The 56764-nt window shown below is 52.2% G+C and carries 58 protein-coding genes and 1 pseudogene; 21 read left to right on the plus strand and 38 right to left on the minus strand.

What is annotated here, in order from left to right:
* Positions 1 to 79: 79 nt before the first annotated feature.
* From hypF to hycA, 13 genes are all read right to left on the minus strand, one after another.
* Complete coding sequence (gene hypF / locus A1WG_RS17730; protein WP_001516941.1) at positions 80 to 2332, minus strand: carbamoyltransferase HypF; 2253 nt, start codon at positions 2330 to 2332, stop codon at positions 80 to 82.
* A gap of 151 nt (positions 2333 to 2483) precedes the next feature.
* Positions 2484 to 3011 carry an electron transport protein HydN gene (gene hydN / locus A1WG_RS17725; protein WP_001078778.1) on the minus strand — a complete coding sequence of 176 codons (528 nt, stop codon included), beginning with the start codon at positions 3009 to 3011 and terminating at the stop codon, positions 2484 to 2486.
* Entirely contained in the window at positions 2989 to 3297 is a 309-nt protein-coding gene (locus A1WG_RS22880) for a hypothetical protein (protein ID WP_133115474.1), read from the minus strand. Before A1WG_RS22880 ends, hydN begins: the two co-directional genes overlap by 23 nt.
* 45 nt (positions 3298 to 3342) lie before the next feature.
* Positions 3343 to 4098, minus strand: a complete 756-nt coding sequence (locus A1WG_RS17720; RefSeq protein ID WP_001516942.1) for a hypothetical protein — start codon at positions 4096 to 4098, stop codon at positions 3343 to 3345.
* Positions 4099 to 4140: 42 nt separating this feature from the next.
* The gene (gene hycI, locus A1WG_RS17715; RefSeq protein WP_001516943.1) at positions 4141 to 4611 is read right to left on the minus strand and encodes a hydrogenase maturation peptidase HycI; all 471 of its coding nucleotides are present in this window, start codon (positions 4609 to 4611) and stop codon (positions 4141 to 4143) included.
* Positions 4604 to 5014 (minus strand): formate hydrogenlyase assembly protein HycH, encoded by a 411-nt coding sequence (gene hycH, locus A1WG_RS17710; RefSeq protein WP_001291934.1) that lies wholly within the window; start codon positions 5012 to 5014, stop codon positions 4604 to 4606. The genes hycI and hycH overlap by 8 nt, the downstream gene beginning before the upstream one ends.
* A complete protein-coding gene (gene hycG, locus A1WG_RS17705) occupies positions 5011 to 5778 on the minus strand; it encodes a formate hydrogenlyase subunit HycG (RefSeq protein WP_000067394.1) in 768 nt (255 codons plus the stop codon). The genes hycH and hycG overlap by 4 nt, the downstream gene beginning before the upstream one ends.
* The gene (hycF, locus tag A1WG_RS17700) at positions 5778 to 6320 is read right to left on the minus strand and encodes a formate hydrogenlyase subunit HycF (protein WP_000493799.1); all 543 of its coding nucleotides are present in this window, start codon (positions 6318 to 6320) and stop codon (positions 5778 to 5780) included. The genes hycG and hycF overlap by 1 nt, the downstream gene beginning before the upstream one ends.
* 9 nt (positions 6321 to 6329) lie before the next feature.
* Positions 6330 to 8039 (minus strand): formate hydrogenlyase subunit HycE, encoded by a 1710-nt coding sequence (gene hycE / locus A1WG_RS17695; RefSeq protein ID WP_001288146.1) that lies wholly within the window; start codon positions 8037 to 8039, stop codon positions 6330 to 6332.
* Positions 8040 to 8056: 17 nt separating this feature from the next.
* Positions 8057 to 8980, minus strand: a complete 924-nt coding sequence (gene hycD / locus A1WG_RS17690) for a formate hydrogenlyase subunit HycD (RefSeq protein WP_001516944.1) — start codon at positions 8978 to 8980, stop codon at positions 8057 to 8059.
* Between the two features lie 2 nt (positions 8981 to 8982).
* Positions 8983 to 10809 carry a formate hydrogenlyase subunit 3 gene (gene hycC, locus A1WG_RS17685; protein ID WP_016242535.1) on the minus strand — a complete coding sequence of 609 codons (1827 nt, stop codon included), beginning with the start codon at positions 10807 to 10809 and terminating at the stop codon, positions 8983 to 8985.
* Complete coding sequence (hycB, locus tag A1WG_RS17680) at positions 10806 to 11417, minus strand: formate hydrogenlyase subunit HycB (protein ID WP_001079169.1); 612 nt, start codon at positions 11415 to 11417, stop codon at positions 10806 to 10808. The genes hycC and hycB overlap by 4 nt, the downstream gene beginning before the upstream one ends.
* Before the next feature lie 124 nt (positions 11418 to 11541).
* Positions 11542 to 12003, minus strand: a complete 462-nt coding sequence (gene hycA / locus A1WG_RS17675) for a formate hydrogenlyase regulator HycA (RefSeq protein ID WP_000158067.1) — start codon at positions 12001 to 12003, stop codon at positions 11542 to 11544.
* Positions 12004 to 12215: 212 nt separating this feature from the next.
* Between hycA and hypA the strand changes: the two genes are divergently transcribed.
* The 7 genes from hypA (at position 12216) to A1WG_RS17640 (ending at position 18458) form a co-directional block, all read left to right on the plus strand.
* On the plus strand, positions 12216 to 12566 hold the full coding sequence (gene hypA, locus A1WG_RS17670; RefSeq protein WP_001516945.1) for a hydrogenase maturation nickel metallochaperone HypA: 351 nt from the start codon (positions 12216 to 12218) through the stop codon (positions 12564 to 12566).
* 3 nt (positions 12567 to 12569) lie between these two features.
* The gene (hypB, locus tag A1WG_RS17665) at positions 12570 to 13442 is read left to right on the plus strand and encodes a hydrogenase nickel incorporation protein HypB (protein WP_000337678.1); all 873 of its coding nucleotides are present in this window, start codon (positions 12570 to 12572) and stop codon (positions 13440 to 13442) included.
* Positions 13433 to 13705, plus strand: coding sequence for a hydrogenase 3 maturation protein HypC (gene hypC, locus A1WG_RS17660; RefSeq protein ID WP_000334875.1), 273 nt, complete (start codon positions 13433 to 13435; stop codon positions 13703 to 13705). The genes hypB and hypC overlap by 10 nt, the downstream gene beginning before the upstream one ends.
* Positions 13705 to 14826: a hydrogenase formation protein HypD gene (gene hypD / locus A1WG_RS17655; RefSeq protein WP_001212982.1), complete on the plus strand. Its 1122-nt coding sequence runs from the start codon at positions 13705 to 13707 to the stop codon at positions 14824 to 14826. The genes hypC and hypD overlap by 1 nt, the downstream gene beginning before the upstream one ends.
* Complete coding sequence (gene hypE / locus A1WG_RS17650; protein WP_001059917.1) at positions 14823 to 15833, plus strand: hydrogenase maturation carbamoyl dehydratase HypE; 1011 nt, start codon at positions 14823 to 14825, stop codon at positions 15831 to 15833. Before hypD ends, hypE begins: the two co-directional genes overlap by 4 nt.
* 73 nt (positions 15834 to 15906) lie before the next feature.
* Positions 15907 to 17985, plus strand: a complete 2079-nt coding sequence (gene flhA / locus A1WG_RS17645; protein WP_001516947.1) for a formate hydrogenlyase transcriptional activator FlhA — start codon at positions 15907 to 15909, stop codon at positions 17983 to 17985.
* A 44-nt stretch (positions 17986 to 18029) separates the two neighbouring features.
* Positions 18030 to 18458 (plus strand): TOBE domain-containing protein, encoded by a 429-nt coding sequence (locus A1WG_RS17640; RefSeq protein WP_001516948.1) that lies wholly within the window; start codon positions 18030 to 18032, stop codon positions 18456 to 18458.
* A 40-nt stretch (positions 18459 to 18498) separates the two neighbouring features.
* Here A1WG_RS17640 and A1WG_RS17635 read toward each other — a convergent pair whose 3' ends face one another.
* Entirely contained in the window at positions 18499 to 18843 is a 345-nt protein-coding gene (locus tag A1WG_RS17635; protein WP_001516949.1) for a nitrous oxide-stimulated promoter family protein, read from the minus strand.
* A gap of 31 nt (positions 18844 to 18874) precedes the next feature.
* Positions 18875 to 19044, minus strand: a pseudogene (locus A1WG_RS25065) (hypothetical protein).
* 75 nt (positions 19045 to 19119) lie between these two features.
* Between A1WG_RS25065 and mutS the strand changes: the two are divergent.
* A complete protein-coding gene (mutS, locus tag A1WG_RS17630; RefSeq protein WP_000110913.1) occupies positions 19120 to 21681 on the plus strand; it encodes a DNA mismatch repair protein MutS in 2562 nt (853 codons plus the stop codon).
* 41 nt (positions 21682 to 21722) lie between these two features.
* Here mutS and A1WG_RS17625 read toward each other — a convergent pair whose 3' ends face one another.
* Positions 21723 to 22256 (minus strand): hypothetical protein, encoded by a 534-nt coding sequence (locus tag A1WG_RS17625; RefSeq protein WP_000946997.1) that lies wholly within the window; start codon positions 22254 to 22256, stop codon positions 21723 to 21725.
* A gap of 92 nt (positions 22257 to 22348) precedes the next feature.
* Between A1WG_RS17625 and pphB the strand changes: the two genes are divergently transcribed.
* Positions 22349 to 23005, plus strand: a complete 657-nt coding sequence (gene pphB, locus A1WG_RS17620) for a protein-serine/threonine phosphatase (protein WP_001516951.1) — start codon at positions 22349 to 22351, stop codon at positions 23003 to 23005.
* 50 nt (positions 23006 to 23055) lie between these two features.
* On the opposite strand, the gene ygbI is transcribed toward pphB, so the two are convergent.
* A complete protein-coding gene (ygbI, locus tag A1WG_RS17615) occupies positions 23056 to 23823 on the minus strand; it encodes a DNA-binding transcriptional repressor YgbI (protein ID WP_001516952.1) in 768 nt (255 codons plus the stop codon).
* A 195-nt stretch (positions 23824 to 24018) separates the two neighbouring features.
* Between ygbI and ltnD the strand changes: the two genes are divergently transcribed.
* The 5 genes from ltnD (at position 24019) to A1WG_RS17590 (ending at position 29055) form a co-directional block, all read left to right on the plus strand.
* Positions 24019 to 24927: an L-threonate dehydrogenase gene (gene ltnD, locus A1WG_RS17610; RefSeq protein ID WP_000847962.1), complete on the plus strand. Its 909-nt coding sequence runs from the start codon at positions 24019 to 24021 to the stop codon at positions 24925 to 24927.
* Positions 24924 to 26186, plus strand: a complete 1263-nt coding sequence (otnK, locus tag A1WG_RS17605) for a 3-oxo-tetronate kinase (protein WP_001516953.1) — start codon at positions 24924 to 24926, stop codon at positions 26184 to 26186. The genes ltnD and otnK overlap by 4 nt, the downstream gene beginning before the upstream one ends.
* Positions 26183 to 26821, plus strand: a complete 639-nt coding sequence (locus tag A1WG_RS17600; protein WP_001278988.1) for a 3-oxo-tetronate 4-phosphate decarboxylase — start codon at positions 26183 to 26185, stop codon at positions 26819 to 26821. The genes otnK and A1WG_RS17600 overlap by 4 nt, the downstream gene beginning before the upstream one ends.
* Positions 26822 to 26825: 4 nt before the next feature.
* Complete coding sequence (locus A1WG_RS17595) at positions 26826 to 27602, plus strand: HPr family phosphocarrier protein (protein ID WP_001136907.1); 777 nt, start codon at positions 26826 to 26828, stop codon at positions 27600 to 27602.
* Positions 27603 to 27690: 88 nt separating this feature from the next.
* On the plus strand, positions 27691 to 29055 hold the full coding sequence (locus A1WG_RS17590) for a GntP family transporter (protein ID WP_016242536.1): 1365 nt from the start codon (positions 27691 to 27693) through the stop codon (positions 29053 to 29055).
* Positions 29056 to 29309: 254 nt separating this feature from the next.
* Here A1WG_RS17590 and rpoS read toward each other — a convergent pair whose 3' ends face one another.
* The 12 genes from rpoS to cysD form a co-directional block, all read right to left on the minus strand.
* A complete protein-coding gene (gene rpoS, locus A1WG_RS17585) occupies positions 29310 to 30302 on the minus strand; it encodes an RNA polymerase sigma factor RpoS (RefSeq protein ID WP_000081550.1) in 993 nt (330 codons plus the stop codon).
* A gap of 62 nt (positions 30303 to 30364) precedes the next feature.
* Complete coding sequence (gene nlpD / locus A1WG_RS17580) at positions 30365 to 31459, minus strand: murein hydrolase activator NlpD (RefSeq protein ID WP_306667652.1); 1095 nt, start codon at positions 31457 to 31459, stop codon at positions 30365 to 30367.
* Between the two features lie 184 nt (positions 31460 to 31643).
* Positions 31644 to 32270, minus strand: coding sequence for a protein-L-isoaspartate O-methyltransferase (gene pcm, locus A1WG_RS17575; protein WP_000254703.1), 627 nt, complete (start codon positions 32268 to 32270; stop codon positions 31644 to 31646).
* Entirely contained in the window at positions 32264 to 33025 is a 762-nt protein-coding gene (gene surE / locus A1WG_RS17570; RefSeq protein ID WP_001516955.1) for a 5'/3'-nucleotidase SurE, read from the minus strand. Before surE ends, pcm begins: the two co-directional genes overlap by 7 nt.
* Complete coding sequence (gene truD, locus A1WG_RS17565; RefSeq protein WP_000568971.1) at positions 33006 to 34055, minus strand: tRNA pseudouridine(13) synthase TruD; 1050 nt, start codon at positions 34053 to 34055, stop codon at positions 33006 to 33008. Before truD ends, surE begins: the two co-directional genes overlap by 20 nt.
* Entirely contained in the window at positions 34052 to 34531 is a 480-nt protein-coding gene (gene ispF / locus A1WG_RS17560; RefSeq protein WP_001219242.1) for a 2-C-methyl-D-erythritol 2,4-cyclodiphosphate synthase, read from the minus strand. The genes truD and ispF overlap by 4 nt, the downstream gene beginning before the upstream one ends.
* The gene (gene ispD / locus A1WG_RS17555; RefSeq protein ID WP_000246161.1) at positions 34531 to 35241 is read right to left on the minus strand and encodes a 2-C-methyl-D-erythritol 4-phosphate cytidylyltransferase; all 711 of its coding nucleotides are present in this window, start codon (positions 35239 to 35241) and stop codon (positions 34531 to 34533) included. The genes ispF and ispD overlap by 1 nt, the downstream gene beginning before the upstream one ends.
* Before the next feature lie 18 nt (positions 35242 to 35259).
* Positions 35260 to 35571: a cell division protein FtsB gene (gene ftsB, locus A1WG_RS17550; RefSeq protein ID WP_000517476.1), complete on the minus strand. Its 312-nt coding sequence runs from the start codon at positions 35569 to 35571 to the stop codon at positions 35260 to 35262.
* Positions 35572 to 35764: 193 nt separating this feature from the next.
* Positions 35765 to 36088: a DUF3561 family protein gene (locus A1WG_RS17545; protein WP_001246116.1), complete on the minus strand. Its 324-nt coding sequence runs from the start codon at positions 36086 to 36088 to the stop codon at positions 35765 to 35767.
* 49 nt (positions 36089 to 36137) lie between these two features.
* Entirely contained in the window at positions 36138 to 36743 is a 606-nt protein-coding gene (gene cysC / locus A1WG_RS17540) for an adenylyl-sulfate kinase (RefSeq protein WP_001173652.1), read from the minus strand.
* Entirely contained in the window at positions 36743 to 38170 is a 1428-nt protein-coding gene (cysN, locus tag A1WG_RS17535) for a sulfate adenylyltransferase subunit CysN (RefSeq protein WP_001090336.1), read from the minus strand. Before cysN ends, cysC begins: the two co-directional genes overlap by 1 nt.
* A 1-nt stretch (position 38171) precedes the next feature.
* The gene (gene cysD / locus A1WG_RS17530; protein WP_001072281.1) at positions 38172 to 39080 is read right to left on the minus strand and encodes a sulfate adenylyltransferase subunit CysD; all 909 of its coding nucleotides are present in this window, start codon (positions 39078 to 39080) and stop codon (positions 38172 to 38174) included.
* Between the two features lie 251 nt (positions 39081 to 39331).
* On the opposite strand from cysD, the gene iap reads away from it, so the two are divergent.
* Entirely contained in the window at positions 39332 to 40369 is a 1038-nt protein-coding gene (gene iap / locus A1WG_RS17525; RefSeq protein ID WP_000490394.1) for an alkaline phosphatase isozyme conversion aminopeptidase, read from the plus strand.
* Between the two features lie 116 nt (positions 40370 to 40485).
* On the opposite strand, the gene A1WG_RS17520 is transcribed toward iap, so the two are convergent.
* The 4 genes from A1WG_RS17520 to cysJ form a co-directional block, all read right to left on the minus strand.
* Entirely contained in the window at positions 40486 to 40638 is a 153-nt protein-coding gene (locus tag A1WG_RS17520; RefSeq protein WP_000956462.1) for a Hok/Gef family protein, read from the minus strand.
* 263 nt (positions 40639 to 40901) lie between these two features.
* Entirely contained in the window at positions 40902 to 41636 is a 735-nt protein-coding gene (gene cysH, locus A1WG_RS17515) for a phosphoadenosine phosphosulfate reductase (protein WP_001516956.1), read from the minus strand.
* A gap of 84 nt (positions 41637 to 41720) precedes the next feature.
* On the minus strand, positions 41721 to 43433 hold the full coding sequence (gene cysI / locus A1WG_RS17510; RefSeq protein WP_001516957.1) for an assimilatory sulfite reductase (NADPH) hemoprotein subunit: 1713 nt from the start codon (positions 43431 to 43433) through the stop codon (positions 41721 to 41723).
* A complete protein-coding gene (gene cysJ, locus A1WG_RS17505; protein WP_016242537.1) occupies positions 43433 to 45226 on the minus strand; it encodes an NADPH-dependent assimilatory sulfite reductase flavoprotein subunit in 1794 nt (597 codons plus the stop codon). The genes cysI and cysJ overlap by 1 nt, the downstream gene beginning before the upstream one ends.
* A 315-nt stretch (positions 45227 to 45541) precedes the next feature.
* Here cysJ and queD point away from each other — a divergent pair, with 315 nt between their 5' ends.
* The 4 genes from queD to A1WG_RS17485 all read left to right on the plus strand — a co-directional run bounded on the left by queD (position 45542) and on the right by A1WG_RS17485 (position 48099).
* Positions 45542 to 45907: a 6-carboxytetrahydropterin synthase QueD gene (gene queD / locus A1WG_RS17500; protein WP_001329795.1), complete on the plus strand. Its 366-nt coding sequence runs from the start codon at positions 45542 to 45544 to the stop codon at positions 45905 to 45907.
* A 77-nt stretch (positions 45908 to 45984) separates the two neighbouring features.
* A complete protein-coding gene (locus A1WG_RS17495) occupies positions 45985 to 47256 on the plus strand; it encodes an FAD-dependent oxidoreductase (RefSeq protein ID WP_001516959.1) in 1272 nt (423 codons plus the stop codon).
* Positions 47247 to 47507: a ferredoxin family protein gene (locus tag A1WG_RS17490; RefSeq protein WP_000109517.1), complete on the plus strand. Its 261-nt coding sequence runs from the start codon at positions 47247 to 47249 to the stop codon at positions 47505 to 47507. The genes A1WG_RS17495 and A1WG_RS17490 overlap by 10 nt, the downstream gene beginning before the upstream one ends.
* Positions 47508 to 47523: 16 nt before the next feature.
* A complete protein-coding gene (locus tag A1WG_RS17485) occupies positions 47524 to 48099 on the plus strand; it encodes a glycerol-3-phosphate responsive antiterminator (protein ID WP_001130283.1) in 576 nt (191 codons plus the stop codon).
* Between the two features lie 128 nt (positions 48100 to 48227).
* Here A1WG_RS17485 and A1WG_RS17480 read toward each other — a convergent pair whose 3' ends face one another.
* The 5 genes from A1WG_RS17480 to A1WG_RS17460 all read right to left on the minus strand — a co-directional run bounded on the left by A1WG_RS17480 (position 48228) and on the right by A1WG_RS17460 (position 53582).
* Positions 48228 to 49088 (minus strand): electron transfer flavoprotein subunit alpha/FixB family protein, encoded by an 861-nt coding sequence (locus tag A1WG_RS17480; RefSeq protein WP_001516960.1) that lies wholly within the window; start codon positions 49086 to 49088, stop codon positions 48228 to 48230.
* The gene (locus A1WG_RS17475; RefSeq protein WP_001516961.1) at positions 49085 to 49864 is read right to left on the minus strand and encodes an adenine nucleotide alpha hydrolase family protein; all 780 of its coding nucleotides are present in this window, start codon (positions 49862 to 49864) and stop codon (positions 49085 to 49087) included. Before A1WG_RS17475 ends, A1WG_RS17480 begins: the two co-directional genes overlap by 4 nt.
* Positions 49842 to 51179 carry an MFS transporter gene (locus A1WG_RS17470; RefSeq protein WP_024191904.1) on the minus strand — a complete coding sequence of 446 codons (1338 nt, stop codon included), beginning with the start codon at positions 51177 to 51179 and terminating at the stop codon, positions 49842 to 49844. Before A1WG_RS17470 ends, A1WG_RS17475 begins: the two co-directional genes overlap by 23 nt.
* A 93-nt stretch (positions 51180 to 51272) precedes the next feature.
* Positions 51273 to 52727 carry an FAD-binding oxidoreductase gene (locus A1WG_RS17465; protein WP_001516963.1) on the minus strand — a complete coding sequence of 485 codons (1455 nt, stop codon included), beginning with the start codon at positions 52725 to 52727 and terminating at the stop codon, positions 51273 to 51275.
* Between the two features lie 69 nt (positions 52728 to 52796).
* Positions 52797 to 53582 (minus strand): SDR family oxidoreductase, encoded by a 786-nt coding sequence (locus tag A1WG_RS17460; protein ID WP_000021321.1) that lies wholly within the window; start codon positions 53580 to 53582, stop codon positions 52797 to 52799.
* 318 nt (positions 53583 to 53900) lie between these two features.
* Here A1WG_RS17460 and A1WG_RS17455 point away from each other — a divergent pair, with 318 nt between their 5' ends.
* Positions 53901 to 55178, plus strand: a complete 1278-nt coding sequence (locus tag A1WG_RS17455; protein WP_016242538.1) for an MFS transporter — start codon at positions 53901 to 53903, stop codon at positions 55176 to 55178.
* Between the two features lie 26 nt (positions 55179 to 55204).
* Positions 55205 to 56683 carry an FGGY-family carbohydrate kinase gene (locus tag A1WG_RS17450; RefSeq protein ID WP_001516965.1) on the plus strand — a complete coding sequence of 493 codons (1479 nt, stop codon included), beginning with the start codon at positions 55205 to 55207 and terminating at the stop codon, positions 56681 to 56683.
* Positions 56684 to 56764 lie beyond the last annotated feature (81 nt).

The raw sequence follows: 56764 nt of genomic DNA on the forward strand, positions 1-56764 counted from the left end.
CGACCTACGGGGAGCACATGTGTAGGCCGGATAAGGCGTTTACGCCGCATCCGGCAATGGTGTCCAAATGCAACACGTTTTATCCGTTCTGGACTTCTTCCACCAGCCAGCGAGCCGCAGCAATAACCCCCTGCCCCAGAGATAATCCACCATCACCCGCAGGTAAACTCTGCGGGAAAAGCAATGTGAAATCAGCGAGATAATGCGCCAGACGTGCACGCAGCAGGCGGTTATGAATAACCCCGCCGCTGAATACCAGCGTAGTGATACCGCGCATCGTAGCCTGCTCGCGCATCAACTCGGCAACCCCCTGCGCCAGCGCATCATGAAACGCCCACGCCCGTTGATTAACCGGAGCTTGCCAGTTCAGCCACTGCCGCCAGAAAATGGCGAGATCCAGGTGATTATTGACCAACGGCATTGTCACCGGATGCTTCACGCCGTGGCATGAAGACGCCAGCGCCTCCAGCGTACAAGCCGCTTCCCCTTCATAACTTAACGTGGCTGGCGCACAGCCCAGCGCCGCCGCCACGGCATCGAACAAACGCCCGCACGATGACGCCAGCGGCGCGTTAATGCCTCGTTCAATGGCCCGCGCCAGCACGCTCCAGTTTTGCTGTTGCACACTTACCGTTTCAGGATAATTCTGCCACTCCGGCACAAAGCGCAGGCACTGCGCCAGCAGGTTACGCCACGGCTGCTTTGCGGCAAGATCACCACCAGGAAGCGCCACTGCAGGCAAGCCGCCCAGGCGCTCGCATTCACGATAGTTCACCCGCAGGCACTCGCCGCCCCACAAAGCGCCGTTCTCGCCCATACCGATACCGTCAAGCGTCAAAGCAATGACATCACCGCCATCCAGCGGCCAGTTATGCTCCGCCAGACACGCCGCCGCATGAGCATGATGATGCAACACCGTTTGCGTCGGCAGATTCATTTCACTCGCCCACTGGCTGGAGACATAGCCCGGATGCGCGTCATGCACAACACATTGCGGGGTGAAATCGTAGATGTTCTGCATCAGGCGTAACGCTTCGCGCCACTGCATCTGGATACCATCGTCGCTTAAATCGCCCAGATGCTGACTCAACACGGCTTGTTCACCGCGCACCAGGCTGAAGGTGTTTTTCAGATCTGCGCCAAGACACAGCATCGGCGGCACATTTTTAAAACCCGGCGGCAAAGCCAGCGCATCCGGTACATAGCCACGCGAACGGCGCAACATTTCGCCACTTTCGCGCACTACCGAGTCATCCATCCGCTGCACAATATCGCGGTTATGCAACAAGAATCCGTCGGCAATGTCCTGCAAATCCTCCAGCGCCTGTTCATTGCTGATAGCCGGAGGTTTGCCACTCAGGTTGCCGGAGGTCATCACCAGCGGGCATTGCAGTTCCTGCAACAACAAATGTTGCAGTGGATTCGCAGGCAACATCACCCCAACTTCGTTAAGGCATGGGGCAATATCGTCACAAAGTTCGGGAACGTATTTTTTATCCACCAGCACAATCGGCGCGGCAGGCGTGGTGAGCAACTGACGGACAGCCTCTGGTAGGTTTTCTACCGTTGGCAACATAACCGCCAGCGGTTTCGCCGGGCGATGTTTGCGCGCTCGTAGTGTTGCTATCGCGTCACTGTTACGTGCATCACAGGCGAGATGAAATCCGCCAATCCCTTTGATGGCGACGATTTTTCCCGCTTTTAACTGTGCTATAGCAGCCTGTAAAGCAGCCTCTTGTTTGGCATGTACATCATTACTTACCCATTCAAGATGCGGACCACATTCCGGGCAAGCCACCGGCTGGGCATGGAAGCGACGATCGAGCGGGTCGCGGTATTCTTTGTCACAGGCCGGACATAACGGAAACGCTGCCATCACGGTAAATGGGCGGTCATAAGGCATCGCGCAAATAATGGTGAAACGCGGGCCGCAGTGGGTACAGTTGATAAACGGATAACGATAACGCCGTTCGCCCAGGGTATTCATTTCAGCAAGACAGGCAGGGCACGTGGCGGCATCCGGAACAATTTGCGTATTCATGGTGCCGCCTGTGCTCTGGCGGATAGTGAACTCAGTGGGCAGTTGTGACCAGATAAACGGCTCACGCTCAACGCTATCAATACGCGCCAGCGGCGGGCAGTGTTGATGCAATTGAACAAGAAACGTTTGCGGATCTTCCAGCAGCCGGACTTCCACGCCATCGCCGTCATTACAGACATCGCCGTGAAGATTTAATTGCTGTGCCAGTTGCCAGACAAACGGACGAAAACCAACGCCCTGCACTTTGCCACGAATACGCAGTTGAACACCGCAAGATGTGTTTTTTGCCATTGAGTTATTCCCGCCATCATGAATCCATAACCCACCCTACCGGATGCGACAGCATCGCATCCGGTAGTCACAGGTCAGCAATATCGCCCGCTCCGTATTCTACGAATATTTCGGGGAATTCCTTTGATGCCAGAATAGTTATGTAAGATTTTTAGAACATCATCGCCGTGCGGCGGCGTTTTTCTGCGCTCAGTTGCTCAAGTTTATTACGATCGACACAAATCAGCGCATGCGTCGGGCACGCAGCCATACACGCAGGGCCGTCTTCACGGTGGTTACACAGATCGCATTTATTGGCTTCGGCTTTATCGGCACGTACATTCAGCCCCGCGCCGCTGTTGCGAATCACCGGACGCACCACCACTTCCATCGCGCCGTACGGGCAAGCCACAACGCAGGTTTTGCAACCAATGCAGCGTTCCTGCATGACATGAACAAACCCTTTATCACGGCTGATAGCACCATTCGGGCAGACATTAGCGCACGGAGCATCTTCACACTGACGACAAACAGTAGCAGTGGAAATGTTCACACCTTTAATGACATGGATACGCGGTAAAAAAGTTTCCGGAGTCAGCGAAGCGCAATCCTGATTTTCCTGATGAGAAACCACGCACGCTACTTCACAGGTACGGCAACCAATACATTTACTCGCGTCAGCAATGATGAAACGGTTCATCAAATTCTCCAGCAATGACAGTTAATGCGCCGATACATTCATAAATCATGCCAGTTTTTAATTTGCTGTTATATAAGGAAAATAATTTTCTGGGGCCGACAAAAACACTGTCATCGACACTAGTGACGATGACATGTGATGACGGTAAGGCAATGAGAGAATCGCAGTGAATCAATTTTCTGATGAATGTTTTATCGTCGCCAGTATAAAAAAGTGATTGCCAGTAATGGTGAAGATTTAGATTAGGCAACCCTGCCGGATGCAGCTTACACGTCGCACGAACCATCCAGGCCCGATAAACGTAGCGCATCAGGCAATTTAGCGTTTGCTGTCAGAGCTGATTCACCCCATCAAGCACATCCCCCTTTATCAAACAACGCTGCGTCAGCGCCAGATCTTCCGTTTGCGGGTCGCGCCCGGCGATGGGTTTGATGATGAGTTTACGGTTGGGGGTATAAGCAAAACGCGTGAGAGCGGGATAGCTTAACTTGCCAAACCAGCCGTGAACGCGCTGCCATTTGGCGTCTTTTACCTGATACAGACTGGTTATCCAGTAACCAGAATCAAACTGCATATCCAGCAATTGCGTGTGACCATTGCCTTGCAAATCCAGCAAATCATCTACGCCAGTTTTGCTTGCGGTGTAAAAACCATCGACCTGGAAAACACACGGGCGACCTTGCTGATTAAAGGTCATCAGGATCAAAAACGAGGAAGGCGCCAGCCCGTTTCCCGAAACGCCTCGCCAGATAACCAAATCCTGAATGCCATTACGATCGAGGTCAGCACGGTAAAATTGCGCATTACCCGCCATATTTTGCAGCACACCCACAGGCACAAACCAGGATTTACCAGCACGGTCTTTAGCGGTTAATTGCCAGTAATCCTCTTCATTTGGCATCTTCTCAAGCGTCACGCCAGCAACGCCCACTTTTCTAAAATGCCAGTTTTGATCGGTAAAATAAGGCATGGTCAGGAGAGATTTCAGCGCACGCTTTTGCGCGTATTCGCTGTCACTCATCGGCAGATATTCGGTAAAGCTGGTGGCCTGCGCAGGCAGCACAAAGCCCAATAAAAAAGCGCACATCCCTGTCCTGATTTTCAATTCCCTGAACTCCTTAACGAAGAACTACTCTTCTTCCGCCGTTAACTGCGCAAATCCGCCGTTTCCTTCCCAGCCTTCCAGCCGTTGATAAACGGTTTCCACCGCATCTTTAATCGGCTGGGTCATCGGGTAGTAAAAGCCGACGATATCCGGCTGGATGCCGAGGAAAATCACTTCGCCAATATCTTCTTTCAATTGGTCGATAAGGTAATTCAACGGCATGTTATGGGTCGTCATCATAAACATCTCAGCGATGTCATCCGGGTCGATGATGCGGATCTCGCCGGGGTTTAGCCCCATATCAGTGGCGTCGACAATCAGCAGTCGTGTCGGGCGCAGCTCGCGGATGGCGACAATGTCGTTTTCCGGTGCGCTACCGCCGTCAATCACCACCCAGTTACCTTTCGGCGCGGCGGCGCACTTTTCTGCCAGCAACGGGCCCGCGCCATCATCGCCCATCATGCTATTGCCAACACAAAGTAAAACGTCAGTCACGCAATCTCCTCACCATCAAATAGATGGCGTTTTCCTGATGAATATCATGCAGCATACTTAACAGCATTGTACTCCATTCCTTCTGCTGCGAAGTTTGCGCTGCCCGGGCTTTATCGAATGCATTGGCCAGCATCGGCACATGGTTAATGTCGATGACGATCTCACCGTATTTCGGCACGCCTTCCATTTTTCGGCGGGCTTCGCTGCCCGCCTCCAGTGTCGCAATCCATGCCAGGTATTCATCCCACGGGCAGGTAAGCGCCGCTTCCAGGCAATCGATAACCCCAAGGTGGTGACCAATCGCCAGGCTGTAATAGACCACCTGCTGCGCCTCAGAAGGCGTGGCATCGTTCTCATCAATAAATTTACGGCTCAGTTGACTGAACACCACCTTTTCACTCATCGGATACGCGCCTCTTCAACGACATGATTCAGATGGCTGACAATCTCGTTCAGACGCGGATCGTTTTCCGCCTCCAGCCAGCGTGCAACCTGCTCTTCGCCCTGCCCTAACTGCGTCAGGAAATCATCAGCAATCTGGCGACCGTAACGGTAACCCGCCAGGCGGCGCGCTTCGCGATCCACTTTTACGCGCAGCGGCTGCACCATTTCCGGGTGCAGGATTTCTGCTGGTTGTTCATCCAGTTCGCCGGGGCCACGGGCGTGGATTTTCTGTTCCAGCAAACCGAGCGCCATCGCAAAGCCGTACAGCGTGGCGGCAGGCGTTGGCGGGCAACCCGGAATGTAGACATCCACCGGGACGATTTTATCTGTACCGCCCCACACGCAGTAGAGATCGTGAAAAATGCCGCCGCTGTTACCGCAGGCACCGTAGGAGATACAGATTTTCGGGTCCGGCGCGGACTGCCACGCACGCAGCGCAGGGGATCGCATTGCACGGGTGACCGCGCCGGTAAATAGCAAAATATCCGCATGACGCGGGGACGGAACGACTTTAATGCCGAAGCGTTCTGCATCGAACAGCGGCGAAAGCGTGGCGAAAATTTCGATTTCACAGCCGTTACAGCCGCCACAGTCCACGCGGTAAACGTAGGCAGAACGTTTGATTTTTTTCAGTAACGACGCCTTCATGCTGGCGATGGATTCATCCACCGTCATCGGGACCGGAATGCCGTTGGCGTCACGGGGGCCTAATAAATTGCTCATCAGATGGCCTCTTTCATATGGCGAGTCAGTTCAATACGGTCGGACGGCACCAGGCATTTCTGGCGCTTACATTCCGGGCAAGTCTCAAAGCTTTCGCGGTGGTTTTCCGCGCGGCTGTCGCCGTTGTGCTTAAGCAGCGCAATGGCGTAGTCGATCTCTTTCTGTACGGCGAAAGGACGATTGCAGACGCGGCAGTTGCACAGCGCGAAACGGGACTGTTGCAGGAAGTCTTCTTTCTTCCACACTGCCAGTTCGTACTCTTGCGACAGTTTAATCGCCGCTGTCGGGCAGACTTCTTCGCAGCGGCCACAGAAGATGCAACGACCAAGATTGAACTGCCACGCCAGCTCACCAGTGGCGAGGTCGGTTTCAACCGTTAAGGCGTTTGACGGGCAGGCATTGACACAGGCCGCACAGCCGATGCACTGCTGCGGGTTCTGCTCTGGCTTACCACGGAAGTTTTTATCAACCGCAATCGGCTCCAGCGGATAAGACGAGGTCGCCGTGCCGGTTTTGATGACTTTTTTGATAAAGGTAAACATGGCGATTCCTTATTTCAGCGGCGAGTTTTTACGCTCAATGCTGTAGCGCTCAAGTTCTTTGTACGGCACCACTTTGCTCTTCTTCTTACGCACATCGACCACGGTCATGCGGTCGGTACAGGAGTAGCAAGGGTCGAGGCTACCGATAATCAGCGGTGCATCAGAAACGGTGTTGCCACGCAGCATATAGCGTAGAGTCGGCCAGTTAGCGTAGGTTGCCGCGCGGCAGCGCCAGCGGTACAGCTTCTGGTTGTCGCCGGTCATGCTCCAGTGAATATCATCACCACGCGGCGCTTCGGCAAAGCCCAACGCAAAACGGTGTGGAATATAGGTGAATCCTTCCACCGCCAGCGGGCCACCTGGCAAGTTATCCAGGCCGTAGTCGATCATATTGAGCGAAGTAAAGACTTCGTTGATACGCACTTTCAGGCGCGAAATAACGTCACAACCCTGTTCGCTGTGTACTTCCATCGGCAGCAAGCCATAACCAACAAACGGGTGATCGGCACGGGTATCACGAGCGTGGCCGCTGGCGCGAACCATCGGCCCAACGTTACTGAAGTCGCGGGCGATTTCTGGATCAAGACGACCAATTCCGACGGTGCGCTGTTCCATGTTTGGCGTACTCAGCAGCACATCCACCAGTTCCCGCACTTCACGACGCATTTGCTGCGCCAGTTGGCGGGTCTGGATCATGTCATCTTTCAGTAGATCGCGGCGAATCCCGCCGATCAAGTTCAGACCGTAAGTTTTACGCGCCCCGGTGAGGATCTCCGCCATTTTCATGGAGGATTCGCGCACGCGGAAGAACTGCATAAAGCCGGAGTCAAAGCCAGTAAAGTGGCAGGCAAGGCCGAGGTTGAGCAGATGCGAGTGCAGACGTTCCACTTCCAGCAGAATGGCGCGGATCATCTGCGCACGCTCTGGTACCTGAATGCCCATCGCGTTTTCCACCGACGTGGTGTAGGCGGTGCTGTGGGCGAAGCCGCAGATCCCGCAAACACGGTCAGAGAGGAACGTCACTTCGTTATAACCCATGCGGGTTTCCGCCAGTTTTTCCATGCCACGATGGACGTAGAACAGGCGGTAGTCGGCGTCGATAATGTTTTCACCATCGACGAACAGACGGAAGTGCCCCGGTTCGTCAGAAGTGACATGTAGCGGACCAATCGGTACAACGTTATTTTTCTTATCACCCAGTTCGTTGATGAACTCGTAGGTTTCAGCATCGGTGGTCGGTGCCGGACGCTGACGATAATCCATGCTGTCTTTACGCAGCGGGTAGAGTTCATCCGGCCAGTCATCCGGCAGCACCAGACGACGTTCATCCGGCAGGCCAACCGGAATCAAACCGTACATATCGCGCACTTCACGCTCGCCCCACACCGCCGCCGGAACGCGCGGCGTCACGGACGGATATTCTGGTTTGTTGGCGTCAACTTCGACACGCACGGTTATCCAGCACCTGGTGCCCTTCTCCATCGACAGCACGTAGTAAACGGCATAATGGCCATTCAGTTTGCGCTCGTCGTTACCAAACAGCACCGACAGCCAGCCACCCTGTTTGTAGTAGAGAAACTCCACCACTTCCGGCAGGTAGTTCACCTTTACGGTAACGGTAAGCTGATCTTTGGTCTGCCAGGCGTGGTCCAGCACGACGCCCGGAAATGCCTCATTCAGCGCGGCGAGATAATGTTGACCTAATTTTTCTTCAGACATGCTCAAACTCTCTTTAATCACGCCGCCAGCAAGGAGACGAACGCTAAAAATGCAAAGCCAAAACCAGCCCAGGTCATGCGCGGAGTAATATCAAGACGCAGACGGGCCATGCTGTTTTCGAATAGCGCGATAACCAGTACACCGACCACCAGTTTGACGATGGCAATCACCAATGCCAGCAGCAGCCCACCGGCGGTGAAGGTTTCCATTTGTCCCCACGGGATAAACACCCCGACGAACATCTGCAACACCACCAGTTGTTTCAGGCTGATACCCCATTTCATTACGCCAAAGCCGCTACCGCTGTATTCAGAGAGCGGCCCTTCCTGCAACTCCTGCTCGGCTTCCGCCAGGTCGAACGGCAGTTTGCCCATTTCGATAAATGTGGCGAATGCACAGGCGCAGAGCGCCAGCACCAGTGGAATACTTTGGCTCAGCGGCCAGTGATAAACGGTGTCGGTGATGTTGCTGATGTTGGTGGAACCGGCAACCTGTGCGGCGACCCACAGCCCAAGCAGCAGCATCGGCTCAACCAGCACACCCAGCATCGCTTCACGGCTCGCGCCGATAGCGGTAAACGGGCTACCGGTATCCAGACCGGAAATGGCAAAGAAGAAACGCGCGATAGCGAAGAGATACAGTAAGGTGATCAAATCACCCAGTTGCGGCAGCGGAGAACCGACGGTCACTACCGGTAACGCAGTGGCGATAGTCAGCATGACGCCCACCATCACATACGGCGTCAGGCGAAACACCCAGCCAGAGGCATCCGGGCCAACGCTCTGGCGACCCAGCAGTTTGATAATGTCGCGATACTCCTGCAGCACGCCTGGTCCGCGACGGTTATGCAGACGGGCGCGCGCCACGCGGGTAATACCGGAGAGCAGCGGCGCAACGGCAAATAACACCAGCGCCTGAATTAACGGATACAAAACACTCATTCTCAGGCTCCTCGTGAAACAATAATCACCACCAGTACCGCCAGTTCAACCAGCGCCATCCGGCGGAACAGCAACGCACTTCCCTCGCTCTGCCAGCCCGGCACCAGCGACACCGGATTCAGCACTTTGCGCAGTTTCAGCACCGGCGCAAACGCCTGTTTCACCGGCATGGCAAAACCGTGAGCAGTAATCACCATTGATTTTTCGTGGTCATAGCCACACACCCATGCCGCGCCACGGGAACGTGACGGCAGACGGTCGCCTTTGCAAATCGCCATAATGATGAATGGCAGCAGCGGGCAGGCAATCAGCAGCAACGTGATCATCGGTTGAGAAACGGCGGTGTTAGCAGGCTCCAGCGGCAGAGGTACAGCAGCAGACAGCATCGGCAGCAGCCACGGCGCAGCAACACCGCCAATCACGCAGCAAATCGCCAGTGCCACCACACTTACGCTCATCAGGATCGGCGCACAGGTGGCGTTTTCAGCTTCTTTGGTACGCGGTGCGCCGAGGAAGGTTACGCCATAGACTTTCGCCATACACATCACCGCCAGCGCACCGGTAATTGCCAGACCCACAGCGAGCAGCGGCCCCAGCAGACGGGCAACAAACGCGCCGCTATTGCTCAGTTTGAAGAAGGATTGATAGATAACCCATTCACCGGCAAACCCGTTCAGCGGCGGCAGCGCCGCCATTGCCATCAGCCCGACTAACATGGCGATGGAGATAACCGGCATTTTCTTGCCAATTCCGCCCAGTTTTTCGATATCGCGATGACCAGTACGGAACCAGACGCTACCCGCACCGAGGAACAGTACGCTTTTGAACAGGCTATGGTTAAGCAGATGGTACAGACCACCGACCAGGCCAAGGGCAATCAGCGCCGGTTGTTCAAGCGCGATACCCGTTACACCAGCGCCCAGCCCCAGCAGGATAATGCCGATATTTTCCAGCGTGTGGTAAGCCAGCAGACGCTGGATATTGTGCTCCATCAGTGCATACAGACCGCCGACGAACGCGGTGATCATGCCGAGCACCAGCAGCGCAATCCCCCACCACAGCGGTGCGTTCCCCCCCAGCAGCGACAGAGTTAAAATACCCAGCAGGCCAATTTTCATCACTACTGTGGAAAACAGCGCTGCCGCTGGCGCAGAGGCGTTGGCATGAGCCTGCGGCACCCAACCATGCAGTGGGATAATCCCGGCCAGCAGGCCAAAGCCAATCACGCCAAGCAGCCAGATATCGGAACCGAGCGGCAGTTGTTGCACGCGCATATCCAACAGGCGCAAATCCAGCGTGCCATAACGCTGCCACACCAGCCAGCAAGCGATCGCCAGCAGCAAAGTGCCAAGACGCCCCAGCGCAAACCACAGTTTGCCCTCTTTGCTATTACTGGTGAGGAACACCGCGCACAGGGCCATAATTTCAGCCATTACCACGAACATGCCCAGGTTACTGGCGATGACAGCGCACACGGCGGCAGCCATCAACATATTGATCTGCAAGCCGTTGCATTTCACCTGCGCATGGCGATGCCAGTCAATGTTGTAGAGGCTGACAAACAGGCCGCACAGACCAAGGGTAATCAGCCAAATCGCGTTAAGCGGGGAAATTTGGATATCAAAACTCACCAGCGACAGCGCACCGCTCACGCCGACCGCCCCCGTCAGCACGGTGAACCCTGCGGCAGCCGTGTACAGGCTACCGACCGCGCCGCCAATCCCGGCAATCCAGCCACTTAGCGCCTTATGAAAAGAAAAGAGAAATGCCAGAACAGCGGCGGCGGCAAACCACGCCACGCCGCTATTGATCAGTGAAATTGCGCTCATTTAGCCTCTCCACTTTGAGCCTGCTGAAACAAGGTGAGATCGCCAAAGTCCGTGTTAAAAGTCAGCTCACGCTTACGCTTGCTGACGCGGGCGATATCGGTGTTATCCACCAGATGCAGGGCTTTGGTCGGGCACATCCGCACGCAGGCCGGACCTTGTTCATCAAAACTACAGAGGTCACATTTGACGGCGATTGCGCGAATACCCGGCACCCAGTCAAGCAACGTGCTGACACGCGCCGGAGCAGGCGGTGCCGGTGGCGCTTTCGCGGTATTGGCGTTTGCCGGAATATCCAGCGGACGGCTGCCGGAAAATTCGATTGCGCCAAACGGACAGGCAATGCCGCACAGTTTGCAGCTTACGCACAGACTTTCATTAAGCTGGACTGCGCCATCAACGCGGGTGATAGCGTTAACCGGGCAGACCACCGCACAGGGCGCATCTTCGCAGTGATGGCAAAGCTGCGGTGCAGATTCTTTATCATTCAGCATCACTCGCAGGCGCGGCATAGATTGCAGGCCGTGCTGGCGATGCGTCTCTGAACAGGCTGCTTCACAGGTGTGGCAGCCGATACAGAGCGTGGAGTCAGCAATTACAAAACGATTCACCAGGCATTCCTCAGGTGATTGTCATTTTTGACGAAAACATGCCGATGAAATGTCATTTTCGACACTCATCGACACGCCCATCCCCAAACAGGCATGACGCCTGCAACACAGGCAAAGCCTCAGCTCATGCTGCCGAGCTTTGTCCCTTTACCAGTTGGCTTAAATTCACCGGGGTATTGTTTTCAATGGCGGTGTATAAGCTGTCGTAAACGCCAGCGATTTTTTCGAGATAGTGTTCCAGCACTTGTTCGCGATTGCGGATGTTGACCTTGCCATCAATCATGCCGTCAATGCCCAACTGAGCCTGTGCAATCTGCTGTTTATCTTCGCCGTCTTTCGTTTCAACGTAGTACTCGATGGTGTGGCTGTTAAAACCATCCCCGAGGGTGACGTAAATTCGAAAATGCTCAAAAAGAACGAAACAGAGTTCTTTATCTGGCGCGCAGCTCATAGCGTGATGCAAACGCGCTTTTGATAACGTGATCCCCTGAACCAGCGAATTGCAGTAAATATGCCACTGGTCCTGTAGGCGACGATGCCGCTGTGCGATGTAATCGGCTTTCTCGCTTATTTCCCAAATAGTCATTGTCAGGTTACCCGTTTAACAGAGATGCCTGCCCTCAAGCATTTTTTGTGCCAATTTTTAATCTATTGTTATTTAAGTATTTTTTATGATTCCACTGAATTTCGACGTCGTGTCGACGTGTCATTTCGACATCATCGACATTATTCACCGCAGCGATAATCAACGCTGGCACAATTATTGCTTATAGCTGGCAATAGTTAATGGGAGGCGATATGCACGAAATAACCCTCTGCCAACGGGCACTGGAATTGATCGAACAGCAGGCCGCAAAGCATGGCGCAAAACGCGTAACTGGGGTCTGGCTCAAAATTGGCGCATTTTCTTGTGTCGAAACCAGCTCTCTTGCCTTTTGTTTTGATCTGGTTTGCCGCGGCAGCGTGGCGGAAGGTTGTAAACTGCACCTCGAAGAACAAGAGGCCGAATGCTGGTGTGAAACATGCCAACAGTATGTGACGCTACTGACCCAGCGCGTCCGCCGCTGTCCACAGTGTCATGGCGACATGCTGCGTATTGTGGCAGACGACGGTTTACAGATTCGGCGGATAGAAATAGACCAGGAGTGAGCGATGTGTACAACATGCGGTTGCGGTGAAGGCAACCTGTATATCGAGGGTGATGAACATAACCCTCATTCCGCGTTTCGTAGCGCGCCTTTTGCCCCGGCAGCACGCCCGAAAATGAAAATCACCGGCATTAAAGCGCCTGAATTTACCCCCAGCCAGACTGAAGAAGGCGACCTGCATTACGGTCACGGAGAAGCAGGCACTCACGCGCCGGGCATGAGCCAGCGTCGGATGCTGGAAGTGGAAATTGACGTGCTGGACAAAAATAACCGTCTGGCTGAACGCAATCGCGCACGCTTTGCTGCCCGCAACCAACTGGTGCTCAACCTGGTTTCCAGCCCTGGTTCCGGTAAAACCACGCTGCTGACCGAAACCTTAATGCGCCTGAAAGATAGCGTTCCGTGTGCGGTTATCGAAGGTGACCAGCAGACAGTTAACGACGCCGCGCGCATTCGCGCTACCGGCACACCGGCAATTCAGGTAAACACCGGTAAAGGCTGCCATCTCGACGCACAGATGATTGCCGACGCCGCACCGCGTCTGCCATTAGACGATAACGGTATTCTGTTTATCGAAAACGTTGGCAATCTTGTATGCCCGGCCAGCTTCGATCTCGGTGAAAAACACAAAGTGGCGGTGCTCTCGGTCACTGAGGGTGAAGATAAGCCTCTGAAATATCCGCATATGTTTGCCGCTGCCTCGCTGATGTTGCTCAACAAAGTTGATCTGCTGCCGTATCTCAATTTCGACGTTGAGAAATGCATCGCCTGCGCCCGCGAAGTCAATCCAGAAATTGAAATCATCCTGATTTCCGCCACCAGCGGCGAAGGGATGGACCAGTGGTTGAACTGGCTGGAGACACAGCGATGTGCATAGGCGTTCCCGGCCAGATTCGCACCATTGACGGCAACCAGGCGAAGGTCGACATCTGCGGCATTCAACGCGATGTCGATTTAACGTTAGTCGGCAGTTGCGATGAAAACGGTCAGCCACGCGTGGGTCAGTGGGTACTGGTTCACGTTGGCTTTGCCATGAGCGTAATTAATGAAGCCGAAGCGCGCGACACCCTCGACGCCTTACAAAATATGTTTGACGTTGAGCCGGATGTCGGCGCGCTGTTGTATGGCGAGGAAAAATAATGCGTTTTGTTGATGAATATCGCGCGCCGGAACAGGTGATGCAGTTAATTGAACATCTGCGCGAACGTGCTTCACATCTCTCTTACACCGCCGAGCGCCCACTGCGCATTATGGAAGTATGCGGCGGCCATACCCACGCCATCTTTAAATTCGGTCTCGACCAGTTGCTGCCGGAAAACGTTGAGTTTATCCACGGTCCGGGTTGCCCGGTGTGCGTACTGCCGATGGGCAGAATCGACACTTGCGTAGAAATTGCCAGCCATCCGGAAGTCATCTTCTGTACCTTTGGTGACGCCATGCGCGTACCCGGTAAACAGGGGTCGCTGCTACAGGCAAAAGCGCGCGGTGCCGATGTGCGTATTGTCTACTCACCAATGGATGCGTTGAAACTGGCGCAGGAGAACCCAACCCGCAAAGTGGTGTTCTTCGGCTTAGGGTTTGAAACCACCATGCCGACCACCGCCATCACTCTGCAACAGGCGAAAGCCCGCGATGTGCAGAACTTTTACTTCTTCTGCCAGCACATTACGCTGATCCCGACTCTGCGCAGTTTGCTGGAACAACCCGACAATGGCATTGATGCGTTCCTCGCGCCGGGCCACGTCAGTATGGTTATCGGCACCGACGCCTATAATTTTATCGCCAGCGATTTTCATCGTCCGCTGGTGGTCGCTGGATTCGAACCACTTGATCTACTACAAGGCGTAGTGATGCTGGTAGAGCAGAAAATAGCGGCTCACAGCAAGGTAGAGAATCAGTATCGCCGGGTAGTACCTGATGCCGGTAATCTGCTGGCGCAACAGGCGATTGCTGATGTGTTCTGCGTTAACGGTGACAGCGAATGGCGCGGACTGGGCGTGATTGAATCTTCTGGCGTGCACCTGACGCCGGACTATCAGCGGTTTGACGCTGAAGCGCATTTCCGCCCGGCTCCGCAGCAGGTTTGCGATGATCCGCGCGCGCGCTGTGGCGAAGTATTGACGGGCAAATGTAAGCCGCATCAATGCCCGTTATTTGGGAACACCTGTAATCCTCAAACCGCGTTCGGTGCGCTGATGGTTTCCTCCGAAGGAGCCTGTGCAGCGTGGTATCAGTATCGTCAGCAGGAGAGTGAAGCGTGAATAATATCCAACTCGCCCACGGCAGCGGCGGCCAGGCGATGCAGCAATTAATCAATAGCCTGTTTATGGAAGCTTTTGCCAATCCGTGGCTGGCGGAACAGGAAGATCAGGCACGTCTTGACCTGGCGCAACTGGTGGCGGAAGGCGACCGTCTGGCCTTCTCCACCGACAGCTACGTCATTGACCCGCTATTCTTCCCTGGTGGCAATATTGGCAAGCTGGCGATTTGTGGTACGGCGAATGACGTTGCGGTCAGCGGCGCAATTCCACGTTATCTCTCCTGTGGTTTTATCCTTGAAGAAGGGTTGCCGATGGAGACGCTAAAAGCGGTCGTCACCAGCATGGCAGAAACCGCCCGCGCGGCTGGCATTGCCATTGTGACTGGCGATACCAAAGTGGTACAACGCGGTGCTGCAGACAAATTGTTTATCAACACCGCAGGAATGGGCGCGATCCCGGCGAATATTCACTGGGGCGCACAAACTCTGACCGCAGGCGATGTATTGCTGGTTAGCGGTACGCTCGGTGACCACGGTGCAACTATCCTTAACCTGCGTGAGCAACTGGGGCTGGATGGCGAACTGGTCAGCGACTGTGCAGTGCTGACGCCTCTGATTCAGACACTGCGTGACATTCCCGGCGTGAAGGCGCTGCGCGATGCCACCCGCGGTGGAGTGAACGCGGTGGTTCATGAATTCGCGGCAGCCTGCGGTTGCGGTATTGAACTTTCAGAAGCTGCACTGCCGGTTAAACCTGCCGTGCGCGGCGTTTGCGAACTGCTGGGACTGGATGCCCTCAACTTTGCCAACGAAGGCAAGCTGGTGATCGCCGTAGAGCGTAACGCGGCAGAGCAAGTGTTGGCGGCGCTGCATTCCCATCCACTGGGACAGGATGCTGCGTTAATTGGCGAAGTGGTGGAACGTAAAGGTGTTCGTCTTGCAGGGCTTTATGGTGTGAAACGAACTCTCGATCTACCACACGCCGAACCGCTGCCTCGTATATGCTAATAAAAATCTAAAGCTCCTTTAATTTGTCATTTACCTTTTGCACCGCTTAGCGGTGCTTTCCTGGAAGAACAACATGTCGTATACACCGATGAGTGATCTCGGGCAACAAGGGTTGTTCGACATCACTCGGACACTATTGCAGCAGCCCGATCTGGCCTCGCTGTGTGAGGCTCTTTCGCAACTGGTAAAGCGTTCTGCGCTCGCTGACAACGCGGCGATTGTGTTGTGGCAAGCGCAGACTCAACGTGCGACTTATTACGCGTCGCGTGACAAAGAACCCCCAATAAAATACGAAGACGAAACCGTTCTGGCGCATGGGCCGGTGCGCAGCATTTTGTCGCGTCCTGATACGCTGCATTGCAGCTACGAAGAATTTTGTGAAACCTGGCCACAACTGGCCACAAGCGGTTTATATCCCAAATTTGGTCACTATTGCCTGATGCCACAGGCAGCGGAAGGGCATATTTTTGGTGGCTGTGAATTTATTCGTTATGACGATCGCCCGTGGAGCGAAAAAGAGTTCAATCGCCTGCAAACATTTACGCAGATTGTTTCTGTTGTCACCGAGCAAATTCAGAGCCGCGTCATCAACAACGTCGACTACGAACTGTTATGCCGGGAACGGGATAACTTCCGCATTCTGGTCGCCATCACCAATGCGGTACTCTCCCGCCTGGACATGGACGAACTGGTCAGCGAAGTGGCGAAAGAGATCCACTACTACTTCGATATCGACGATATCAGTATCGTCTTACGCAGTCATCGTAAAAACAAACTCAACGTTTACTCCACTCATTATCTTGATAAACAGCATCCCACTCACGAACAGAGTGAAGTTGATGAGGCCGGAACCCTCACCGAGCGCGTATTTAAAAGTAAAGAGATGCTGCTGATTAATCTCCACGAACGAGATGATTTAGCCCCCTACGAACGCATGCTGTTCGACACCTGGGGAAACCAGATCCAGACGTTGTGCCTGCTACCATTGATGTCTGGTAATACCATGCTGGGCGTATTGAAACTGGCACAGTGTGAAGAGAAAACCTTTACCACCACCAACCTGAGTTTACTGCGCCAGATTGCCGAACGTGTGGCGATTGCCGTGGATAATGCTCTTGCCTACCAGGAAATCCACCGTCTGAAAGAGCGGCTGGTTGATGAAAACCTCGCCCTGACAGAACAACTCAACAATGTGGATAGTGAATTTGGCGAGATTATTGGTCGCAGCGAAGCCATGTATAGCGTGCTCAAACAGGTTGAGATGGTGGCGCAAAGCGACAGCACCGTACTCATTCTTGGTGAAACTGGCACAGGAAAAGAGCTGATAGCCCGCGCAATTCACAATCTGAGTGAGCGTAACGGTCGTCGAATGGTGAAAATGAACTGCGCCGCCATGCCTGCCGGATTGCTGGAAAGCGATCTGTTTGGTCATGAGCGTGGCGCCTTTACTGGTGCCAGCACCCAGCGCATCGGTCGTTTTGAACTGGCGGATAAAAGCTCGCTGTTCCTCGATGAAGTGGGTGATATGCCGCTGGAGTTACAGCCGAAGCTACTGCGCGTGTTGCAGGAACAGGAGTTTGAACGCCTCGGCAGCAACAAAATTATTCAGACGGACGTGCGTTTAATCGCCGCGACTAACCGCGATCTGAAAAAAATGGTCGCTGACCGTGAGTTCCGTAGCGATCTCTATTACCGCCTGAATGTCTTCCCGATTCATCTGCCACCGCTACGCGAGCGTCCGGAAGATATTCCGCTGCTGGCGAAAGCCTTCACCTTCAAAATAGCCCGCCGTCTGGGGCGCAATATTGACAGTATTCCAGCCGAGACTCTGCGCATATTGAGCAACATGGAATGGCCGGGTAACGTCCGCGAACTGGAAAATGTCATTGAGCGCGCGGTGCTGCTGACTCGCGGTAACGTTCTACAACTCTCTTTACCCGATATCTCACTACCGGAACCTGAAACGCCGCCTGCCGCGACGGTCGTCGCCCAGGAAGGTGAAGATGAATATCAACTGATTGTCCGTGTACTGAAAGAGACCAATGGTGTAGTCGCGGGGCCAAAAGGAGCTGCACAACGTCTGGGGCTAAAACGCACCACCCTGCTGTCACGGATGAAACGGCTGGGAATTGATAAAGCGGCATTGGTTTGACAGATTTAGTTATACTCAGTCAACATTCAATGAAAGGAGGCAGTATGGCAGTTTCAGCAAGAAATCAATTAACCGGAACCGTTAGCGCAGTAGCAATGGGCGCGGTGAATGATGAAGTAGAACTGACGCTGGCAGGTGGCGCTAAGCTGGTGGCGATTGTGACCCACAGCAGTCAGCAAGCCCTGGGTCTGGCAAAAGGGAAAGAAGCGATTGCCCTGATTAAAGCCCCGTGGGTAACGCTGGCAACGGAAGACTGTGGACTGAAATTCTCCGCTCGCAACCAGTTTGCTGGCAGCGTGTCGAAAATCACCGAAGGCGCAGTGAATGCCACTGTTCATATCAAAACGGATGCGGGTTTTGAAATTGTGGCGGTGGTAACAAATGAAAGCCAGGATGAGATGAAACTCACCGCTGGCTCGCGCGTTATTGCGTTGATCAAGGCATCAGCAATCCTGATTGCGACCAAAGCGTAAGCGCCGTATTTGCCGGAGAATATAAACTCCTCCGGCAAATTTATTTCTTCGGGCGATATTTTTCTGGCAGTTCCGGCACCGGACGCTTGTCATCAATCAGATGACGCACGGTTAAGATCGGATGACGCCACAGCATTCGCGGCCCCGCCCAACGCATAATCTGCTTCATCTCTTCACGCTTCGCAGGCTGATAACAGTGCACCGGACACTGCTTACAGGCCGGTTTCTCTTCGCCAAACACACATTTATCCAGCCGTTTTTGCGCATAAGCAAACAACGTCTCGTAATGCTCCGGCTCCGCTGACGCCTGCGGGCATTTCGCTTGATAAAGATCGATCATTTTTTTAATCGTCAGTTTTTCACGAGAGATACGCTTGCCGGACATGCTGCCTCCACACTCTTAAGGTGTATTTATATTACAACTTAATTTTAAAGGGGACTATGGCTCTGAAGGAGGAGGTTTCTTCAATCAACGCAATGTTTTCATAATCAACACGCAAAAGCTGCAAAACAGCATCTTTCCCGGAACCAGCATCAAGAACTCACCGTTCGCGTCTTCCCCTGAAATGATTAACTCCGGTATCATGTGCGCCTTATGTGATTACAACGAAAATAAAAACCATCACACCACATTTAACATCAGGGAACCGGACCTAACTCCATGAGTGTAATAGAAAATTTCGAAGCCCATACGCCTATGATGCAGCAGTATCTCAAGCTGAAAGCACAGCATCCGGAGATCCTGCTGTTCTACCGGATGGGTGACTTTTACGAGCTGTTTTATGACGACGCGAAACGGGCGTCACAACTGCTGGATATTTCGCTGACTAAACGTGGCGCTTCCGCGGGTGAGCCAATCCCGATGGCAGGTATCCCCTATCACGCGGTAGAAAACTATCTTGCCAAACTGGTAAATCAGGGCGAATCCGTCGCTATTTGTGAACAGATTGGCGATCCGGCGACCAGCAAAGGGCCCGTTGAGCGCAAAGTTGTCCGTATCGTCACGCCGGGTACTATCAGCGATGAAGCCCTGTTGCAGGAGCGCCAGGACAACCTGCTGGCGGCTATCTGGCAGGACAGTAAAGGTTTCGGTTACGCGACGCTGGATATCAGTTCCGGGCGTTTTCGTCTGAGCGAACCGGCTGACCGCGAAACGATGGCAGCAGAACTGCAACGCACCAATCCGGCGGAACTGCTGTACGCAGAAGATTTTGCTGAAATGTCGTTAATTGAAGGTCGTCGCGGCCTGCGACGTCGCCCGCTGTGGGAGTTTGAAATCGACACCGCGCGCCAGCAGTTAAACCTGCAATTTGGCACGCGCGATCTGGTAGGTTTTGGTGTTGAAAATGCGTCACGCGGCCTTTGTGCCGCTGGTTGCCTGTTGCAGTATGCAAAAGATACCCAGCGCACAACCTTGCCACATATCCGCTCTATCACGATGGAACGCGAGCAGGACAGCATCATTATGGATGCTGCGACGCGCCGTAATCTGGAAATCACCCAGAATCTGGCGGGTGGCGCGGAAAATACGCTGGCTTCCGTGCTTGACTGCACCGTCACGCCGATGGGTAGCCGTATGCTGAAACGCTGGCTACATATGCCAGTGCGCGACACCCGCGTGTTGCTTGAGCGCCAGCAGACCATCGGCGCATTGCAGGATTTCACCGCCGAATTACAGCCGGTACTGCGGCAGGTGGGCGATCTGGAGCGTATTCTGGCACGACTGGCGTTACGTACCGCTCGCCCACGCGATCTTGCTCGCATGCGTCACGCCTTCCAGCAACTGCCGGAACTGCGCGCACAGTTAGAAACTGTCGATAGTGCACCGGTACAGGCGCTGCGTGAGAAAATGGGCGAATTTGCCGAACTGCGCGATCTGCTGGAGCGGGCAATCATCGACACGCCGCCGGTACTGGTGCGCGACGGTGGTGTTATCGCACCGGGCTATAACGAAGAGCTGGATGAGTGGCGCGCGCTGGCTGACGGCGCGACCGATTATCTGGAGCGTCTGGAAGTCCGCGAGCGTGAACGTACCGGCCTGGACACGCTGAAAGTTGGTTTTAACGCGGTGCACGGCTATTACATTCAAATCAGCCGTGGGCAAAGCCATCTGGCACCGATTAACTACATGCGCCGCCAGACGCTGAAAAACGCTGAACGCTACATTATTCCGGAGCTGAAAGAGTACGAAGACAAAGTCCTCACCTCAAAAGGCAAAGCACTAGCGCTGGAAAAACAGCTTTATGAAGAGTTGTTTGACCTGCTGCTGCCGCATCTGGAAGCGTTGCAACAGAGTGCGAGCGCACTGGCAGAACTCGACGTGCTGGTTAACCTGGCAGAACGTGCCTATACCCTGAACTACACCTGCCCGACCTTTATTGATAAACCCGGTATTCGCATTACCGAAGGTCGCCATCCGGTGGTTGAACAGGTACTGAATGAGCCGTTTATCGCTAACCCGCTGAATCTGTCGCCACAGCGCCGCATGTTGATCATTACCGGTCCGAACATGGGCGGTAAAAGTACCTATATGCGCCAGACCGCGTTGATTGCGCTGATGGCCTATATCGGCAGTTATGTACCGGCACAAAGCGTGGAAATTGGTCCGATTGACCGTATCTTCACCCGCGTCGGCGCGGCGGATGATCTGGCTTCCGGGCGTTCAACCTTTATGGTGGAAATGACCGAAACCGCCAATATTCTGCATAATGCCACCGAGTACAGTCTGGTGTTGATGGATGAGATTGGTCGCGGGACGTCCACTTACGATGGTCTGTCGCTGGCGTGGGCGTGTGCGGAAAATCTGGCGAATAAGATTAAAGCGTTGACACTGTTTGCCACCCACTATTTCGAACTGACACAGCTACCAGAGAAAATGGAAGGCGTGGCGAACGTGCATCTTGATGCACTGGAGCACGGCGACACGATTGCCTTTATGCACAGTGTGCAGGACGGCGCGGCAAGTAAGAGCTACGGTCTGGCGGTTGCTGCGCTGGCGGGCGTACCAAAAGAGGTAATCAAGCGCGCGCGGCAGAAACTGCGTGAGCTGGAGAGCATTTCACCTAATGCGGCCGCTACGCAGGTTGATGGTACGCAGATGTCTTTGCTGTCATTACCGGAAGAAACCTCGCCAGCAGTCGAAGCACTGGAAAATCTCGATCCAGATTCACTGACCCCGCGTCAGGCGCTGGAGTGGATTTATCGGTTGAAGAGTCTGGTGTAAACCTGATATTCCCGACGGCACTATGCCGTCGGGTTGATTCACTACTTTTTCATTTGCACCCGGCAATACTGAGTCACCACATCTGAAATAGAGGGATATTTCACTTTCACCTGGTAATCAGGAAATGTCGTAAATGTGATATCCTCATGATCAATAAACACGGGGGCAGTTTTCCGTGCAGCTTCTGCTAAGATCGCTTCTTGCTCTGGTGCTAACGGATAAAATACCTTTACACTGTCAGGTACAATCTCTTCTTTTATCTTCGATTTTTCATGAGTAACAATGATATCCATCTCATGGCGGACAAAGGATATTGTGGAACCATTTAAATGATAATATTGTGTCGTGTGGTAGCGTTTTTCATTTTCTACCGAGTAAATGACTTTCATTATTCCCAAAATGCTAAGTTGATATTTTTCGTTATTCTCCGTCACACTGAAATCTGTTGTACACTTAACTACATCACCTTCAGTTATAAGTTTTTCAAAACGATTTATTTCTTCTATAGAAGCAGCTTGTACATTAGATGTAAAAAAACAGAAAGCTAACAGGAAAGCATAAAAATATCTAAGCATCTTAAAACATCCTTTTGTAATTTATTACTCCAAAGACTTCGACACTCTGGTCGGGTATAATAATACATTGCTATAATTTTGAGTCTATGCAAATGTCTACCACCCGCTATCAAAAAATTGATGCTCATAACTATCGCCATATATGGGCCGTTGGTGATATTCATGGTGACTATCAATTATTACAATCCCGCTTACATCAATTATCTTTTTGTCCCGAAACAGACTTACTTATTTCTACAGGCGATAATATTGATCGTGGGGCGGAGAGTCTTAACGTACTACGCCTGTTAAACCATCCCTGGTTTACCTCTGTTAAAGGCAAGCACGAAGCGATGGCTCTTGATGCATTCGCGACTGGCGATGGCAATATGTGGCTGGCCAGTGGCGGTGACTGGTTTTTCGATTTAAATAAGACGGAACAAAAAGAGGCAATAGAACTGTTGCTTCGTTTTCATCATCTTCCCCATATTATTGAATTAGATAACGATAATATAAAATATATCATCGCACATGCAGATTACCCAGGAGATAAATATCAGTTTGGTAAAGAAATAGCGGAAAGTGAATTACTCTGGCCTGTTGATCGCGTGCAGAAATCTCTTAAAGGCGAATCACAAAAAATAAACGGTGCCGACCGCTTTATCTTTGGTCATATGATGTTTGATAACATTCAGACGTTCGCTAACCAGATTTATATTGATACCGGCTCACCGAAAAGCGGACGGTTATCGTTTTATAAAATAAAGTAATCTCATGCTTCCTCTGTGAAGCATGAGTATCCCGGTTTTATTTCAGGCCATTATTCGTTTTTCGCCACCAGCAAAGAGAGATCAAGCTTCGCCAGCGTGCGGCTGGCGCTTTCCGGCAGACCGCCGTCAGTAATGATCTGATCAAACTCACTTAACGGTAACGCCAGCCATGTCGCCACCTGACCATATTTCGTGGCATCACAGACCAGAATCCGCTGGCGACTGGCACTGGCAATCGCCCGTTTCACCGTGACTTTATCTTCCGCTGGCGTAGAGATCCCCCGCACACTCCATGACGATGCAGAAATAAAAGCCTGATCAATCATCAAGCTGCGTAGCATGGTCGCGGCGGCTTCTCCGACACAGGAACGGTTTTCCCGACAAACTGCACCACCAGTGTGAATAATTGTGCAATTACTGTTGTCGAGCAAGTAGTTTGCGATAACGAAATCGTTGGTGACTACAGTGAGTGGCTCCATGTGAATCAAATGCTGTGCAATCGCTAACGTGGTCGTTCCCGCATCCAGATAGATACAACTCCCCGGCTGAACGAGACTTGCCGCCAGCTTGCCAATAGCCGCTTTTTGCGTCATTGCCAGCGCAGTTTTTACCTGGTGAGAAGGTTCATGCGCCACACGTCCCGGCGACTGGACACCTCCGGACACCAACACAACAGCGCCCTGCTGCTCCAGTTTTTGCAAATCCCGACGAATGGTCATATGTGACACATTCATTCTGTCCGTCAGTTCAGCAATACTGACAATGCCTTTTTCAGCTACCATCTCAAGGATGATTTGGCGACGCTCTACGGGTATCAACTTTTGCTCCTTCCTTTATCCTGCGGACATTCTACGCTATTTGCCTGCGAAACGTGCGCAACGCAACTATCGCTTAGTTCACATAAAATAACACGCCATGTTAATTTTTGTGAATCAGCTCACCATATCGTTATCGTCTGGCGCTTATATTCACAACATCAAACAAAATATCACTTAAATTAACAAGGAGAGCAGATGAAAACGGGATCTGAGTTTCATGTCGGTATCGTTGGTTTAGGGTCAATGGGGATGGGAGCGGCGCTGTCGTGTGTCCGCGCGGGTCTTTCTACCTGGGGCGCAGACCTGAACGCCAATGCCTGCGCTACGCTGAAAGAGGCTGGCGCTTGCGGGGTTTCCGATAACGCCGCGACGTTTGCCGAAAAACTGGATGCTCTGCTGGTGCTGGTGGTAAATGCGGCCCAGGTCAAACAAGTACTGTTTGGTGATAAAGGCGTTGCACAGCATCTGAAACCCGGCACGGCTGTAATGGTTTCTTCCACTATCGCCAGTGCTGATGCGCAGGAAATTGCCACTGCTCTGGCTGCGTTCGATCTGGAAATGCTGGATGCGCCAGTTTCTGGTGGCGCGGTAAAAGCCGCTAACGGTGAAATGACCGTTATGGCCTCCGGTAGTGATCTTGCCTTTGAACGCCTGACCCCCGTGCTGGAAGCCGTCGCCGGAAAAGTTTATCGCATTGGTGCAGAGCCGGGTCTGGGTTCGACAGTAAAAATTATCCACCAGTTGTTAGCTGGCGTGCATATTGCTGCCGGGGCCGAAGCGATGGCGCTTGCTGCCCGTGCGGGGATCCCACTGGATGTAATGTATGACGTCGTAACCAATGCCGCCGGAAATTCGTGGATGTTCGAAAACCGGATGCGCCATGTGGTGGATGGCGATTACACCCCGCATTCTGCCGTAGATATTTTTGTGAAGGATCTCGGGCTGGTTGCTGATACCGCTAAAGCCCTGCACTTTCCGCTGCCGTTGGCCTCAACAGCGTTGAATATGTTCACCAGCGCCAGCAACGCAGGTTACGGAAAAGAAGACGACAGCGCAGTCATCAAGATTTTCTCTGGCATCACTCTACCGGGAGCGAAATCATGATCAGGATTGGCGTTATCGCTGATGATTTTACCGGCGCGACGGATATCGCCAGTTTTCTGGTGGAAAACAGTCTGCCAACGGTGCAAATCAACGGTGTCCCGACAGGGGAAATGCCGGAAGCAATCGATGCCGTTGTGATCAGTCTGAAAACTCGCTCCTGCCCGGTGGCAGAAGCCACACAGCAATCGCTGGCGGCTCTGCGCTGGTTGCAACAACAAGGTTGCAAACAAGTCTACTTCAAATACTGCTCCACTTTCGACAGTACTGAGAAAGGCAATATCGGCCCGGTGACTGATGCATTAATGGATGCACTCGACACGCCGTTTACGGTCTTTTCCCCGGCTCTGCCAGTCAACGGGCGCACGGTTTATCAGGGTTATTTGTTCGTGATAAATCAACTGCTGGCCGAATCCGGGATGCGGCATCATCCAGTAAATCCTATGACCGACAGCTACCTTCCGCGTCTGGTTGAAGCACAATCCACAGGGCGCTGCGGCGTCGTTTCGGCGCATATTCTCGAAAAAGGTGTGGAAGCCATGCGTCAGGAACTGGCCCGTTTACAGCAAGAGGGCTATCGCTACGCGGTGCTTGATGCCCTGACCGAACGCCATCTGGAAATTCAGGGTGAAGCCTTGCGTGATGCCCCATTAGTAACCGGCGGTTCTGGCCTTGCGATAGGTCTGGCCCGGCAGTGGGCGCAAGAAAACGGTAACCAGGCACGCGAAGCAGGGCGTCCACTCGCAGGGCGCGGCGTAGTGCTCTCCGGTTCATGCTCACAAATGACCAATTGCCAGGTGGCACATTACCGTCAGATTGCGCCAGCCCGTGAAGTTGATGTGGCACGTTGTCTCACAACAGAAACACTGGTCGCTTATACACACGAACTGGCGAAATGGGTTCTGAGTCAGCAAAGTGAACTTGCTCCGCTGGTTTTTGCCACCGCCAGCACCGACGCGCTGGCCGCTATTCAACAGCAATATGGCGCACAAAAAGCCAGCCAGGCAGTGGAAGCACTGTTTTCGCTACTGGCTGCCAGGTTAGCGGCGGAAGGTGTAACGCGTTTTATTGTCGCAGGCGGTGAAACTTCCGGAGTGGTCACGCAGAGTCTGGGCATAAAAGGGTTCCATATTGGCCCAACAATTTCCCCCGGTGTGCCGTGGGTTAACGCACTGGATAAACCTGTCTCACTGGCCCTTAAATCCGGCAATTTCGGTGACGAAGCCTTTTTTTCACGAGCCCAAAGAGAGTTTCTACCATGAGCGATTTCGCAAAAGCAGAGCAGTCTTTGCGAGAAGAGATGACGCGGATTGCCAGTTCGTTCTTTCAGCGCGGCTATGCCACCGGTTCGGCTGGCAATCTGTCGCTGCTTTTGCCTGACGGGAATTTACTGGCAACGCCGACAGGTTCATGCCTGGGTAATCTCGATCCGCAGCGGCTTTCCAAAGTCACCGCGGATGGTGAATGGCTAAGTGGTGACAAACCCTCAAAAGAAGTGCTCTTTCATCTGGCGCTGTATCGCAATAATCCGCGCTGTAAAGCTGTCGTGCATTTGCACAGTACGTGGTCGACGGCACTTTCCTGCCTTCAAGGGCTGGACAGCAGTAACGTTATTCGTCCGTTCACACCGTACGTGGTGATGCGGATGGGGAACGTCCCGTTGGTGCCCTATTATCGCCCGGGCGATAAACGCATCGCACAGGATCTGGCGGAACTGGCAGCAAATCATCAGGCCTTTTTGTTAGCAAATCATGGCCCAGTGGTTTGCGGTGAAAGCCTGCAAGAAGCTGCCAACAATATGGAAGAGCTGGAGGAAACGGCCAGGCTAATTTTTATTCTCAGCGACCGCCCGATCCGCTATCTGACCGCAGATGAAATTGCGGAATTAAGGAGTTAATGCAATGCCTCGTTTTGCAGCTAATTTATCCATGATGTTCACCGAAGTGCCTTTTATTGAACGCTTCGCCGCAGCGCGAAAAGCTGGTTTTGATGCCGTGGAATTTCTATTTCCCTATGACTATTCCATCCAGCAAATCCAGCAACAACTGGCGCAAAACCATCTGACGCTGGCGCTGTTCAATACCGCTCCTGGGGATGTTAATGCGGGTGAATGGGGATTATCCGCCCTTCCCGGACGTGAGCACGAAGCTCGCGCGGACATCGATCTGGCTCTGGAATATGCGCTGGCGCTCAATTGCGAACAAGTTCATGTGATGGCAGGAGTAGTGCCCGCAGGCGAAGACGCTGAACGGTATCGGGCAGTGTTTATCGATAATCTCCGCTACGCTGCCGATAGCTTTGCGCCGCACGGCAAGCGAGTTTTGGTTGAAGCACTCAGCCCAGCCGTTAAACCTGGTTATCTCTTCTCCAGTCAGTATCAGGCACTGGCAATTGTTGAAGAGGTCGCTCGCGATAATGTGTTTATTCAGTTGGATACCTTCCATGCGCAAAAAGTAGATGGCGACCTGACGCATTTAATCCGCGATTACGCTGGGAAATATGCCCACGTGCAAATTGCCGGACTGCCTGACCGACATGAACCAGACGATGGCGAGATCAATTATCCGTGGCTGTTTCGCCTGTTCGATAAGGTGGGATATCAGGGTTGGATCGGTTGTGAATACAAACCCCGCGGCCTCACCGAAGAAGGGCTTGGCTGGTTTGACGCCTGGCGCTAATTCGCTAAATCCATAATTACAACGTACCCATACATCCCCCCATCTACGGATGGGGTAGGTTAACTATAACTTTCAGACAGGGTTTTCCATGTCCACAATTACATTGTTATGCATTGCGTTAGCTGGCGTAATCATGCTGTTGCTGCTGGTCATCAAGGCAAAGGTACAACCATTCGTCGCGCTGCTTCTCGTCAGCCTGTTAGTCGCACTTGCAGCGGGTATCCCGGCTGGCGAAGTAGGTAAAGTGATGATCGCCGGGATGGGTGGCGTGCTTGGTTCCGTCACCATTATCATCGGCCTTGGCGCTATGCTGGGGCGCATGATCGAGCACTCTGGCGGCGCAGAATCACTGGCCAATTATTTCAGCCGCAAGTTAGGGGATAAACGAACAATCGCCGCACTGACTCTGGCAGCATTCTTCCTCGGCATCCCCGTCTTCTTTGATGTCGGCTTTATTATTCTTGCGCCAATCATTTATGGCTTTGCCAAGGTTGCAAAAATATCACCGCTTAAATTTGGTCTGCCTGTTGCTGGGATCATGCTGACCGTTCACGTAGCTGTGCCGCCACATCCTGGCCCCGTCGCCGCAGCGGGACTCCTTCACGCAGACATCGGCTGGCTGACCATAATCGGTATTGCGATTTCTATTCCAGTGGGCATTGTCGGCTATTTTGCAGCGAAAATAATCAATAAGCGCCAATATGCGATGTCGGTGGAAGTACTGGAGCAGATGCAACTGGCTCCAGCCAGTGAGGGAAACGCAACAAAATTAAGCGATAAAATAAATCCGCCAGGCGTAGCGCTGGTCACCTCGCTAATTGTTATCCCTATCGCGATTATTATGGCGGGTACGGTTTCGGCAACACTAATGCCAGCCTCGCATCCCCTGCTTGGTACGTTGCAACTGCTCGGCTCACCGATGGTAGCATTGATGATTGCGCTGGTACTGGCGTTCTGGTTATTGGCCTTACGTCGCGGCTGGAGCCTGCAACACACCAGCGATATTATGGGCTCAGCCCTTCCCACTGCGGCGGTAGTTATTCTGGTTACTGGAGCTGGTGGGGTGTTCGGCAAAGTGCTGGTGGAATCTGGCGTCGGTAAGGCTCTTGCCAACATGCTACAAATGATTGACCTGCCTCTGTTGCCTGCGGCATTTATTATTTCACTGGCGCTGCGTGCATCGCAGGGTTCGGCAACCGTAGCAATCCTGACAACAGGCGGACTGCTTTCAGAAGCGGTTGTGGGGCTGAATCCGATTCAGTGCGTACTGGTGACACTGGCGGCCTGCTTTGGTGGGCTTGGCGCATCGCACATTAACGACTCCGGTTTCTGGATCGTCACCAAATATCTGGGTTTATCGGTGGCAGATGGTCTGAAAACCTGGACAATGTTAACGACCATCCTCGGTTTTACCGGATTCTTAATCACCTGGTGCGTGTGGGCAGTAATTTAACCTTAGCGAAAAGGTTCGATGGGTACTTGCTGCGGCGATCCCATTGGTAACCGCGTGGATGATGAATTTTTGGGGCGTTTGAGTAGAGAAGAGCAGGTGTTGTTTATGCGACAGGTGCGCAAGATGATGAACACATAGGGTGCTGATTGCCGGATGCGACGCTGTCGCATCTTATCCAGGCGACAAAATACCCCCCCCAAACAAAAGAAAAAGGCCAGCCTCATATGAGACTGGCCTTTCTGACAGATGCTTGCTTATTCGCGGAACAGCGCTTCGATATTCAGCCCCTGAGTCTGCAAAATCTCACGCAGACGGCGCAGGCCTTCAACCTGAATCTGGCGAACACGTTCTCGTGTGAGGCCTATTTCACGACCTACATCTTCCAGTGTTGCCGCTTCATACCCCAGCAAACCGAATCGACGTGCCAGCACTTCACGCTGCTTGGCGTTCAGTTCGAACAGCCATTTGACGATGCTCTGCTTCATATCGTCATCTTGCGTGGTGTCTTCCGGACCGTTCTCTTTTTCGTCGGCCAGGATGTCCAGCAACGCTTTTTCGGAATCACCACCCAGCGGGGTGTCTACCGAGGTAATGCGCTCGTTAAGACGAAGCATACGGCTGACGTCATCAACTGGCTTATCCAGTTGCTCTGCGATTTCTTCCGCGCTCGGTTCGTGATCCAGCTTATGGGACAACTCACGTGCGGTTCGCAGGTAAACGTTCAGCTCCTTTACGATGTGGATCGGCAAACGAATCGTACGGGTTTGGTTCATAATCGCCCGTTCGATCGTCTGGCGAATCCACCATGTTGCGTATGTTGAGAAGCGGAAACCACGTTCCGGGTCAAACTTCTCAACCGCGCGGATCAGCCCCAGGTTACCCTCTTCGATAAGATCCAGCAACGCCAGACCACGATTGCCATAACGGCGGGCAATTTTTACCACCAGACGCAAGTTACTCTCGATCATCCGGCGGCGGGAGGCGACATCTCCACGCAGTGCGCGACGCGCAAAATAAACTTCTTCTTCGGCCGTTAACAGTGGCGAATAACCAATCTCACCAAGGTAAAGCTGAGTCGCGTCCAGCACACGCTGTGTGGCACCCTGCGATAACAGCTCCTCTTCGGCCAAATCGTTATCACTGGGTTCCTCTTCAACTAAGGCCTTTTCGTCAAAAACCTCAACTCCGTTCTCATCAAATTCCGCATCTTCATTTAAATCATGAACTTTCAGCGTATTCTGACTCATAAGGTGGCTCCTACCCGTGATCCCTTGACGGAACGCTCAAGCAAAAGCCTGGTTCCGCCGAATTATCGCTGCGGTAAATAACGCAGCGGGTTTACGGATTTCCCCTTGTAACGAATTTCAAAATGCAATCGTGTTGAACTGGTTCCGGTGCTACCCATGGTTGCTATTTTTTGCCCCGCCTTCACTTCTTGTTGTTCCCGGACCAGCATTGTGTCGTTATGGGCGTAGGCGCTCAGGTAATCATCATTATGTTTGATGATAATCAGATTACCGTAGCCGCGCAGCGCATTACCGGCATAAACAACGCGGCCATCTGCGGTCGCGATAATTGCCTGTCCTTTGCTACCTGCGATATCAATCCCCTTGTTGCCTCCCTCAGAAGCGCCAAAGGTTTCAATCACTTTGCCCTCAGTTGGCCAGCGCCAGGTGGAAATCGGCGTACTGGTTGATGTACTGCTGACAGTCGGCTCGGTTGTGCTTGCTGTTGGTACAGTTACAGGCGCTGTGACCGTGGTCGCAGTTGGCTTGTTGTTCGGCAACATTTTGTTAGCACTCTGTTCACCCGAAGATTCAGAATACGTAATTGTCGGTTGCGACGCAACAGCAACGGTGGAATTTTGTGCAGGCTTGATCACAACTCCTTGCTCTGCTGCATCCGCCTGGGTAATGGCATTTCCGCCAGTGATTGGCGTGCCAGAAGCATTGCCAACCTGTAAAGTCTGACCTACGTTCAACGCGTATGGTGCCTCAATATTATTACGTTGGGCGAGATCGCGGAAATCGTTACCGGTGATCCAGGCAATATAGAAAAGTGTGTCGCCTTTTTTCACGGTATAAGTACTACCGCTATAACTGCCTTTCGGAATATTCCCGTACTGACGGTTGTAGACGATACGCCCATTTTCCATTTGCACCGGTTGCTGAGTGACAGGCTGCACCGGCTGGATTTGTGGTTGTTGCGTAGATTGAATTTGTGGCTGCTGTACCGGCTGAATTTGCGGTTGCTGCGTTTTAGACGTCGTCCCCATTTTCGGCGGTGGCGTAATCAACATACCTGAATTGGTATTTGCAGGTGCATTGCCGTTAACGGAACTGACTGGTGCCGGTGGATTCGATGTGTCAGAACAGCCAGCCAACCATAGCGAAACCAGTGACAAAGCCGCAATACGGCGAACGGTGAATTTTGGGCTTCCCGCGCTCATTTATCCCCCAGGAAAAATTGATTAATAACCAGTGACATAATTACCGTGCAAGGCACCCTACTGAACACTGGAAAAGATGTTCACGATACGCTGACCTGCTGCAAAATAACCAGGAAAATTCCAGGTATTTCCTCGCACTTTAAGCCAGCTCCCCCTTCACTAAGGGAACAAAGCGCACGGCCTCTACGGTATCGATAATAAATTCGCCCCCGCGACGACGCACCCGCTTCAAATACTGGTGCTCTTCCCCTACCGGCAAGACGAGAATCCCGCCTTCATCCAGTTGCGTCATTAGTGCAGTAGGAATTTCGGGCGGTGCTGCCGTTACAATGATAGCGTCAAACGGCGCACGTGCTTGCCAACCTTGCCATCCATCGCCGTGACGGGTTGAAACATTATGTAAATCAAGATTTTTCAGGCGACGACGCGCCTGCCACTGCAATCCTTTAATCCGTTCAACCGAACATACATGCTGGACAAGATGTGCCAGGATTGCTGTTTGATAGCCCGAACCGGTGCCGATTTCCAGCACCCGCGACTGCGGCGTCAGTTCGAGTAATTCGGTCATTCGCGCCACCATGTACGGCTGCGAAATTGTCTGCCCCTGACCTATCGGCAACGCGATATTGTCCCAGGCTTTTTGTTCAAACGCTTCATCAATGAATTTTTCACGCGGCACGGCGGCAAGTGCGTTCAACACCTGCTCATCCTGAATACCTTGCGCACGTAATTGATCCAGAAGTGCTTGTACGCGTCTGCTTACCATTGCGTGCCAACTCCCACGCTGTTTAACCAGTCTGAAACCACATCTTGCGCGTTGTGCGCGGTTAAATCTACATGCAGCGGCGTGATGGAGACATAGCCTTCATCTACCGCAGCAAAATCAGTCCCCGGACCGGCATCGCACTTACCGCCCGGCGGGCCAATCCAGTACAGCGTATTACCGCGCGGATCCTGTTGCGGGATAACTTGATCTGCCGGATGTCGTGTACCGCAGCGAGTGACGCGGATACCTTTAATCTGATCCAGCGGTAAATCCGGGACGTTAATATTGAGAATACGCCCGGTGCGCAGCGGCTCTTTGCACAGTGCGCGCAAAATAGAACAGGTTACCGCCGCAGCAGTGTCATAATGCTTATGCCCGTCAAGCGAGACGGCCAGCGCTGGAAAACCTAAATGACGGCCTTCCATCGCGGCTGCCACCGTACCGGAATAGATAACATCATCACCCAGATTCGGCCCGGCGTTAATGCCCGAAACCACAATATCCGGACGCGGACGCATCAGTGCATTCACACCAAGATATACACAATCGGTCGGGGTTCCCATTTGCACGGCGATATCACCATTTTCAAAGGTAAACGTGCGCAGGGAGGATTCCAGTGTCAGAGAATTTGAAGCGCCGCTGCGGTTACGATCGGGGGCAACCACCTGAACGTCAGCAAACTCACGCAAGGCTTTCGCCAGCGTTTGTATACCGGGTGCATGTACCCCGTCATCATTACTCAGCAATATGCGCATAATCACCTGTTGTGTTGATAAGTTCCCTGACAACGCTGGTTGCAAAACTTCCCGCCGGAAGCCAGAAACGGATTTCTACGGTGACGTCATCCCACCAGTTCCAGCTTAATTGTTGTGGATATAACAGCATCGCTCTGCGCGCGGCGTCTACTTTTTCGCGTACCAGTAATGCTTGCAATTCAGTTTCGTCGGCAACCGCCGCTTGTTCGAATGCCAGCGCCTCACGCTGGGTTCCCCACTCGCCGCTACCGGGCAAAGCAGCGGTAATCATCAGCTCTTTATCGTTGACGCGACGCTGTAATTCCGCCATTTCATCGTTAGTAGCAACAAACCAGCTACCACGCCCGGCTAATTGTAGCGCATCGCCGTCAACAACTTGATTAACGTCCGCTTTTTTGAGGCGCTCAGCAACAATCTGATTAAACAACGCACTACGGGCTGCCGACAACCAAAAACTGCGTTTATTGCGATCGCGCACCGGAGTATTCGTTTGCGCCCAGCGCAGCGCCCCCTGCAAGTTACTGCCGCCAATACCAAAACGTTGCGCACCAAAGTAGTTCGGTACACCTTTCACGCAAATATCGATCAGACGCTGTTCAACGTCATCGCGATTGCTCACTTCGCGTAGCACCAGGGTAAAGGCGTTACCTTTCAGCGCCCCTAAACGCAGCTTACGCTTGTGCCGCGCATACTCCAACACCTGGCAACCTTCCAGTTGAAACGCACTCAGATCAGGCATTTCTTTGCCCGGTACACGCGCGCATAACCACTGTTCCGTAACGGCATGTTTGTCTTTCTGCCCCGCGAAGCTGACTTCACGAGCATGAATTTTCAGGAATTTTGCCAGTGCGTCCGCCACAAACCGGGTATTGCAACCGTTTTTAAGCACCCGCACCAGAATATGCTCACCTTCACCATCAGGCTCAAAGCCTAAATCTTCCACCACCACAAAGTCTTCCGGGTTGGCTTTCAGCAGCCCGGTGCCTTGCGGTTTGCCGTGGAGGTAAGTGAGATTATCAAACTCAATCATTTTGTTGCCTTAATGAGTAGCGCCACCGCTTCACAGGCAATCCCTTCCCCACGTCCGGTAAATCCAAGTTTTTCCGTGGTGGTGGCTTTCACGTTAACATCATCCATATGGCAGCCGAGATCTTCGGCAATAAACACGCGCATTTGTGGAATGTGCGGCAACATCTTCGGTGCCTGAGCGATGATAGTGACATCAACGTTGCCGAGGGTATACCCCTTCGCCTGAATGCGTCGCCAGGCTTCGCGTAGCAGCTCGCGGCTATCGGCACCTTTAAATGCCGGATCGGTATCCGGAAACAGCTTGCCGATATCCCCCAGCGCCGCGGCACCAAGTAGTGCATCGGTCAGCGCATGCAGCGCCACGTCGCCATCAGAATGCGCCAACAGCCCTTTTTCGTAAGGAATGCGCACGCCACCAATGATAATTGGGCCTTCGCCACCAAAGGCGTGTACATCAAAACCGTGTCCAATTCGCATTATGTATTCTCCTGATGGATGGTTCGGGTGAGGTAAAATTCAGCAAGCGCCAAATCTTCCGGGCGCGTGACTTTAATGTTATCCGCACGGCCTTCGACAAGCTGCGGATGAAAACCGCAATATTCCAGCGCCGAGGCTTCATCGGTAATGGTTGCGCCTTCATTTAAAGCACGCGTCAGGCAGTCATATAACAGCTCTCGAGGGAAAAATTGCGGCGTCAGCGCGTGCCATAAACCGTTGCGATCAACGGTATGTGCAATGGCATTTTTATCAGGTTCGGCGCGTTTCATGGTATCGCGCACCGGAGCGGCAAGAATCCCCCCCGTGCGGCTGGTTTCGCTCAGAGTTAACAGCCGTGCAAGATCATCCTGATGCAGGCAAGGACGAGCGGCGTCATGCACCAACACCCACTGCGCGTCGCCAGCAGCTTTCAGTCCTGCCAGCACAGAATCGGCACGCTCTTCACCACCATCAACAACAGTGATTTGCGGATGATTCGCCAGAGAAAGTTGTGCAAAACGACTATCGCCCGGGCTTATTGCAATGACGACACGCGTCACCCGGGGATGCGCCAGGAGCGCATACACCGAGTGTTCAAGAATGGTTTGATTACCTATTGAGAGATATTGCTTAGGACATTCCGTTTGCATTCGGCGGCCAAATCCGGCCGCCGGAACCACGGCGCAAACATCCAAATGAGTGGTTGCCATGTTAATTCCTGGGCTGATTTATCGATTGTTTTGCCCCGCAGACTGCGCGCGCTTCGACGCGTCAGGCACCAGACGATAAAAAGTTTCGCCCGGCCTGGTCATGCTGAGTTCATTACGCGCACGCTCTTCGAGCGCCTCCTGGCCGCCATTGAGATCGTCAATTTCGGCAAAAAGCTGATCGTTTCGCGCTTTAAGTTTCGCGTTTGTAGCTTGCTGTGCCGCCACATCGTCATTGACGCGGGTATAGTCATGTATACCGTTCTTACCGAACCACAGCGAATACTGTAGCCAGACCAGAATAGCCAGCAACAGCAGCGTTAGTTTACCCATCCTGCCCCCTGAAAAACGGCATCATCATCCCATGCATCCGAAGACGACTCTACATCCTCTGTTGGGGATACCGCGACAACGCGGGCAAATGTACCACATTTGTCCATTGTTACGTATACCCAGGGCGTGCAGAACATAATCTCATTATTGGTTACGGTTTGAATTATGAACAGACCAGACGGGAAAGAACAAATTAGCCCAGCAACCACATAAACAGTGCGGCAAACATAATGCCGACTGTCACCAGGGTGAAAACAATGCTGTAGCGTAGCTTTCCGTCCATCAATGAATGCAGCGCAATACCCACCACCACCGCGACGGGCATCAGCGCCAGAAAGAAAGGCCAGGTATAGATAAAGAAGAACAGCGTGTTAGAGCCATAAATCAACATCGGTATCGCCAGCGCGCACAGCCAGGAGACAAAACCGACCACGGCCCCTGACAGCGACCATGTGGTTTCTTCATCTTCGGTAAGGCTTTCGCTATTTGTTAGTGTAATGTTATGGCTATTACGCATATCGGATCCTGTTACTTTGACGAACCGGGCATGTAAACCCGGTGGTGTCTCAGGATCTGATAATATCGTTCTGTCTCAGTAGATCTAATAATTGCTGAACCAAATTTGTTACCAATTGTTCACCATTGAGATGAATTTCTGCTGATTCAGGCGCTTCGTAAACGGCATCTATCCCCGTAAAGTTACGCAGTTCACCGGCACGCGCTTTTTTATATAAACCTTTTGGATCGCGAGCTTCACAAATCGCCAACGGCGTATCGACAAACACTTCGATAAACCGCCCTTCTCCTACACGTTCGCGAACCATCTGACGTTCAGCGCGATGTGGTGAGATAAACGCAGTCAGCACTACCAGACCGGCTTCAACCATTAAATTCGCCACTTCGCCAACCCGACGGATATTTTCTTTACGATCGGCATCGCTAAAACCGAGATCGCTGCATAAACCGTGGCGAACGTTGTCGCCATCCAGCAAATACGTGCTGACGCCAAGTTTATGCAGCGCCTCCTCCAGCGCCCCGGCAACTGTCGATTTCCCTGAACCAGAGAGGCCGGTAAACCACAACACAACACCACGATGCCCGTGGTGTTGCTCGCGCTGTTGTGGAGTCACCGGATGGCTATGCCAGACGACGTTTTCGTCATGCAGCGCCATTATTTACCTCCCAGCAAATCGCGCGCGCCCCAGTGTGGGAAGTGGCGACGTACCAACGCATTCAGTTCCAGCTCAAATGCGCTAAATTCTGATGGCGCAACGGCAGCCTCATTTTTCGGCTCATGCACCATACCGGCACCAACGGTCACGTTGCTCAGGCGATCGATAAAAATCAGCCCACCAGTTACCGGATTTTGTTGATAACGATCTAACACTAGCGGCTCATCAAAAGTGAGATCCACCAGACCAATGCCGTTCAGCGGCAGATTTTCAACTTCACGCTGGTTAAGGTTATTAATATCAATCTGATAATGAATGTCATCAACACGAGCACGCGTCTTCTTCCCGGCAATTTTGATGTCGTAACTCTGCCCTGGGGAAAGCGGTTGTTCCGCCATCCATACCACATCCACTGACGCGCTCTGCACCGTCGACAACGCTTCATCTGCTGCCAGCAGCAAATCGCCACGACTGATGTCGATCTCATCCGTCAGCACCAGGGTGATCGCTTCTCCGGCAAAGGCGTCTTCGCGATCGCCATCAAACGTGACGATCCGCGCAATATTTGACTCAACACCAGAGGGGAGCACTTTGACATGTTGCCCGACTTTCACGCTGCCAGAGGCCAGCGTTCCTGCGTAGCCTCGAAAATCAAGATTCGGGCGGTTAACGTACTGCACCGGGAAGCGCATTGGCTGGTCATCAACCACTCGCTGAATCTCAACGGTTTCCAGCACTTCCAGCAGTGTCGGGCCGCTGTACCACGGCATACTTTCACTTTGCGAAGCAACATTATCGCCTTCCAGCGCGGAGAGCGGCACAAAGCGGATATCCAGATTGCCCGGCAGTTGCCCGGCAAAGGTCAGATAATCTTCACGAATGCGGGTGAACGTTTCTTCGCTGTAATCCACCAGATCCATCTTGTTGATCGCCACTACCAGATGTTTGATTCCCAGAAGCGTGGAGATAAAACTGTGACGACGGGTTTGATCAAGCACACCTTTACGGGCGTCGATCAATAAGATCGCCAGATCACACGTCGACGCGCCGGTCGCCATATTGCGGGTGTACTGCTCGTGCCCTGGGGTGTCGGCAATAATAAATTTGCGTTTTTCGGTGGAGAAATAACGGTAAGCCACGTCAATGGTGATGCCTTGTTCACGCTCAGCCTGCAGGCCATCCACCAGCAGCGCCAGATCCAGTTTTTCACCCTGGGTGCCGTGGCGTTTACTGTCGTTATGCAGCGATGAGAGCTGATCTTCGTAGATCTGGCGGGTATCGTGCAACAGGCGACCTATCAGGGTACTTTTGCCGTCATCAACGCTGCCACAGGTCAGAAAACGCAGCAGGCTTTTGTGTTGTTGCGCGATCATCCAGGCTTCGACGCCGCCTTCATTGGCGATTTGTTGTGCAAGTGCGGTGTTCATCTTAAAAATACCCCTGACGTTTTTTCAGCTCCATAGAACCGGACTGGTCGCGGTCAATCACACGGCCCTGACGTTCGCTGGTAGTGGAAACCAGCATCTCTTCGATGATCTCGGGCAGTGTTTGCGCATTTGACTCTACTGCGCCGGTCAGCGGCCAGCAGCCCAGCGTACGGAAACGCACCATCCGTTTTTTAATCACTTCGCCGGGTTGCAGGTCGATACGGTTGTCATCAATCATCATCAACATACCGTCGCGTTCCAGAACCGGACGTTCAGCAGCAAGATACAGCGGAACAATGTCGATATTTTCCAGCCAGATGTATTGCCAGATATCCTGCTCGGTCCAGTTAGAGAGTGGGAAGACGCGGATACTTTCGCCTTTGTTAATCTGCCCGTTGTAGTTATGCCACAGCTCCGGACGCTGGTTTTTCGGATCCCAGCGATGGAAACGGTCACGGAAAGAGTAGATACGTTCTTTAGCGCGGGATTTCTCTTCATCGCGGCGCGCGCCGCCGAAGGCAGCATCAAAACCATATTTGTTCAGCGCCTGTTTCAGGCCTTCGGTTTTCATGATGTCAGTGTGTTTGGCGCTGCCGTGAACGAATGGATTAATCCCCATCGCCACACCTTCTGGATTTTTATGCACCAACAGCTCGCAGCCGTAGGCTTTTGCCGTACGATCGCGAAATTCATACATCTCACGGAATTTCCAGCCGGTATCAACATGCAGCAACGGGAAAGGCAGCGAACCTGGATAAAACGCCTTGCGCGCCAGATGTAGCATGACGCTGGAATCTTTGCCGATGGAGTAGAGCATCACCGGATTTGAGAATTCTGCCGCCACCTCGCGAATGATGTGGATGCTTTCCGCCTCCAGTTGCCGCAGGTGAGTCAGTCGTTTTTGGTTCATAACCGTTCCTTTGCAATACTGCTATTTGCTTGCCATCAGATATTCCGACTATAGGGAGCGTAAGAGTGCGAATGAAATTACCAATTAGAATGAGTAGTTCCTTAACGGAATAACGATTTGGCAAAGCTAATATCAAAAAGTGCTTAAGGCTCCGGATTTCGGGCATTTAGGAAGATTTGAAATTGTTTTAGCGCAGCGGCAGTTTCATACTATGGCGGTAAAAAAATTTGCATGGTATTTAAGGACTCACTATGTTTTCCGCATTGCGCCACCGTACCGCTGCCCTGGCGCTCGGCGTATGCTTTATTCTCCCCGTACACGCCTCGTCACCTAAACCTGGCGATTTTGCTAATACACAGGCGCGACACATTGCCACTTTCTTTCCGGGGCGAATGACCGGAACACCCGCAGAAATGTTATCTGCCGATTATATCCGGCAACAGTTTCAGCAAATGGGTTATCGCAGTGATATCCGGACATTTAATGGCCGATATATTTATACCGCCCGCGATAACCACAAAAACTGGCATAACGTGACAGGAAGTACGGTGATTGCCGCTCATGAAGGCAAAGCACCGCAGCAGATCATTATCATGGCGCATCTGGATACCTACGCCCCACAGAGCGACGCGGATGCCGATGCCAATCTCGGCGGGCTGACATTACAAGGTATGGATGATAACGCCGCAGGTTTGGGGGTCATGCTGGAGCTGGCAGAACGCCTGAAAAATACGCCAACCGAATATGGTATTCGTTTTGTGGCGACCAGTGGTGAAGAGGAAGGGAAATTAGGCGCTGAGAATTTACTCAAACGAATGAGTGACGCCGAAAAGAAAAATACTCTGCTGGTGATTAATCTCGATAACTTAATTGTCGGTGATAAATTGTATTTCAACAGTGGCGTAAAAACCCCCGAAGCAGTAAGGAAATTAACGCGCGATCGGGCGCTGGCAATTGCCCGCAGTCATGGAATTGCCGCGACGACCAATCCTGGTTTGAATAAAAATTATCCAAAAGGCACCGGGTGTTGTAATGACGCTGAAGTTTTTGACAAAGCCGGTATTGCTGTACTTTCGGTAGAAGCAACAAACTGGAATCTGGGAAATAAAGATGGTTATCAGCAACGCGCAAAAACAGCCGCATTCCCCGCAGGAAATAGCTGGCATGACGTAAGACTGGATAATCAACAGCATATTGATAAGGCACTTCCAGGAAGAATAGAACGCCGCTGCCGTGATGTTATGCGGATAATGCTGCCACTGGTGAAGGAACTGGCGAAGGCGTCTTGATGGGTTTGAGCTGATTCCCCATGACTGTGAGGAGTCAATTCTGCCTATAAAAAAATAGGGTGCAGGAGGCCAAACTATAACAATTCAATACGCGGGGTTTCACCCCCGCGTGGTGGCTACTTCTTCGGTTCGTAAGCGAGAACTGCCTTAAACTCCATACCACGTTCTCTGATATTCAACTCACACAACGAGTCGTCTACCATCAGCGTGAATCCCAGTACTGTACAACACAGCACTATGACTGCCACAAGGGCATATTTTGTTAGCATGTCTTGCCTCTCTGCAAAGAAGAGACTAGCATTCGAATTGTTGGGTTCGAACGTAGGCCTCAGGTGGATAGAAATATCGCCTGGGGCTTTTGTCCATCTGGAACCTCGCGAATGCTTAACGCCAGACAGCCTCAAGCACCCGACGCCATTCTATACCTGTTGATTCTCCCTGCGACGTTCTCGTTTAAAGGCCAGAATGCTGCTCGCAAAATAAAAACGCCCCCATCATTTCTGACAGAGGCGTTTAATTTATCCGGAAATATTTACCCTTCGTGTAATCCACATTCCCTTTTTAAGCCAAAGAAGCGCGTTTCTTCTTCGGCCATGCCGGGTTCCCATTTACGGGTTGTATGGGTGTCGCCAACCGATAAATATCCTTCGTCCCATAATGGGTGATATTTCAGGCCATGTTTTTGCAGGTACTGATAAATAGTTCGGTTATCCCAGTCGATAATCGGCAGCACTTTAAATACGCCACGCTGGATAGCCAGCACTGGTAAATTGGCACGGCTGCCAGATTGCTCACGGCGCAGACCAGCAAACCACGTTTGCGCGTTAAGTTCTTTCAGTGCACGGTTCATGGGTTCGACTTTGTTGATCTCATTGTACTTTTCAATGCCTTCAACCCCCTGCTCCCACAGTTTGCCGTAGCGTGCTTCCTGCCATGCGGCGCTTTCAGTGGCACGGTACACTTTCAGGTTGAGTTTAAGTTTGTCCGTTAACTCGTCAATAAAGCGGTAGGTTTCCGGGAACAGATAACCAGTATCGGTAAGAATCACCGGGATATTCGGGCAGATCTGGTTCACCAGATGCAGGCTGACTGCCGCCTGAATGCCAAAGCTGGAAGAGAGCACGTATTCGCCGGGCAGATTCTCCAACGCCCAGGCAACGCGGCCTTCAGCGTCCAGTTTTTCCAGTTGAGCGTTGGTTTGTGCCAGAGCCAGAATGCGCTCTACCTTCGGCAGTTCATTCAGGTCGTTTAGATCAAGTCTGGACATAGATTCCTCACTGTTTGCCTTGCCTGATGCGACGCTTATGCGTCTTATCAGGCCTACAAAACCGAGCAGACGCGGCGATTTATGTTAATCCCACAAATCGCGAGCCGGATCGAGCACCGGGCGAATGATGCCCGCACGCACCGTAAAGTCACCGAAGCCTTCACCCGCTTCGCGCTCTTTCGCCCAGCGCCCTATCAGTTCATCAAGCGACGCCAGGATTTCCGGCTCGGTGATGTTTTCTTTATACATCCGTGGGATACGTGTCCCCATACGGTTGCCGCCAAGATGCAGGTTGTAGCGCCCCGGCGCTTTACCCACCAGACCAACTTCTGCCAGCATCGCCCGGCCACAGCCGTTCGGGCATCCCGTCACACGCATTACGATATGCTCATCGCTGATGCCATGTTTCGCCATTAAGTTATCGATGTTGTCGATAAACGAGGGCAGGAAACGTTCGGCTTCCGCCATCGCCAGCGGACAGGTCGGGAATGACACACATGCCATTGAGTTTTCACGCTGTGGTGTGACGGCATTCATCAACCCGCTCTCTTTGGCGATCTTCTCGATCTTCGCTTTTTCACTTTCCGGTACACCCGCGATAATCAGGTTCTGGTTCGCCGTAATGCGGAAATCGCCTTTGTGGATCTTTGCGATCTCCAGCAGACCGGTTTTCAGCGGACGCCCCGGATAATCGAGAATACGACCATTTTCGATAAACAGCGTCAGGTGCCAGTTATCATCGATACCCTTAACCCAGCCGATGCGATCGCCGCGTCCGGTAAATTCATACGGGCGGATCGGTTCGAACTTGATCCCCGCGCGACGTTCAACTTCCGCCTTAAACGTCTCTACCCCCACGCGTTCCAGCGTGTATTTGGTTTTGGCATTTTTACGGTCAGTACGATTACCCCAGTCACGCTGAGTCGTAACCACAGCTTCCGCCACTGCCAGCGTATGCTCAAGTGGCAGATAACCAAACTCGCTCGCCGTGCGGGCATAGGTTTTTTTATTGCCGTGTTCCATAGAAAGACCGCCCCCCACCAGCAGGTTGAAGCCCACCAGCTTGCCGTTTTCCGCGATAGCCACAAAGTTCATGTCGTTGGCGTGCAGATCGATATCGTTCTGCGGCGGAATAACCACCGTCGTTTTGAACTTACGCGGCAGATAGGTCTGCCCGAGGATCGGTTCTTCATCAGTGGTAGCAACTTTCTCCTGATCGAGCCAGATCTCCGCATAGGCGCGGGTACGCGGCAACAGATGTTCAGAGATCTTCTTCGCCCACTCATAGGCTTCCGCGTGCAACTGTGACTCGTACGGATTCGAGGTGCACAGCACGTTACGGTTCATGTCGTTGGCGGTCGCCAGCGCATCAAGACCGACTGAGTGCAACATTTGGTGTGCAGGTTTGACGTTCTTTTTCAGAATACCGTGGAACTGGAAGGTCTGACGGTTGGTCAGGCGAATGCTACCGTAAATGGTGTTTTCCACTGCAAATTTGTCGATCGCCTGCCACTGTTTGGTGGTGATAACGCCACCCGGCAGGCGGCAGCGGAGCATCATGGCGTGACGCGGCTCCAGCTTCTGTTCAGCTCGTTCGGCGCGAATGTCGCGGTCATCCTGCTGATACATGCCGTGGAAGCGGATCAGCAGGAAGTTATCGCCCTTAAACCCGCCAGTCAGGCCATCATTCAAATCTTCGGCAATCGTGCCGCGCAGAAAGTTGCTTTCAAGCTTCATGCGCTCAGCGTCTGCCAGTTTACCTTCGACCACTAAAGGCCCTGGATGTTTTTCGCTCATTAGTAGACATCTCGCTGATAACGGCGCTCTACGCGCAGCTCACTTAAAAATTCATCCGCCGCTTCAGTGTCCATGCCACCAAATTCGGCAATCACTTCCAGAAGTGCCTGTTCAACGTCTTTCGCCATGCGATTAGCGTCGCCGCAAACATAAATGTGGGCACCGTCATTGATCCAGCGCCACAGCTCTGCCCCCTGTTCACGCAGTTTGTCTTGTACGTAAATTTTTTCTTTTTGATCGCGTGACCAGGCCAGATCGATACGCGTCAGCACGCCCTCTTTGACATAACGCTGCCATTCCACCTGGTAGAGGAAATCTTCCGTAAAGTGCGGATTGCCGAAGAACAACCAGTTTTTGCCCGGCGCTTCGTCGGCGGCACGCTGCTGCATAAAGGCGCGGAATGGCGCGATACCGGTGCCAGGGCCAATCATAATCACCGGGGTTTCCGGGTTAGCTGGCAGGCGGAAGTTGTCGTTATGTTCGATAAAGACGCGAACTTCGCCCTCTTCTCCCACGCGATCCGCGAGGAAGCTGGAGGCACCACCGGCACGGGCACGGCCTTCCACGTCATAACGCACAACGCCGACAGTAACGTGCACTTCACTCTCGACTTCCGCCTGCGATGAGGCGATGGAATAAAGGCGCGGCGTCAGCGGACGCAAAATACTGATGAACGCATCAGCGTCCAGTTGTGCCGGAGAGAAACGCAACATATCGACAATCGGCGTCGTCGCAGCGTAATGCTGCAACTTCGTTTTATCGCCCACCAGCGGCAGCAGCGTTTCGCTGCGCGTTAAAGTGGCGTAATTTTCAACAATGTTCGCGGTGTTGACGGTCAGTTCAAAATGCCACTGTAAGGCTTCCGCCAGCGGCAGCGTTTTGCCCTCGACAGTGACGGGTTCATCGCCTTTCAGCCACAGCAGTTCGACAATCTCTTTTACCAGTGCCGGATCGTTCTGATACCAGACGCCCAGCGCATCGCCCGGCTGATAGCGCAGGCCTGAGTCACCTAAATCGATCTCAATATGGCGAACGTCTTTTTCAGAGTTACGTCCAGTGATTTTCTGGTTAACAGAGAGGCTCGCCACCAGCGGCGCTTCTTTACTATACGGACTGGTGTGGATTTCATTCACCGCGCCAGTGGCGACGGATGTCGAAAGTGCTGCGACAGGCGCGCGCGATTTCAGTACATCAACTACATGGGCGCGCCATTCGCTGGCGGCTGCCTGATATTCAACATCGGCATCGACCCGGTCGAGCAGGCGTTCGCCGCCCAGTTCAGCCAGTTTGCTGTCGAAATCTTTACCGGACTGGCAGAAAAACTCATAAGAGGTGTCACCGAGGCTAAACACAGCAAAAGCGGTGTTTTCCAGTTTCGGCGCTTTTTTGGAGAACAGAAACTTGTGCAGCGCGACGGCTTCTTCCGGCGGTTCCCCTTCACCTTGTGTTGAAGTCACCACGATAAGCAGTTTTTCGCTGGCGATTTGTTTGAATTTATAGTCGCCTGCGTTCACCAGCTTAGCGTTCAGTTTTGCCGCTAATAAGTCGTCACGTAATGCTTCAGCGACCCGGCGAGCATTACCCGTTTGCGAGGCGGAGATGATGGTGATACCCGGCATTTCTGCGGCTGGTGTAGCGGCAAGTGTACCTGGCTGCTGGTTAAGCATTCCCCAGAAATAACCAGATACCCACGCAAGCTGGGTCGGTGTCAAATCAGTAGTGTCTGCCTGAAGGCGAGCCAGTTGCTCCGGGTTCAGCGGAAGCAAAGCGGAAGGAGGGACCTGTGTCGTCATGCGTCGTTATGTTCCAGTAAGCAAAGCTGTTTATCGGCCCTGTCAGCGCCCATAAAACAGAAGAGAAGGTAAGGTTAACGGCGCGAAGGGGGTGGATTAAAGACGGGATAGCGATAACTAATAACCAAATCGACTAACCTGTTTTAGCAATAGTCTTTAACAACAAAATAGATTTATTAACTCAATGAAAAATAGATAAATATCGACCGCAATTAAGATAAATCGGTCATTTTGCGCAACAAACCCGTTTTTGGTAATGCGAAAAAACAGGCTTTCCGGTACTCTACGGCGGTTTTATCGTCCAGTAGAGAAATTATGATGTCCACCACGTTATTTAAAGATTTCACCTTCGAAGCCGCTCACCGCTTACCACACGTCCCAGAAGGGCATAAATGTGGTCGCCTGCACGGGCATTCTTTTATGGTGCGCCTGGAAATTACCGGGGAAGTCGATCCGCATACGGGCTGGATTATCGATTTCGCTGAACTGAAAGCGGCGTTTAAACCGACTTACGATCGTCTCGACCACTATTATCTCAATGATATACCCGGCCTGGAAAACCCGACCAGCGAAGTTTTAGCAAAATGGATTTGGGATCAAGTTAAACCCGTTGTACCACTATTAAGCGCTGTGATGGTGAAAGAAACCTGCACCGCAGGCTGCATCTATCGCGGTGAATAATCAGAGTGTGTCGGCGGTCAATTTCCCTTAAGTAACGCTATGTTAGGGTGTTGTGCTCTGGATATCTGGGGCATGACATGGAAGACGACTGCGACATTATTATTATTGGTGCCGGTATTGCGGGCACCGCTTGTGCGTTACGCTGCGCGCGAGCGGGATTATCTGTTCTGTTACTGGAACGCGCTGAAATCCCTGGCAGCAAAAACCTTTCCGGCGGGCGGTTATATACCCATGCGCTCGCGGAACTCCTCCCTCAATTTCACCTGACCGCGCCCCTTGAGCGACGTATCACTCACGAAAGCCTTTCTCTGTTAACGCCCGATGGCGCAACGACGTTTTCCAGCTTACAACCCGGTGGTGAATCCTGGAGCGTATTACGCGCACGATTCGATCCGTGGCTGGTTGCCGAAGCTGAAAAAGCAGGAGTTGAGTGTATTCCCGGCGCAACAGTAGACGCGTTATATGAAGAAAACAGCAGAGTGTGTGGCGTTATCTGTGGTGATGATATTCTCCGCGCCCGTTATGTTGTGCTGGCAGAAGGGGCCAATAGTGTGCTGGCAGAACATCACGGGTTAGTTACCCGTCCTGCTGGCGAATCGATGGCGTTAGGGATCAAAGAAGTGCTGTCGCTGGAAACGACCATTATTGAAGCGCGTTTTCATCTGGAAAACAACGAAGGTGCAGCGATACTGTTCAGCGGGGAAATCTGTGATGACCTGCCAGGCGGTGCATTTCTTTATACCAATCAGCAAACGCTCTCTTTGGGGATTGTTTGCCCGCTCTCTTCCCTTGCACAAAACCGCGTTCCGGCAAGCGAGTTGCTGGCTCGTTTTAAGACACATCCGGCAGTAAGACCTCTCATTAAAAACAGTGAAACGCTGGAATACGGTGCACATCTGGTGCCGGAAGGCGGTTTACGCAATATGCCCGTGCAATTCGCCGGTAACGGCTGGCTGCTGGTGGGCGATGCGTTGCGCAGTTGCGTCAATACTGGAATTTCAGTGCGAGGCATGGATATGGCGTTCATTGGCGCACAGGCAGCAGCACAAACACTGATTAGCGCCTGCCAGCAACGCGAGCCGCAAAATCTGTTCCCGATTTATCATCACAACGTAGAACACAGTTTGCTGTGGGATGTTCTACAACGTTATCAGCATGTTCCGGCGCTTTTGCAACGCCCTGGCTGGTATCGGACGTGGCCTGCGTTAATGCAGGATATTTCCCGCGACTTATGGGATCAGGGAGATAAACCTGTTCCACCACTTCGCCAGTTGCTCTGGCGTCATTTACGTCGTCACGGCCTGTGGCATCTGGCGGGCGATGTTATCAGGAGTCTGCGATGTCTGTAGCCCGTAATCTCTGGCGTGCTGCTGATGCGCCACACATTGTTCCGGTTGACCCCGTTGAGCGCCAGACAGCAGAACGGTTGATTAATGCCTGCCCGGCAGGTCTTTTTTCGCTCACGCCGGAAGGCGACTTGCGTATTGATTATCGTAGTTGCCTGGAGTGCGGCACCTGCCGTTTGTTATGCGATGAAAAAACACTACAACAGTGGCGCTATCCGCCTTCTGGATTCGGCATCACCTACCGCTTTGGATAAATAATAAGGATAATTTATGCCCCTCTTACACCTGCTCCGTCAGAATCCGGTGATTGCTGCCGTTAAAGATAATGCCAGCCTGCAACTGGCCATTAATTCTGAATGCCAGTTTATTTCCGTGCTGTACGGCAATATCTGCACCATCAGCAATATCGTCAAAAAGATTAAAAACGCCGGGAAATATGCCTTTATTCATGTCGATTTGCTGGAAGGCGCGTCAAATAAAGAGGTGGTGATTCAGTTTTTGAAACTGGTGACCGAAGCAGACGGCATTATCAGCACTAAAGCGTCGATGCTGAAAGCCGCCAGAGCAGAAGGTTTTTTCTGTATTCATCGCCTGTTTATTGTCGATTCGATTTCGTTTCACAATATTGATAAGCAGGTTGCGCAATCGAACCCAGATTGCATTGAGATCCTGCCTGGCTGTATGCCCAAAGTGCTGGGCTGGGTGACGGAGAAAATCCGCCAACCGCTGATTGCTGGCGGGCTGGTGTGCGATGAAGAAGATGCGCGTAATGCAATTGACGCCGGTGTCGTGGCGCTTTCTACTACTAATACCCGCGTCTGGACGTTAGCGAAAAAATTGCTTTAACGGGATAAACGTAACGAATTGAATTTGTGTGATTTGTAGGCCACATCCGGCATTCAACGCCTGATGCGACGCTAACGCGTCTTATCAGGCCTACAAGTCCCTGACCCAGAACCGCATCCGCCAGTACGTTATTGGCAATCTGCGTGAATATTTGTCACCAGTGCCTCCAGCACCGCTTTCCAGTCATCCACCACGCCAACATCTGCCTGTGAAAAAACAGCCGCGCTGGCGTCATGATTCACAGCCACCACAAACTGGCTATTACGCACACCTGCCATTAACGCTGCCGCGCCGGACGCCCCGGCAACAATGCAAATCTCTGGCGCCAGCAAGTGCCCGGAAATTCCAATCACTTTTTCCGCATCAAAACCACCATTCATCACTCGCGCCCGACTGTAGCCCACTTCGGCGCCCAGCTTTTCAGCCAGCGTAGCGATGTCATGGCTATCAGCCTCGCCGCCCTGCCCTACCACCAGCACCCGTCTGGCTTCTACTAATGGGTCACGGGTAGTATTTTTCAGGTTTTCGATGCTAACAAACCAGTCTGGAAGTGCGCCAGGGACAATGTTTAGTTGCTGCATACCAGATGGCAACATTGCGTTTTTCGCAGCTCCGGCCTGGCGCGCCAGAGAAAGGCATAGCGGACGTTTTTCTGTTTGCAGCGTCGCCGTCAGCGCATTTCCCCAGTGGGATTTGCGCACGCTTGCTGTCGGTATATCCAACGAAATGATCTGGCAGATGCTGGTGCCATGTAAACGCCAGGCCAGTCGGGTCGCCAGTTCATCGCCAGACGCCCCCGGAGGGAAGAGCACAAATTCCGCAGGTGTTCGCTGCCACTGTTCCACGAGCGCATCCAACACCTGTTCCGCCACTACGGGCAGAGGTTCAATCTGCCAGTGCGTCAGTGTACAACCGCTGAAATCCTGTTCTGCCAGCCAGCCTGCGATAGCTGCATTGTCCTGATTTATTGTCACTATTACGACATTCATGGCTGCATCCTCTGGCGCAAATAATCCCGCCACAGTATTTGTGCTTTTTCTTCTGCTGTTTGCCCATCAATCAACGTCGCGCCACGTCGTTGCTCCGGCCTTTCCAGTTGCAGGCACTGTATCGCTGACGATTCGGCGGCGAGAGTTTCGCGTAAAATTTCCACTTTCCCTGCCGCCATACGCTGGCGCATTCCCGGTACAGGCAAAGCGACTTCGCCACACTGGCGCACGGCAATGACCGCAGGCAAGCGTACCCGGCAACAGCGCAGCCCGTTTTCAGTACGCTGTTCGAGAGTGATAAATGGCGCGTCGAGTGTGAAACGCTCCACCTGGGTAAAACAGGGCCAGGCCAGTATTTCCGCCAGCAAAAACGGCGTTTGCCCGTTCTGCCCCTCGCTGCTTTGGCAGCCGGTAATAATCAGCTCCATCGGATTCTGGTGCTGCCATTCGGCAATATGGCGAGCAACAAATTCCGGCGCAAAACGCAGATCTGCCGCAGTCTCCAGCAATACTGCTTCCTCAAACCCGAGAGCCGTGAAATAGCGAAGCCAATGCAACGCCCGTTCATCCCCCATGCTCAACGCGGTTAAAGTCATCGGCTTGCCGCTTTTTCTCTGCGCCAATAGAATTGCGGCGGCGGCCTGTTCATCAGCACCGGGTAAACTTCGCAACAGTGAAACATCCGGCCCATAATTTGCCGTAGCAGCAGCCTGCCACTCTTTTTCCGCCAGCATTCCGGCATCCGGTTCGGCTTTAAACGCTAACAGAATGTTCATTCGCACCTCCGACATTTCCCGCCGCAACCAGCGGGAGAGCTTTAGTTTCTGGAGCCCATAGCCAGGTCACAACAAAACCAACCAATAGCACGATGGCCAGTAACAATAAGGTGGCCTGCATTCCCCACTGCGCCAGAACCCACGGCAACAAACCGGTGCTAATTGCCGCGCCAAGTCTACTCATGGCGGTCGCAAAACCGACGCCCAGAGAGCGGATATCAGTAGGAAAACTTTCGGCAGGTAGAATGCCAACCAGATTGCTGACCGCCGAAATGGTGGTGCTGAAGAGAATAAAAAGCAGCAGCGTTAACGAACTGCCGGAAGGCAAACAGGCCATCACCATCAGCGTGGCCGCCAGCAGCAAAAAGCTCCCCAGTAAAAATTTGCGATGGGCTAACAAGTGGGTCAACACTAACCCTAATAACGCGCCAACAATTAACAAGGCATTGAGCATCAGGCTGGCGGTCAGCGCATCTTCCAGACCAATAGTCTGGGCGATAGTCGGCAGCCAGGTATAAATCACAAACCACGGGATCACGAGGCAGACAAAGAACACGCTGTTAAATACCGTGCGCCGCCAGTAACGCGAAGAGAACAAGGTTTTGATGTGCTTAGTGGTGGCCGTTGCCACTTCATCGCCCAGTAATACATGAGAGCCAAAGTAACGATGCACAATGGCATGAGCTTCTGCAAAACGCCCCTGTCGCAGCAGCCAGCGCGGCGATTCCGGTGTGCCCCAACGTAACAACGTAATCAACAGCGCGGGCAGAGCTGTTGATGCCAAAAGCCATCGCCAGGCCTCCGGACTTTCTGAAATAAAGTGATGTCCGGCAATACTTGCCAGCACATAACCCACCGTCCACACCACGCTGAACGCGCCCAGCAAAATACCGCGGTGGCGGCGCGGGGAAAATTCTGCCAGCAAGGTATGCCCCACAGAGTAATCACCACCCAGCCCAATGCCGATCAAAATGCGCAAACCAATCAGGTGCTCCGGCGTGGTGGCAAAATATTGTAAAAACGAAGCGAGCGTAATCAGCAAAAAGCTGAAAGTGAAGATTTTTTGCCGCCCGATATGGTCGGAGATCCAGCCCAAAACCAGGCTGCCGATAAACAGGCCAAGTAGCGCTGAGCCACCAATCATTCCCGCCATAAACGGTGTCAGTTGCATGGCTGGAGTAAGCTGAATAATGGCGTAACCAATGACGCCGAGGACATAACCGTCAGTCAGGTGCGCGCCGAAAGTAAGCGCAGCAATGCGACAGTGAAAACGGTTAAGTGGTAAATCATCCATTCGCACCGGTGAAGTGTTCATCTTTACCCCTTCATTGTCCGGTAATAAGAACGGCTTCTCGCTTGAGAAGCCGAAAAGGCAACGCCCCGACATCACAGGACGCTGCCTGACACATTATTTTTCAATCGGATAGATAGTACCCGTGTTCATAATGCCGTTAGGATCGAACTGCTTTTTCAGCCCTTCCAGCAACGCCCACGCGCTGCCATGTTCCAGTTTGCTCCAGTGAACGCGATGTTTACCAATGCCGTGGTGATGCACCATCGAACCACCGAGGCGAATGGTTTCTTCACAGATGATTTTGTTGAGCGGGTTGTGGTACTTGTCGATTTCCTCTTCCGGTTTGCAGTCAACAACGTTGTAGTCGTAAACGAAGTACATGTTGGTACCGTTTTGGTAGCTGTGAGAAGAGTGACCGCCCAGCATAGTGATGTCGTCGGCGTGCGGGAACTCGGTACGAATACGGTTAATGACGTTTTCATAGATTTCGTGAATACAACTCCAGCAGCCGGACACTTCGGTGGTAAAGCCCATGTTGCCGGTTTTGAGGATCTGCACACGTTCGGCGGCCACTTTATCCGGCCCCCAGTTCAGGTTGTTGAACCAGGTTTCGATCAGTTTGCTGTCCACACGATGGCACTGCGGGTAACGCGCCACGATTTCGGCAATTCCTTCGCCTGTCGCCTGCGCAATACGTGGGTTACCCTCGGCCATAAAGATCAGCACGCATTTACCATCAGCAAAATGAGTGAAGTGTTGCGTGCCATCTTCAGCGTCATACAAACGAGCAATCGACGGGCGATACCCTTCCACCATGATTTCACGCAGGATGTTGAAGCCGGTTTTCATGTCTTCCAGCACATAGCCGTAGAAGAGATTGTTTTCCGGGGTGAATTTGAAGATTTTCACTGTAACTTCAGTGATATAGCACAGTGCACCTTCGTTACCAATAATGATGTGACGAATGTCCGGACCAGCCGCGCGACGTGGAACGTTTTTAATGCGCGTCACGGTGCCATCTGCCAGTACCGCTTCCAGGCCAACGACCATATCTTCAATTGCGCCGTATAGTGTGGAAAACTGCCCGATACTGCGGGTCGCCACCAGGCCGCCCATCTGCGCCAGCGGCTTTGACTGCGGAGAATGCCCCGTGGTGTAACCTTTTTCACGCAATGCGTTTTCCAGCACCTCCAGCGGAACGCCACATTGCGCCGTGGCCTGCATATTCTCAATATCAATATTAATGATTTGATTCATGGCGGAGCCGTCGAGCACCACCGAGTTTTCTACGACAGTTTCCAGCCCACCTTCGGTGGCGGAAGCGCCGGTACGCGGCACACCGTTAATTTTGTGCGCATTCATAAAATTCAGCACGCGGGACACTTGCTCTGTGGAACCGAGTTTTACGACCGCTGCCGGAATCGGCAAAGTATAAATTCCATGAATATCCGGAAATTTACGAAAACGGTCAATACTGTTTTTCTTTAATACAGTTTCATCGGTAATAACGCGATCTGCACCAACAATTTCCTTTAGCTGGTCGACAATCGCTGCGCGAGATAAAGACATAATAAATCCTTTCTGATAATAAAAATGGAATAGTCATTAATAAAAGAAAACAGAAACCACCGTTATGGATTAGCGCACTAAATAACCACCATCAACCACCAGCAAATGACCATTCACATAATTCGATGCCGGGCTTGCGAGGAATACGGCTGCGCCCATTAAATCCTGTGTATCGCCCCAACGATTTGCCGGAATATGATCAAGAACGCGCTGATTTGTTTCTGGATTGCTGCGTGTCGCCAGCGTAATATCGGTTGCATAATAACCAGGGGCAATACCATTTACCTGAATATTATATTGACCTAATTCATCGCAATAGGCTTTAGTGAATCCAGCAAGTGCGTGTTTAGTTGCAGAATATGCTGGAGACCATTGCCCGCCCAGGTAAGAAAACAATGAACAGATATTAATGATTTTACCGCTTTTTTGCGGGATCATAATTTTTGCCGCTTCGTAACTCAGCTCAAAAGCGGCTGTCAGGTTCACATCAATCATCGGGTCCCAGTCGGCACGGCCGAAGTCCAGCACCTTATTCAGCTTACAAATACCTGCGTTATTGACCAGAATATCGACAGTGCCAAAACGCTCACAACAGGCAGCGATTATCTTCTGCGGCGCGCCTTCTGCGGTGATATCCACCTGCATGAAGTCCACTTCAACGCCTTGTTTTTCAATCATTTCCTTCGTTTCGCCATTATCTTTGACGAAGCTTGGAATAAAGATATTTGCACCTGCTTTTGCCAGTGCCATCGCAAATGCCTGGCCTAAACCACTATTCCCGCCGGTAACAATTGCAGTTTTACCTTTCAGGGAGAAAAAATCCATTGAGAACGCATTGAGTGATTCGATTGACATAGTTAGCTCCAATTTCCGTAAGGCAAAAAAAAAGAAAGGTAACTTCCCCCGCGAGAGGGAAGTTACCTTTCTCATTATCTCTGGTAACTGGCGATAATTTTTAGCATAAGGGCATAGTCGCTAATGTGATCGTACTCACAGAGTATTACTCGTATAATCAAATAATTTTAAAAAGCAGAAGCGTGATTACTCTCACACAACACCTCTGCTTTCCATGTTATTTCTTATCGCAATTACTAGAGACCTGAGAAAAGTAATCCTCCTGAAAAGGCGGCTTACTTTTCTCTTTTTTTTGTCTATTACAAATGGGAATACGATATGCAACACAGCTCATATCGACGTTGGATAACCCTCGCGATAATTAGTTTTAGCGGCGGAGTTAGTTTTGACCTAGCTTATTTACGTTATATTTATCAAATTCCCATGGCGAAATTTATGGGATTCAGCAATACCGAGATAGGTTTAATTATGAGCACCTTTGGTATTGCCGCCATTATTCTTTATGCGCCCAGCGGGGTTATTGCCGATAAATTTTCACATCGCAAAATGATTACTTCCGCGATGGTAATTACCGGATTATTAGGCCTGATAATGGCAACGTATCCACCATTATGGGTCATGCTCTGTATTCAGGTTGCCTTTGCGATAACGACTATTTTAATGCTGTGGTCGGTGTCGATTAAAGCCGCCTCGTTGCTTGGTGACCATAGCGAACAAGGGAAAATCATGGGCTGGATGGAAGGACTGCGCGGCGTCGGTGTAATGTCGCTGGCAGTGTTTACCATGTGGGTCTTTTCCCGCTTCGCCCCGGATGACAGCGCCAGCCTGAAAACGGTCATTATCATCTACAGCGTGGTTTACATCTTGTTGGGGATTCTGTGCTGGTTTTTTGTTAGCGATAACAACAGCCTGCGTAGTACCCATAACGAAGAAAAACAGTCATTCCAGCTTAGCGACATCCTGGCCGTTTTGCGTATCAGTACAACCTGGTATTGCAGCATGGTGATTTTTGGGGTCTTCACCATCTACGCCATTCTGAGTTACTCCACCAACTATCTGACCGAAATGTATGGCATGTCGCTGGTGGCGGCGAGCTACATGGGGATCGTGATCAACAAAATCTTCCGCGCACTGTGCGGCCCACTTGGCGGCATTATCACCACCTACAGCAAAGTGAAATCCCCTACCCGCGTGCTCCAAATTCTTTCCGTGGTCGGCCTGCTGGCACTCACTGCCCTACTCATGACTAACTCTAACCCGCAATCGGTCGCGATGGGGATTGGCCTGATTTTACTACTGGGATTCACCTGCTACGCCTCACGCGGGCTGTACTGGGCCTGCCCCGGCGAAGCGAGAACACCATCTTACATTATGGGCACCACGGTAGGTATTTGTTCGGTGATTGGCTTCCTGCCTGATGTCTTTGTTTACCCGATTATCGGTTACTGGCAGGACACCCTGCCCGCAGCAGAAGCCTACCGCAACATGTGGCTGATGGGCATGGCGGCGCTCGGCATGGTGATCGTCTTTACCTTTTTGCTGTTCCAAAAAATTCGTACTGCTGATAGCGCCCCCGCAACGGCTAACAGCAAGTAAGCCCAGAACATTACAGGAGAAAAATCATGTCGAAGAAATACATCATAGGGATTGATGGCGGAAGTCAGAGTACAAAAGTGGTGATGTACGATCTGCAAGGCAACATAGTTTGCGAAGGCAAAGGTTTATTACAGCCGATGCACACACCGGATGCCGATACCGCAGAACATCCTGACGACGATTTATGGGCATCATTATGTTTTGCCGGTCACGATTTAATGAGCCAGTTTGCCGGGAATAAAGAAGATATTGTTGGCATCGGCCTGGGATCAATCCGTTGCTGCCGTGCCTTACTGAAAGCTGACGGTACACCCGCCGCACCACTGATTAGCTGGCAGGATGCACGAGTTACGCGCCCTTACGAACACACGAATCCTGACGTGGCGTATGTCACTTCTTTTTCGGGCTATCTGGCGCACCGCTTAACAGGCGAGTTTAAAGACAATATCGCCAACTATTTTGGCCAGTGGCCGGTGGATTATAAAACCTGGGCCTGGAGTGAAGATGCCGCGGTAATCGAGAAGTTTAATATCCCCCGCCATATGCTTTTTGGCGTACAAATGCCGGGGACCGTTCTCGGGCATATCACACCACAAGCAGCACTGGCGACACATTTCCCGGCAGGACTGCCGGTAGTTTGTACCACCAGTGATAAACCGGTAGAAGCATTAGGAGCCGGATTGCTGGACGATGAAACGGCGGTGATTTCCTTAGGCACCTATATCGCGCTGATGATGAATGGCAAAGCACTGCCGAAAGACCCGGTAGCGTACTGGCCGATTATGTCTTCTATTCCAGAAACATTGCTGTATGAAGGTTACGGTATTCGCAAAGGGATGTGGACGGTAAGTTGGTTGCGCGACATGTTGGGCGAGTCGTTAATTCAGGATGCCAGAGCACAGGATCTTTCGCCGGAAGATTTGCTCAACAAAAAAGCCTCTTGCGTGCCACCTGGCTGTAATGGGTTGATGACGGTGCTGGACTGGCTGACCAACCCGTGGGAACCGTACAAACGCGGAATTATGATCGGCTTTGATTCCAGTATGGATTACGCATGGATTTATCGTTCGATTCTGGAAAGCGTGGCGCTGACGCTGAAGAACAATTACGACAATATGTGTAATGAAATGAATCACTTTGCGAAGCATGTGATCATTACTGGCGGCGGTTCAAACAGCGATCTGTTTATGCAAATTTTTGCCGACGTGTTCAATCTTCCGGCAAGACGTAACGCCATTAACGGGTGCGCTAGTTTGGGAGCGGCTATCAACGCGTCTGTAGGGCTTGGCTTGTACCCGGATTACGCAACTGCTGTTGACAAAATGGTTCGCGTGAAAGACATCTTTATGCCTGTTGAGAGCAACGCCAGACGTTACGAAGCGATGAATAAAGGCATTTTCAAAGACCTAACCAAACACACTGATGTGATCCTGAAAAAATCGTATGAAGTGATGCATGGAGAATTGGGCAATGTGGACGCTATTCAAAGCTGGTCTAATGCGTAAGTGAAGAAGACCGGGCGGGAAACCGCCCGCTCTGAGCATACCTGAATGGTTACCTCTAAACATAACCTGTTATTAATTAAT

This window comes from Escherichia sp. KTE96, from assembly GCF_000408525.1.
GTDB classification, from domain to species: Bacteria; Pseudomonadota; Gammaproteobacteria; order Enterobacterales; family Enterobacteriaceae; genus Escherichia; species Escherichia marmotae.

Bases quoted from the DNA above. Each gene is read 5' to 3' on its own strand.
- A1WG_RS17595 (WP_001136907.1), top strand. From the start codon at position 26,826: ATGCCTCGTTTTGCAGCTAATTTATCCATGATGTTCACCGAAGTGCCT.
- hypB (WP_000337678.1), top strand. From the start codon at position 12,570: ATGTGTACAACATGCGGTTGCGGTGAAGGCAACCTGTATATCGAGGGT.
- A1WG_RS17495 (WP_001516959.1), top strand. From the start codon at position 45,985: ATGGAAGACGACTGCGACATTATTATTATTGGTGCCGGTATTGCGGGC.
- truD (WP_000568971.1), bottom strand. From the start codon at position 34,055: ATGATTGAGTTTGATAATCTCACTTACCTCCACGGCAAACCGCAAGGC.
- A1WG_RS17490 (WP_000109517.1), top strand. From the start codon at position 47,247: ATGTCTGTAGCCCGTAATCTCTGGCGTGCTGCTGATGCGCCACACATT.
- ltnD (WP_000847962.1), top strand. From the start codon at position 24,019: ATGAAAACGGGATCTGAGTTTCATGTCGGTATCGTTGGTTTAGGGTCA.
- hycD (WP_001516944.1), bottom strand. From the start codon at position 8,980: ATGAGTGTTTTGTATCCGTTAATTCAGGCGCTGGTGTTATTTGCCGTT.
- hycA (WP_000158067.1), bottom strand. From the start codon at position 12,003: ATGACTATTTGGGAAATAAGCGAGAAAGCCGATTACATCGCACAGCGG.
- A1WG_RS17480 (WP_001516960.1), bottom strand. From the start codon at position 49,088: ATGAATGTCGTAATAGTGACAATAAATCAGGACAATGCAGCTATCGCA.
- cysN (WP_001090336.1), bottom strand. From the start codon at position 38,170: ATGAACACCGCACTTGCACAACAAATCGCCAATGAAGGCGGCGTCGAA.
- rpoS (WP_000081550.1), bottom strand. From the start codon at position 30,302: ATGAGTCAGAATACGCTGAAAGTTCATGATTTAAATGAAGATGCGGAA.
- hycH (WP_001291934.1), bottom strand. From the start codon at position 5,014: ATGAGTGAAAAGGTGGTGTTCAGTCAACTGAGCCGTAAATTTATTGAT.
- hypC (WP_000334875.1), top strand. From the start codon at position 13,433: ATGTGCATAGGCGTTCCCGGCCAGATTCGCACCATTGACGGCAACCAG.
- pphB (WP_001516951.1), top strand. From the start codon at position 22,349: ATGTCTACCACCCGCTATCAAAAAATTGATGCTCATAACTATCGCCAT.
- hypA (WP_001516945.1), top strand. From the start codon at position 12,216: ATGCACGAAATAACCCTCTGCCAACGGGCACTGGAATTGATCGAACAG.
- queD (WP_001329795.1), top strand. From the start codon at position 45,542: ATGATGTCCACCACGTTATTTAAAGATTTCACCTTCGAAGCCGCTCAC.
- cysJ (WP_016242537.1), bottom strand. From the start codon at position 45,226: ATGACGACACAGGTCCCTCCTTCCGCTTTGCTTCCGCTGAACCCGGAG.
- A1WG_RS17520 (WP_000956462.1), bottom strand. From the start codon at position 40,638: ATGCTAACAAAATATGCCCTTGTGGCAGTCATAGTGCTGTGTTGTACA.
- mutS (WP_000110913.1), top strand. From the start codon at position 19,120: ATGAGTGTAATAGAAAATTTCGAAGCCCATACGCCTATGATGCAGCAG.
- pcm (WP_000254703.1), bottom strand. From the start codon at position 32,270: ATGGTAAGCAGACGCGTACAAGCACTTCTGGATCAATTACGTGCGCAA.
- A1WG_RS17455 (WP_016242538.1), top strand. From the start codon at position 53,901: ATGCAACACAGCTCATATCGACGTTGGATAACCCTCGCGATAATTAGT.
- A1WG_RS17625 (WP_000946997.1), bottom strand. From the start codon at position 22,256: ATGCTTAGATATTTTTATGCTTTCCTGTTAGCTTTCTGTTTTTTTACA.
- hycG (WP_000067394.1), bottom strand. From the start codon at position 5,778: ATGAGCAATTTATTAGGCCCCCGTGACGCCAACGGCATTCCGGTCCCG.
- cysC (WP_001173652.1), bottom strand. From the start codon at position 36,743: ATGGCGCTGCATGACGAAAACGTCGTCTGGCATAGCCATCCGGTGACT.
- A1WG_RS17640 (WP_001516948.1), top strand. From the start codon at position 18,030: ATGGCAGTTTCAGCAAGAAATCAATTAACCGGAACCGTTAGCGCAGTA.
- cysD (WP_001072281.1), bottom strand. From the start codon at position 39,080: ATGAACCAAAAACGACTGACTCACCTGCGGCAACTGGAGGCGGAAAGC.
- A1WG_RS17465 (WP_001516963.1), bottom strand. From the start codon at position 52,727: ATGTCTTTATCTCGCGCAGCGATTGTCGACCAGCTAAAGGAAATTGTT.
- A1WG_RS22880 (WP_133115474.1), bottom strand. From the start codon at position 3,297: ATGGTTCGTGCGACGTGTAAGCTGCATCCGGCAGGGTTGCCTAATCTA.
- hycC (WP_016242535.1), bottom strand. From the start codon at position 10,809: ATGAGCGCAATTTCACTGATCAATAGCGGCGTGGCGTGGTTTGCCGCC.
- cysI (WP_001516957.1), bottom strand. From the start codon at position 43,433: ATGAGCGAAAAACATCCAGGGCCTTTAGTGGTCGAAGGTAAACTGGCA.
- hycF (WP_000493799.1), bottom strand. From the start codon at position 6,320: ATGTTTACCTTTATCAAAAAAGTCATCAAAACCGGCACGGCGACCTCG.
- A1WG_RS17545 (WP_001246116.1), bottom strand. From the start codon at position 36,088: ATGCGTAATAGCCATAACATTACACTAACAAATAGCGAAAGCCTTACC.
- A1WG_RS17460 (WP_000021321.1), bottom strand. From the start codon at position 53,582: ATGTCAATCGAATCACTCAATGCGTTCTCAATGGATTTTTTCTCCCTG.
- A1WG_RS17470 (WP_024191904.1), bottom strand. From the start codon at position 51,179: ATGAACACTTCACCGGTGCGAATGGATGATTTACCACTTAACCGTTTT.
- A1WG_RS17485 (WP_001130283.1), top strand. From the start codon at position 47,524: ATGCCCCTCTTACACCTGCTCCGTCAGAATCCGGTGATTGCTGCCGTT.
- otnK (WP_001516953.1), top strand. From the start codon at position 24,924: ATGATCAGGATTGGCGTTATCGCTGATGATTTTACCGGCGCGACGGAT.
- ftsB (WP_000517476.1), bottom strand. From the start codon at position 35,571: ATGGGTAAACTAACGCTGCTGTTGCTGGCTATTCTGGTCTGGCTACAG.
- iap (WP_000490394.1), top strand. From the start codon at position 39,332: ATGTTTTCCGCATTGCGCCACCGTACCGCTGCCCTGGCGCTCGGCGTA.
- surE (WP_001516955.1), bottom strand. From the start codon at position 33,025: ATGCGCATATTGCTGAGTAATGATGACGGGGTACATGCACCCGGTATA.
- A1WG_RS17720 (WP_001516942.1), bottom strand. From the start codon at position 4,098: ATGTGCGCTTTTTTATTGGGCTTTGTGCTGCCTGCGCAGGCCACCAGC.
- A1WG_RS17635 (WP_001516949.1), bottom strand. From the start codon at position 18,843: ATGTCCGGCAAGCGTATCTCTCGTGAAAAACTGACGATTAAAAAAATG.
- ispD (WP_000246161.1), bottom strand. From the start codon at position 35,241: ATGGCAACCACTCATTTGGATGTTTGCGCCGTGGTTCCGGCGGCCGGA.
- A1WG_RS17590 (WP_016242536.1), top strand. From the start codon at position 27,691: ATGTCCACAATTACATTGTTATGCATTGCGTTAGCTGGCGTAATCATG.
- cysH (WP_001516956.1), bottom strand. From the start codon at position 41,636: ATGTCCAGACTTGATCTAAACGACCTGAATGAACTGCCGAAGGTAGAG.
- hypD (WP_001212982.1), top strand. From the start codon at position 13,705: ATGCGTTTTGTTGATGAATATCGCGCGCCGGAACAGGTGATGCAGTTA.
- hydN (WP_001078778.1), bottom strand. From the start codon at position 3,011: ATGAACCGTTTCATCATTGCTGACGCGAGTAAATGTATTGGTTGCCGT.
- A1WG_RS17475 (WP_001516961.1), bottom strand. From the start codon at position 49,864: ATGAACATTCTGTTAGCGTTTAAAGCCGAACCGGATGCCGGAATGCTG.
- flhA (WP_001516947.1), top strand. From the start codon at position 15,907: ATGTCGTATACACCGATGAGTGATCTCGGGCAACAAGGGTTGTTCGAC.
- A1WG_RS17600 (WP_001278988.1), top strand. From the start codon at position 26,183: ATGAGCGATTTCGCAAAAGCAGAGCAGTCTTTGCGAGAAGAGATGACG.
- hypF (WP_001516941.1), bottom strand. From the start codon at position 2,332: ATGGCAAAAAACACATCTTGCGGTGTTCAACTGCGTATTCGTGGCAAA.
- ispF (WP_001219242.1), bottom strand. From the start codon at position 34,531: ATGCGAATTGGACACGGTTTTGATGTACACGCCTTTGGTGGCGAAGGC.
- A1WG_RS17450 (WP_001516965.1), top strand. From the start codon at position 55,205: ATGTCGAAGAAATACATCATAGGGATTGATGGCGGAAGTCAGAGTACA.
- hycE (WP_001288146.1), bottom strand. From the start codon at position 8,039: ATGTCTGAAGAAAAATTAGGTCAACATTATCTCGCCGCGCTGAATGAG.